Source organism: Agrobacterium genomosp. 13 str. CFBP 6927, from assembly GCA_900012615.1.
In the GTDB taxonomy this organism is placed as follows: domain Bacteria; phylum Pseudomonadota; class Alphaproteobacteria; order Rhizobiales; family Rhizobiaceae; genus Agrobacterium.
This window is the reverse complement of record LT009756.1, coordinates 798263-844586: the sequence shown is the minus strand read 5'-3', so window position 1 is coordinate 844586 and position 46324 is coordinate 798263. Positions and strand designations below refer to the sequence as shown.

The following is a 46324-nucleotide window of genomic DNA, read 5'->3' as shown; positions in this document are numbered from 1 at the left end:
CGACGGCAGAGATGTGCGGAGAGCTTGCCCCCTCATCCGGCCCTTCGAGCCACCTTCTCCCCGGGAGGAGAAGAAACGAGGGGGCGACGCCGCGCCTCACAGCGCCGCAGCGCATTCCTGGCAGAACGGCGTATAGGGAACGGCCTTCAGGCGGTCTTCCGAAATCGGTTTGCCGCATTTGACGCAGATGCCGAAAGTGCCGTTTGCGATGCGGTCGAGTGCTGCGTCGATGGCGCGCAGTTCGTCCTGCCCCACCTGCCCCAGTTCGTCCAGCACCTCGTCATTGCTGCGCTCGATGGCGCGGCAATCGTCATCGGGATTGCGCGGCTGCTCGAAATCCGCCTCGATTTTGTGCAGGCGGCGATAAAGCTCGCGCTGGCGGTCTCGCAGGATTTTCTCGTAACTTTCGACATTCATAGTCTTTTCCTCCAGCCGGTGCGGGCGAAAATCGCCCGCAACCCCAAGATTTCAACTCACTTTAGCGGTCGATCAGCACCGAGCACTTGGCGTGGCGCACCACGCGGTCGGCCGTGGCGCCGATGAAATAATTGGTAAAGTCAGGCGTATGCGACGCGATGATGATGAGGTCCGCCTTGTGCTCTTCGGCAGCGGCAATGATTTCACGCGCGGGCGCGCCGCTGCGGATTTCCTGGCTGCCGTTGAAACCGACCTTGGCCTTCAAGTCAGAAAGTTTCGCCTTGGCGTCCTTGATGGCATTTTCAATAAGGTCGACGGGCAGGTCGATCGCCATGTAGCCGGGCAGTTCCTCAACCACGTTGATGAGGACGATCTCGCCATCGGCATCCAGCAGCGCCTTGGCTTTGGCGAGGATTTTTTCACCCTTGTCGGTGGCGCTGAGGTCTACCGGTACGATGATCTTTTTGTACATGGCTGTCTCCTTTGGCGTAATCTGCCGTTTCTCTTGGCTCAAGCTCATATTCCCCGCCGGCACGCCCTCCGCCTTGATCGAAGTCAAAGCCGGGAGACATGCTTGGGCGGGCATTGTCAACGAACTGTGGACGGTCAATCGCCGGATGGCGATCTTTGCTGAACGATGAAATCCGCCCATATTCGCTTTCGACAAACGCCGCAAAGCGGCGTCGGACGATGCCGGCGGCCGCCGATCGGCCCTTGGCGCGTCAGATTCAATATGGAGATTATGATGAGTGAAATCAAACAATTCGCCCTGACGCGCCCGGCTTATGTCGGTCAGGCTCATCTCGTCGTTCACGATCTGCCGCGCGTTTCGGATTTTTACCGGAAGATCATCGGTCTTTCGGTCATCGAAAAAAGCCCGAGCGGCGAGGTTCTCGGCGTCAACGGCCAGCCGTTGCTGACGCTTTCCACCTCGACTGCGGCGGAACGCGCGCCGCGCAATGCCGCAGGCCTGTTCCACACCGCCTTCCTGATGCCGAGCCGGCAGGATCTGGCGCACTGGCTGGCGCATGCCGCCCATAACAACATCCAGCTTCAGGGCGCATCCGACCATCTGGTCAGCGAGGCCATCTATCTTGCCGACCCGGAAGGCAACGGCATCGAGGTGTACCGCGACCGTTCGCCTGACGAATGGACCTATCAGCAGGACGGCACGGTGGAGATGGCGACGCTCGGCCTCAATCTTCAGGCGCTTTACGACAGCGCGCCGAAGACGGCGTTCGAAGGCGCTGCAGAGGGAACCGCCATCGGCCATATCCATCTGCAGGTCGGCAATATTCCGCAGGCGGACGAGTTTTATCAGGACGTGCTGGGGCTGAAGATCATGGCGCGGTATCCGGGTGCGAGCTTCTTCGGCTCCGGGGCCTATCACCACCACGTGGCGGCCAATATCTGGAACAGCCGTGGCGCCACGGCCCGCAAGGACAGCATGACCGGCCTTTCCGGCTACTCGCTGAAATTCAATGAGCCTGATGCCCTGGACCGTGCGACGGCTGCTCTAGACCGGCTGGAAATCGCCACGGAACGGCAGAGCGACGGCATCGTTCTGAAGGATCCCTGGGGGATCGGACTGAAGCTTTCCGCCTGAAGGAAGACGGGGCGGCAGAAATTTTCGCCGCCCCGGAACCGCCTCATTTTTCGAACGTTTGTCGTCTTATTGGGGGACAGTTCGATGAATGAGAATGCCAGACCGGAAAAAGCCGGCAATTTGGGCAATATTGGTGGCCGCACGGGTGCGGGCACGGGCGTTGCCGGCGCCACGAGAGCCGACCCGCTTGAGGGGCTTGCGTCCGGATCGCACCGCGACGATGCCCGCAGCCAGCAGCCGCTTGGCCGCGAAGCGCTGGATGTCGTCGTGGCATGGTCGATAATCGGCATTTTTCTGGTCGTGATGATGGCCGTCATCCACGAATTGTCGCTCATTCTCATTCCCGTGGTCATGGCGATCGTAGTGGGAATGATCCTCGGCATTGCCGCCGAAAAACTCGGCTCCTACGGCATTCCCGGTTTTGGCGTCGCGCTCATTCTCTCCACCCTGGTGGCGGCGGTGATGTTCTTCGTGGTCAATTCGCTGATCGACCCGGTGTCGCAACTCGCCTCCGAAGGACCGGCATTGGTGGAGCGCAGCATCGACCGCTTCCTGCCCTATCTGCAAAACCTGCGATGGCTGAATATCTCGGCGGCAACCTTCAGCATGGGCTCGATGTCGATGGAATCGCTGATTTCGCGCAGTGGCGAAATCATTTCCGTGCTCGGTTCAAATGTTACTCCGGCCGTTATTCAGGGCATGATCTTCCTCGCCGCGCTGCTGATGTTCCTTTACAGCCGCCTGCGGCTGCGCAAGGCGATCATCATGGCCTTTCCGGCCCGCCATCAACGGCTGCGGACCATCCGCATCATCGCCTCGGTGGAGGAGGTTCTCGGCACCTATTTCGCCACGGCGGCGCTGATCTATGCCGGGCTCGGGGTGACGATGGTGGTCATCGCCTATCTGGGCGGGCTGGCCATGCCGCTGCTCTGGGGGCTGTTCGCCTTCCTCTCCAGCTTCGTGCCGTTTCTCGGCATCACCGCCATGACGATTTCGCTGACGGTGGCGGGCATCATCACCCATGACAACATCATTCTCGCGCTTCTGCCGGCGGCGATCTTCTTCACCATTCACCTGTTGATGGAAAACCTCGCCTTTCCGGCGGTGGTGGGCCGCAACATGGAGATAAACCCCTTCCTCGTCTTCGTGATGATCATCTTCTGGACGTGGATGTGGGGGGCGGCCGGAGCCATGCTGGCGCTGCCGCTGTCGCTGATCGCCATGACGGTGACGCGGGAACTCTTCCCCTCACGCCGGGTGGTGCCCAAACTGCCGGACTAAGCACGGCTTCAACGGCAGGGCAGAGGGGGGTAAACCCCACGCGCCAGCAGCCAAGGCCGCTCAGGAAGCGAGCGGCATTCCCTGCGCGCTCGCCATGCGGCGCTCGTGCTCAATCAGCCATTTCTTGCGCCACAGCCCGCCGCCATAGCCAGTCAGGCTGCCATCCGCGCCCAATACCCGGTGGCACGGCACGACGATGGCGATTTGGTTGGCGCCATTGGCACGCGCGACCGCGCGCACGGCGGACGACCTGTCCATGGCGGTTGCGAGCGAGGAATAGCTGACGATCTCACCCGCCGGTATTTCCCGCAGGCTGCGCCAGACATCGCGCTCGAAGGGCGTTCCGTGGCCGGCAAGACGCGTTTCGAAGGCGGCTGAATGCCCGGCGAAATAGGCCTTGAGTTCCGCTTCGATCTGGCCGGTCACTGCCGTCCGGCCGAGCACCATATCCGCGCCGGTGCGCGTCTTCAGCCGTTTCAACTCGGCCGGAAGCGCCGGCCGGTCGGCGAATTCTAGGAGATGCAAAGCGTGATCGTCGGCAATGGCTAGCATCGGGCCGATTGGCGTATCGATCCAGTCACCTTTCAAAAACCCCTTGCCTTTCATGGCGGCGGGGGAAGAGCCGAAGAACTGGTTGATGGCAGAGCGGAAACCGCTGCCGGATTCGTAACCGGCATCGATCTGTGCGCCGATCACCGCTTCGCCGGAAGCGATGCTTTCCGCCGCATCGCCCACCCGCCGCAATCTGGCGATTTCCAGAAAGCTCATGCCGAAACGGCGCTTGAAGGTGCGGCGCACGGTGGACGGATCATGGCCCATCGCCACCACATCCTCCTCGCGCCAGCGCCGCGCCGGTTCGTTTTCCAGCGCCGTCAGCAGCGACGTCACGGTCTCATCGGCCGTGCCATAGGCGAGCATCGGCTTGCAGCGCTTGCAGGGACGGAAACCGGCTTCCAGGCATTCAGCGATGGTCTCGCGGAACCGGCAGTTTTCGATCTTCGGCTTGCGCGCCGTGCAGGTGAAGCGGCAGAAGATCTTGGTCGACGTCACACACACATAGGCCACGCCCTCATAGGCGGGGTCCTTGTTCACAAGGGCGGAATAGAGCGTTTCGGTGTCGGGGCGTTTGAACAGCATCATGGGGAGGATGCTAGCGCAAATTTAAGCGGCACGCCGCCGAAAAACGGGCATGGATGTGGCTCATCCCTCATTCCTGTGCTTGTCACAGGAATCCAGTCGGCGCGCGTCTGCGCGGCGGGGAGAGTCCTTTCAGCCCAAGGACTTGGGCTGGCTAGATTCCTGTGACAAGCACAGGAATGAGGAAAGCTCTATCGCAGATCAATTCCCCGGCGGTGCGAAGGACGGGTCATCCAGCCTTGTGAAAATCACGCCGCGCGCCTTCAGCGCCAGAAGGCCCTTCACCACGCCCTCGCCCGCTTCATGGGTGGGCTGGTTGATGTGGGAGATAATGACATCGCCATCCCTGGCGGAAGCGATGTGTTTCGCCGTCGCGGCCGCCCCCAGCAGCGAGCCGCCATCGCCATTGACGGAATAACCGGCGACCCGCATGCCGAGCCGGTTGATGGTGGTCATGGAGGATCTGGTATATTTGGCCGTGGCACCCCGGAACCATTGCGGCTGGAGACCGGTGGCGGCGACGATGGCCTGACGGCCGCCCTCCACTTCCTGCTCGACCGCCGCTTCCGAACCGGCTGCGGCGATGCCATAGATGGAAACCGGCTTATCCACCGCCGGCACATGGTTTTCGCCATGGTTTTCGATCTCGAACAGGTCCGGATGCGCCATGAGCGTAGCCAGCGCCTCGCCATTGTGTTTCAGCCAGCGGGCGGTGACGAAGATCGTCGCCGGAATGCGCTCTTTCACCAGCGTATCGAGGATGCGGTGGTCGGTCTTGCCCATGCAGGCGTCCAGCGTCATCGCCACCCGCACCTTGCCGTCATGCTGCGGCGACATTTTCAGCGCCGGTTCGACAAGGCCGGTCCCCGCTAAGGCGGCGGACGCGGCGGAAGCGAACAGGGCAGCAAGGAGGAAGCGACGTATCATTTTCATTTTCCGCAGTGAATGCAGTATCATTCCGTGGCAATCCGCCCGCAAAGCGCCCGAATTATGGCGCGGTTTCCAGCCCGGACAGGGCTTCAAGCGCCTCTTCCACCCGCTGGCGTTCGGCGCTGGTGAGCGGCAGGATCGGCCGGGGCGGTTCGCTGACCGTCAGCGACAGGATGTTGGCGGCGGCGTAAACCACGCGGATGCTGCCGAATTCCTTGAACAGCGCCCAGAGCGGCTGGAAGGCCGCATCGATCCTCTTCGCCTCTTCCGCATTGCCGGCCTGAGCCGCCCGCATCAGCCGCAGGGCAGGAACCGGCAGCAGGCCGGCGACCACGCTGTACCAGGTGTCGCCGCCGGCAAGCGTGGCGTCGGCGCAGCCCCAGTCGCCGCTGTAACCGATGGCGAAATCTTGCCCCAGCTTGGGCCTCAGCCGCGCAAGCTCACCGGCATAATCGGAATCGGCCGGCAGCGGCATCTTGATGGCGCGGATATTGGGGATATAGGCAAGCCGCACCAGAAGCTCGTCGCTGAAGGCAAAGCGGGTCGTGGTGGGATTGTTGTAGATGGCGAGCGGCAGACCCGTTGCGCCGGCCACGGCGGCGAAATGGTGATAGGCCTCTTCCTGCGTCAGCGGCGTGTAGGAGACGGGAGCCAACAGCAATGCATCCGCACCGGCAGCTTCGGCGTCCTTTGCCAAGGCCACGGCGTCATCGGTGCGCAGGGCGCCGACGCCGGCCATGAGTGTGCGCCTGCCCTTGAGGACCGCCGCGGCAGCTTCGATGGCCCGGCGTCTCTCCGCGCGCGGCAGATACATATAGATGCCGGTGCTGCCGAGAATGCCGACGGAATCCACCTCGACCGCATCAAGCCGCTCGATGAGGGCGGAAAAGGCCTGTGTGTCGACCTGCCCGGCCTCGTCGGCCGGCGTGATCGGAAAAGCCGAAAGTCCCTTGAATCGTGGCGCCATGCCCGTCTCCCTCGCTTTGATCGGCAAGCAGGGTTACAGAGCCGGTGGCGGAGCGGCAAGAAAAGCGGAGGCTAAACGCCTGCCGGCAACCGAAAAAATCCTTGGTTAGTCATAAAGATACAACTTCTTCCACTGCTCCTCGGGAATTTTATCGCCGACGCGGTAATCGAAGGACTGGATGCTGAGGCTGTCGCTCTTCAGCTGGCACTTGTATTTCAGCTTGTACCATTCGCCCGAACTTCTGAAGACCGCGCCCGGCGCCTTGATGGAGTTCTTGCCAACTTCCGGATCACCGAAAGTATAGGCGATGACCTTGTCCGGCCGCATGCCCTTCTGCTCGGTCGCTATCCTTTCCATCGCCTCGATATCGCAGCGCTGTTCCAGCCGCTCCTCGGGGGCAAGCGCGTTCAACTGCCGCATGACGCTGGCGTCGATCGCGAAAGCAGGCGTGAAGGTCTGCAAGCCAAGGAAAAAGGCAGAAAGGGCAGCGGGAAAAAGCTTTCGCATGGGATCCTGTCAGTTTTTTCGTTTGTTCTTGTGGTGGGCGGCAGGCCGGGCGGCCTGCATCCATCATCGCTGATTTGCCGGATATTGCCAAAATGTGATCGAAAGCTGACGAAATTGTGCCCAAGCCGCATTCCGCCTGTGGAGATTTGAAACTTGATCGGCCGCAAGCCCCGCTCTACATCTTGGTGCCGCCCAAGAATTCTTCATACGAAAGCGAGTTTCCCTTGCCGATTTTCAAGAACCTGCCCGCCGCCCCGACCGCCGAAAAACGGCCCGTTCAGGACACGCATCACGGCATTACCCGCACCGACGATTACGCATGGTTCCGGGCCGATAACTGGCAGGCCATGTTCAAGGACCCTACCCTGCTCGACCCGTCGATCCGCGCCCATCTGGAAGCGGAGAACGCCTATATGGAAGCGGCCATGGGTGACACCAAGGCGCTTCAGGAAAAACTGTTCGAGGAAATGAAGGGCCGCATCAAGCAGGACGATTCCTCCGTGCCGGTCAATGACGGTCCTTATGCTTACGGGACATTGTTCGTGACCGGCGGCGAGCAGCCGCATTATTTCCGCACCCCGCGCGGCGGCGGCGAAAAACACGTGCTGCTGAACGGCGACAAAGAGGCCGAGGGCAAGGATTATTTCCGTCTTGCCGGTCTCGACCAGTCCTCCGATCACAGTCACGGCATCTGGGGTTATGACGACAAGGGCTCGGAATATTTCACCCTGCGCATCCGCAACCTCGAGACCGGCGAAGACCTTGCCGATGTCGTGGAAAACACCGGCGGCGGCGGCGCATGGGCGCCCGATGGCAAGAGCTTCTTTTATACGCTGCAGGACGAGAACCACCGCCCCTCCAAGGTCTTCCACCATATCATCGGCGAGCCGCAGTCGGCCGACCGGCTGGTTTATGAGGAAAAGGATCCCGGTTTCTTCATGGGCGTCGGCGCGTCGGTTCTCGACGATTTCATCTTCATCGACATTCACGACCATGAGACCAGCGAATATCGCATTCTCTCCACCAAAGACCTGACCGCCGAGCCTGCTATCGTGGCGGAGCGCGAAGAGGGCATCGAATATTCGATGTGCGAAGGTGGCGATGTCTTCTTCATCCTCACCAATGACGGCGATGCCAAGGATTTCCGCATTGTGGAAGCGCCGGTCACGGCACCGGGCAAAGAGAACTGGAAAGAGATCGTCCCGCATGAGCCGGGCCGCCTTATTCTCTCCGTCGATGCCTATGCCCGTCACCTGATCTGGCTTGAGCGCCGCGATGGCCTGCCGCGCATCGTCATCCGCGATCGTCGCACGGGCGAGGAACATTCGATCGCCTTTGCCGAGGAAGCCTATTCGCTTGGCCTGCATGGCGCGGCGGAATATGACACCGATGTCATCCGCTTCTCCTATTCCTCGATGACGACGCCGAGCCAGCTGTTCGATTACGACATGGTGACGCGCGAGCGCACGCTGCTGAAAACGCAGGAAGTGCCCTCCGGCCACAATCCGGACGATTACATCACCCGCCGCATCATGGCGCCTGCCCATGATGGCGAGCTGGTGCCGGTCTCCCTGCTCTATCGCAAGGATGTGGCGCTTGACGGTTCCGCCCCCTGCCTGCTCTACGGCTATGGCGCTTACGGCATCACCATTCCCGCCTCCTTCTCCACCACCACGCTGTCGCTCGCCGACCGTGGTTTCATCTATGCCATCGCCCATATTCGTGGCGGCAAGGACAAGGGTTTCGAATGGTACGAAACCGGCAAGATGGAAGCCAAGCAGAACACCTTCAAGGATTTCATCGCCGCTGCCGACCATCTGGTTCAGGAGGGTTTCACCTCCTATGGGGGCATCATCGCAGAAGGCGGCTCGGCCGGCGGCATGCTGATGGGTGCTGTCGCCAATATGGCGCCGGAAAAATTCGCCGGCATCATCGCCGCCGTTCCTTTCGTGGATGTGCTGACCACCATGCTTGATGACACTTTGCCGCTCACCCCGCCGGAATGGCCGGAATGGGGCAATCCGCTGGAATCGGCAGAGGAATATGGCTGGATTGCCGCCTACAGCCCCTATGACAATGTGGGTACGAAGCCTTACCCGCCTATCCTTGCGCTTTCCGGCCTCACCGATCCGCGCGTGACCTATTGGGAGCCGACCAAATGGGTGGCGAAGCTGCGTGAGAAGACCACGGGAGAAGCCCCCATCCTGCTGAAAACCAACATGGCGGCCGGCCATGGCGGCAAGTCGGGCCGTTTCCAGCGGCTGGAAGAAATCGCCTTCGAATATGCCTTTGCGCTGAAGGTGGCCGGCAAGGACGCGGCGTGACCCGCTGATGGCGGAACGGGCGGCGGAGAGCCGTCGCCCGAACCAAAAACAGTATAAAAATACCCTTCGAAAACCCGTTTCTGAATATTTTTTCCACAAAATCGCGCCGGTATTTTTTCTTTAAATACCACTTAACGACATAACGGATTTTTATTTCAAACTACTGAAATTCAAAATACACCTCAGTAAATTACAAATATATTTTCAGTATTACGCCAGACGGAAAAATGTTCCGGGAATCGAACGCATGGCTGCGATGCGCCATTTCGCGTTGCAATATCACTTTTTGGCCGTATTATGCCGGTCGTTGACATATTCATGCGCCTTTTCGCCGCATATCCTGCGGCAATGCCGCAGCGTGTTCTGCGGATATTCTTCTTGCCGTCATTTTTCGGCTTTTCCACGCGCCATGTCAGTTCGCCCTTGGCAATCCGGGCTTTGCAGTGCTCCCGCTTTGCCAATTGAAAACACTGCATCAGACTTGGGGGTCTTACACATGAAGAAACTCCTCGCCTCGACCATTCTCGTAACGGGCTTTATCATCGCTGCCGGTGCAGCAAATTCCGCCAATGCCGCCGAAGAGTGCGGCAGCATCTCCATCGCCGAAATGAACTGGGCATCCGCCGGTGTCGCGGCTTACGTCGACAAGTTCATCATGGAAAACGGCTATGACTGCACGGTCAATGTCGTCAGCGGCGATACCATGCCGACCTTCGCCTCCATGAACGAAAAGGGCCAGCCGGACATGGCGCCCGAATTGTGGGTGAACGCCGTGCGCGAGCCGCTCGATGCTGCCGTCAAGGAAGGCCGCATGATCGAGGCGTCTAAAATCCTCACCGATGGCGGCGTCGAAGGCTGGTGGATCCCGAAATTCATCGCCGACGCGCACCCTGATATCAAGACCGTCGAGGATGCGCTGAAACATCCCGAACTTTTCCCTGCCCCGGAAGACGCCAGCAAGGGCGCCGTGCATAATTGCCCGTCCGGCTGGAACTGCCAGGTGACCACCGCCAATCTCTACAAGGCGCGCGAGGGCGACAAAAAGGGCTTCACCCTGGTCGACACCGGCTCGGCCGCCGGCCTCGACGGCTCCATCGCCAATGCGTTTGAAAAGAAGCAGGGCTGGCTCGGCTATTACTGGTCGCCCACCGCCATTCTCGGCAAATATGAGATGGTGAAGCTGGATGACGGCGTCGAACTCGATCGCGCCCATTATGACGAATGCACCGCCAAGGTCGATTGCGCCGATGCCAAGGTCAACGCCTATCCGGTGGCCGATGTCTTTACCGTCATCACCAAGGATTTCGAAGGCAAGGCCGGCGTGACGCTGGACTACATCAAGGCCCGCAACTGGGACAACAAGACGGTCGCCGAAATCCTCGCCTGGATGGATGAGAACCAGGGCACCAACGAGGACGGCGCGGAGTATTTCCTCGAGAACCATGAGGACATCTGGACGAAGTGGGTTCCGGCCGAGGTGGCGGAGAAGATCAAGGCTTCGATGTGATTGGTTGATGGGGGAGTCGGCGCAAGCCGCTTACCCCCCTCTGCCCTGCCGGGCATCTCCCCCACAAGGAGGGAGATCGGCTTGGCGCACCCTTCTCACAAATCCGCAACGTGTTTGATGGGCGAGACTTTGCCTCGGATCGATCTCCCCCCTTGTGGGGGAGATGTCCGGCAGGACAGAGGGGGGTGCCCCGCGCTCCAGCTTCCACCGCTCACCACCCAATAACCCAAAGGGAAAACAACAATAATGGCCCTCTGCAATTACCTGCCGGACATGCTCTGCAAGTTCCCGGCCATCGACAATTCCACGATGCGTGTGGCACGCAAGACCATCGATGATGGTTTTCGCGACATCGTGCGCAACTATGGCGATGCGATCGATGTGATCGTGCATCCGCTGCAGCTCTTCCTCAATTCCTCGGAGCGGCTGTTCATCCAGACACCGTGGATCATCACGCTCCTCATCATTCTCGCCATCGTGCATCTGGCCGGTCGCAGCTTCAGGATTACCGGCGGCACGGCGCTCGCCCTGCTGATGATCGGTGCGGTCGGTCTCTGGCGCGACGCCATGACGACGCTGTCCATCGTCGCCATCGCCACCCTGATCGCCATCGTCATCGGCCTGCCGCTCGGCATCCTGATGGGTCGTTCGGAACGCCTGCAACGCCTCATCAATCCCGTGCTCGACGTGATGCAGACCCTGCCCAGCTTCGTTTATCTCATCCCCGTGGTGGTGATTTTCGGCATCGGCAAGGTACCGGGCCTGATCGCAGTGGTGATCTATGCCATTCCGCCGGTCATTCGCCTCACCAGCCTTGGCATTCGCCTGGTGGACCGGGAGGTGCTGGAAGCGGCAGACGCCTTCGGTTCCTCCAACGGCCAGAAGCTGTTCAATGTGCAGCTGCCGCTGGCGCTGCCCACCATCATGACCGGCATCAACCAGACCATCATGATGGCGCTCGCCATGGTCGTCGTCGCCTCCATGGTCGGTGTCGGCGGGCTCGGCAAGAACGTGCTGCAGGCCATCAATAACCAGTTCTTCACGGTGGGCTTCCTGAACGGTTTCGCTCTGGTCGCCATCGCCATCATGTTCGACCGGGCGAGCCAGGCTTTTGGCAAGCGCCTGCAGAAATACCGCGAGGTCTCCCATGGCTAAAAGCATCGAAATCCGCAACCTCTACAAGATCTTCGGCAAGCATCCCGAGAAGTACCTCGAAGCGGTGCGATCCGGCATGGACAAGGTGGAGCTGAACGACAAACACAACCACGTGCTTGGCCTCAACAACATCAACATCACCATGCCGGGCGGCAAGATCACCGTCGTCATGGGCCTTTCCGGCTCCGGCAAGTCGACGCTGATCCGCCACATCAACCGGCTGATCGACCCGACGGCGGGCGAGGTTCTCTATGACGGCGAGGATATCTGCGGCATGAGCGCTTCGGCGCTCCGGCAGTTCCGCCGCCACAAGACGGCGATGGTGTTCCAGAAATTCGGCCTTCTGCCGCACCGCACCGTGCTGGAAAACAGCGTCTACGGGCTCGACATCCAGGGCGTACCGCGCGGCAGAAGCGAGGAAAAGGGCCGCTACTGGCTGGAGCGTGTCGGCCTTGCCGGTTACGAGGATTATTATCCGAACCAGCTTTCCGGCGGCATGCAGCAGCGTGTCGGCCTTGCCCGTGCACTTGCCAATGACGCTGATATCCTCCTGATGGACGAGGCCTATTCGGCGCTCGATCCGCTGATCCGCGTCGACATGCAGACCATGCTGCTCGATCTGCAGCAGGAACTGAAAAAGACCGTGGTGTTCATCACCCACGATCTGGACGAGGCGCTCAGGCTCGGCGACCATATCGCCATTCTGAAGGACGGCGAAGTGGTGCAGCAGGGCGACGGCCAGAGCATCATTCTCTCCCCGGCCGATGGTTACGTCACCGACTTCGTGCGCGACGTCAATCGCGGCCGCGTGCTGCAGGCGACCACGGTGATGGAGCCGCTTGAAAGCCGCCCCGAGGGCATGTCCGTGCCGGAAAACGCGACGCTGGAAACCATTGCCCGCGACATGTCGGAAGCCAACGAGACGACCGCGCATGTGGTGGACGAGGACGGAAAGCCCGTCGGCAGCATCGGGCTGGACACGCTGGTGGCGGCCATGGTGACGCCCGCGCCGCAGGAGGTTGAGGTTGAGGTGAAGGCGGAAGCGGCAGAGGAGCCGGAGAAGCTCCAGGAAACGGTTGTGCCGGTGGAGAAGGAAACGGCGTAATCCGGCACCGGACGGATTGGCCGCGTCCGCGAGATTTCCTCGTTCCGTCATACCGGCCTTGAGCCGGTATCCAGCCAGCCCAAGTCCTTGGGCTGAAAGGACTCTCTCGCCGCGCAGACGCGAGTCGGCTGGATTCCGGCTCAAGGCCGGAATGACGGGAGTGAGGTGTTCACGGCGCCAGAAATTTAAACCGGACTGCAATGCCGCGAGGGACAAAGCTGGCAATCTCCTCCTGCCCCGTCTTCATTAGGCAAAAACGAAGCACCCCTTTGCCGGCTGTCAAGCCGGGAACGTCGTTGCAGCGCAGCAAGCGCAAGTTTCGGACAAGTCGCCGTCGTTAACCATTCGTTAACTTTTGAACGCGGAATCACCGACATGCAGATCGAAAGCAATATCGGCGGATACAACTATCAGGGACGTATCCGCGACATCGAAAAAGCCGGCAGCGCGCAGAGCGCGCCCGAAGAGCAGGCCGTGAAGCGTGGCCCCGGCAACCCGACCGTTTCCAGCACCATTCTTTCCCATTCGCTGGCCAATGTGTTGTGGGCCGTCGGCAATGGCAGCGCGCCTGCTGCGGCCTCTGCCGAGATCGAAGTGGAAGCGCAGGCCGAGTGGGTGCGCAGCGCCTATTCGGAATATACCGAATAGGCTTTTAGAACAAAGCCTCTGCCTCTACCGCTACCTCCGTCATCCTCGGGCTTGACCCGAGGATCCAAGGCTTCAAGCGGGTATGGATCCTCTGGTCAAGCCCGAGGATGACGCGGAGAGATTCAAGCGCCTTGATCAACAAACTGAAATAGTCGATTCCCATCAGGCCCTTGCCGGACTGACCTCGACCGTCACATGCGAGAGTTCATGTATGGCTGCAAGTTTCTGCTTGTAGAAAGCCGGCGCTTTCGGCACCTGCGACTGGATTGCCACGATGGCGGCGTGATGCCCCGGCCCCACCTGCCAGACATGCAGGTCGGTGATGCGATCCTCTTCCGTTTCCACGCTTTCGCGTATTTCCTGCGGCAGATCTTCCGTCTGGGGTACGGCGTCGAGCAGCGTCGTCGCCGTGGAGCGGACCAGCCCCCATGACCAGCGTGCGATGACCAGACCGCCGACGATGCCCATTGCCGGATCGAGGAAAGACCAGCCGTTCCATTTGCCGAGCAGCAGCGCGACGATGGCAAGAACCGAGGTCAGCGCATCGGCCAGCACATGCAGATAGGCGGCGCGCAGATTGTTGTCCCTGCCGCCCTTTGCATCATGCTCACCGTGATGCGCGTGCGAACCGTGATCGTGATGGGCGTGCGAGCCATGGGCGTGACCATGACCGTGGCCGTGATCATGATGATGGTCGTCTTTCAAGAGCACGGCGCTGACAAGGTTGACGGCAAGGCCGATGACGGCAACGAGGATCGCCTGGTTGAAGTCGATTTCGACCGGATTGACGAGGCGCATCGCGCTTTCAACGGCGATGAGCAGCGCCACCACTGCCAGCACGATGGCGCTGGCGAACCCCGCCAGATCGCCGAACTTGCCGGTGCCGAAGGTGAAGCGCGGATTGCGCGCCTCACGGCGGGCATAGAGATAGGCCAGCGCCGAAATCAGCATTGCGCCCGCATGAGTGGACATGTGCCAGCCATCCGCCGTCAGCGCCATGGAGCCGAACCAGTGGCCGGCAACGATCTCGGCCACCATCATGACGGTGGTGAGCGCAATCACCATCCACACGCGCCTCTCGTTACGCTCATGATTCTGGCCGAGGAAAACATGCTCATGGCCGGCCGCATGGGAGAATTCGGATGTCGTCGTCATGTCGCTAATCCTGTTCGATTTTCAGAGCGTCTTGTCTAAGCATCTGGTCTTTCCGCCGATGCCCTAGCGGATGTAGGTCTTCAGCACCTGGGCCAGCTCTTCCGCCGCCCGCGCCCGTTCGTCTTCATTTTCGGCGTGCACCACATGTTCGTGCAGATGTTCCTGCATCACCTCTCCGGTGAGGCCGGAAAGCGCGCCGCGCACCGAAGCCAGCAATTGCAGCACCTCGCCGCAGGGCTTGGCGTCGTCCAGCGCGCGCTCCACCGCCTCCATCTGCCCTTTCAGGCGACGGATGCGGGCGAGAAGCTTCTCCTTGTTGCGGATCGTATGGGACATAGGCACCTCATATACTATAGGGGGGTATACTATATTGAGATGTTTTTTCGTTCAAGTCTCGCATGACGCAATCCTCGCGAATGTTTCGGCCCCTAAAAATACATCATCAGAACTTGGGGACTCAGTCATGACGACTATCGCAGCAACCACCAGCAGCTATTACGCAACGCCGGTCCGGACCCTTGAACCGGCGAAAAACAAGGAAACCCATTCCACCACCGAGGCTCTGCTGGAGCTGACCCGGGCCGCGCATCGCGCCATCTCCAGCGCGGAAAGCGTCGCCACGGCAGTTTCACCGGCCGCCGCCAGCGTTTCCGCCGGTCTTGCCGCCGCTTTGTGGAACCTCGACAGCGGCGCCTCCGCGACAGGCACATCCGCGCCGGAAATGGCCGCCGTCGCGCAGCCTGAAGCCGCCTCCAGCCTTGAGACGGAAGTTCTGAAGGCCCTGGCACAGGCGCTCGGCGTGGACGAGGCCGCCTGACACCCATTGAACAGCGGGCTGAAAGGTAATATCTCTAGAGACTAGAGCATCGGGCCCTGAGCGGCGGAAACAACCCGCTCTCTTCCCGCTGCGCCGGAGATATGGAGAAAGCGATGCTGTCCATCGGTGAATTGTCCAAACGTACCGGCGTCAAGGTGCCGACGATCCGTTATTACGAGCAGATGGGCCTCATCCGTGAGGCGGACCGTTCGGAAGGCAACCAGCGCCGTTACGAAAAAACCGATCTCGAAAGGCTGGCCTTCATCCGCCATGCCCGCGATATCGGTCTGAATATCGACGCCATTCGCGAATTGATTGCACTTAGCCAGCACCGGCAGATGCCGTGCGAAGGGGCGGACCGTATCGCTGCCGAACACCTCGCCCATGTGCGTGAAAAAATCGCCAGCCTGAAGAAGCTGGAGCATGAGCTGGAGCGCATCGTCTCCCATTGCCACGGCCATTCGATCGAGGATTGTTATGTCATCCGCGCGCTTTCCGACCATGGCATGTGCGAAGGCGAACACTGAGACGCGGAGAAGACGGCGGCGCTGACATCCCGCTGTCATCCGGGCGATATATGCGCCTGCCATCGCTTCAAAAGAGATGCCGGATGCCAGAGACCTTTTCCGAAATCGCCCCCTTCGACACGATTTTCATCGATGTTTCCGACGGCCACAGGCTGCATGTGACGATTGCGGGCAATCCGGCGGGACAGGCGGCGATCCTGCTTCACGGTGGCCCCGGCTCCGGGATATCGTCAACGGCGCGGCGCTATTTCGATCCTCAGCGTTACCGCATCATTCAGTTCGATCAGCGCGGATGCGGGCAGAGCACGCCGAATGCGGCCGTCAGCCTTGAGCACAACACCACGCAGCACCTGATCGGCGACATGGAGGCCATTCGTGTGGCGCTTGGCCTCGATGACTGGTTGATATTCGGTACCTCATGGGGCTCGACGCTCGCCCTCGCCTATGCCCAGCGCCATCCCCGCCATGTCCGCGCCATGGTTCTGGCGGGTGTCACGACGACCCGGCAGAAGGAAATCGACTGGCTTTATCAGGGGCTGGCGATGTTTCTGCCCGGACAATGGCAGCGCTTTATCGCCGCGATCCCGGATCATATGTCGAAGGACGATCCTGTCGCGGCCTATGACCGGCTTTTGAACGATGCGGATCCCGCCATCCGCGCCGGGGCGGCCTATGAATGGCATCTATGGGAGGCGGGTTCGATCACCGCAGAGACCATCTCGGCTTTTCCCGAAAAATGGCAGGATGAAAACTACAGGCTCGCGCGGGCGCGTCTGTGCGCGCATTATTTCCACCATGCGGCTTGGCTGGAAGACGGCGTGCTTCTCCGCAACGCCGGCAGTCTGGCGGGCATTCCCGGTGTCCTCATTCAGGGCATGCGGGATCTGCAGGGACCGCCGGTCACGGCTTACGAGCTTGCCGCGGCGTGGCCGGGAAGCGAGCTGATCATGATCGACGGGGCCGGACATTCCACGGCGGATGCGGGGATGGAAGAAGCCATTGTTTCGGCAATCGCGCGATTTGCGAATTGACCCGCTTGACAGATTATGGATTCGGGCGCATTGCATGTCCCATGATCAACGAACGCGCACCCATCTCCTGCTCGTACTTTTGGGCCTACCTTTAAGGGCGGCTCGACAGATCATATTGTCAACAAGCCGCCGTCAGGCGGCTTTGTTGTTTCTCAAGCGTCCTGACGGCACCGATAAGACCAAAGGACCAAAGAAATGACCGAAGATAGCACCCTTACACTGGAAAGACCGCCCGTCGTCATTATTCGTGGCGCACGCAAGACGGATCTGCCCGAACTCAACGAGATGATCACGCTGCTTGCCTCCTATCATGGCGATGCGGCGGCGATCACGCCGGCGAAACTGGAACGCGACCTGTTCGGCCCCCTGCCCTGGGTGCACGGCCTGGTGGCGGAAGCCGATGGCGCGCTGATCGGTTACGCCCTGCTTCTGCCGCTCTACAGGGCGCAGGAAGGCCAGCGCGGACTTGAGCTGCACCATCTCTTCGTGCGTGACGGCCATCGTGGCCATGGCACCGGCCAGCACCTCGTTTCCCGCGCCCGCGATATCGCCAAGCGGCTGGGCTGCGACTATCTTTCCGTCAGCGCCACGACCGGCAATGTCGCGGCGCATCGCTTCTACGAAAACATGGATTTCGCGCCCCGCCCGGTCACCGGCATGCGCTACATGCAGGCCATCGCCTGATTAAAAACCACGGAGACGGCCATGACACGGATCGCCATTGCGCTCGCGCAGGATTTTGCGGACTGGGAACCGGCGCTGCTTGCTGCCGCAGCACGCAGCTATCTCGGCGTCGAGATCATCTACGCCACGCCCGATGGCCGGCCGGTAACCTCCATGGGCGGGCTGAATGTGACGCCTGACACGTCCTATGATGCGCTCGATCCTGAGAATATCGATGCTCTCATCGTTCCCGGTGGTCTCAGCTGGGAAAAGGGCACGGCTGTCGATCTTGGCGGGCTGGTGCACCGGTTTCGCGACAGGAACCGGCTGGTGGCCGGCATCTGCGCGGCGGCGAGCGCGCTCGGCGGCACGGGCGTGCTGAACGATGTCGCCCATACCGGCAATTCGCTGGCATCCCACAAGGCCTATCCGGCCTATAGCGGTGAAAACCTCTATCGCGACCAGCCGAAAGCGGTCAGCGATGGCGGCGTCATCACCGCCGCCGGCAGCGCGCCGGTGAGTTTCGCTGTGGAAATCCTGAAACACCTCGGCCTCTTTGGTCCGGAAGCCGAGGCGGAACTTCAGGTTTTTGCGGCGGAGCATCGGTGAGGCGGACGCTGATATTGTGGGCCACGTAAGCCCGCCCGCCCTCATTCCTGTGCTTGTCACAGGAATCTAGCCAGCCCAAGTCCTTGGGTTGAAACGACTCTATTCGTTGCGCAGACGCGCGTCGGCTGGATTCCTGTGACAAGCACAGGAATGAGGTGGTGCAAAATACAAGCGTCTTGGCACCCTCATTCATCACCTCCGATCCAGCACCCGGCACATGCGCGCAGCCGGGTCCTCACCCTCCCCGGCAATCGCCCGGCGAATATCGCGGCTGTTCAGATGCAGGCTGCGGCCGGCGGGCAAATTTGCACGTTTTATCTTGGAAAGGGCTGCCTCGACGAAGGCGGCCTCGTGCTCGTGGAAAAAGGTGAGAGCCGCCTGCCCCGACGGGCTTGGCCCCAGCACGGCCTTGAAGGCAAGACGGTGCACGGCGCAGAAAGCGCCGTGACCGGGAACGGCAAAACGCAGCGCATCGAGTTCCTCACTCCATTCCGCTGCGTCCCGCATGGATTTACGCCTGCTGGAAGCGCTTCAGGAAAAACGCGCTCAATGTTCCGAGCAAAGCCCAGAATACGAAGCTGGTCACGGTGGCGGCGACGATGAACTGACGCTCGAGCGGCAGCGGCGCCAGCGCATGTTCGCCTTCCGGAGGCAGCGGTGCACCGAACACATGCGGTGCGACGATCAGCACCAGCGCCAATATGATGGCCCAGGGTTCGCGGCGGAAGGCGATCAGCGCAATGCCGCCTGCGGTTGCGGCAACCGTCGCAAGCCACCAGATCTGCCGTGCCTCGAGCGCGGCAGCCGGGCTGCCCGGCAGTTCCGGCGGCAGGCCGATCATCGGGGCCAGCATGACGGCGGCAAAGCCGGCAACACCCCAGAGAAGACCCTCGCGCCAGCCGCCATTCGTGCCACGCAGCGAAATCAGGCCGGTCAGCACCAGCGCATAACCGATGGCGGTGAGAACATTGGCAGCCACGGTATAGGCGGTGCGCTCGAAGCCGTCGGCCGGAGCCCAGGCTTCATCGTTATGCTCATGGGCGGGAACGGCAGCACCGGGGGCCGTCGCATCATGGCTGTGGGGCGCTTCGCCGGCGCTTTCATAGGTTTCCGCCTGAAGGATGAGCGGCGTGGTGCCAAATGCCTGCATGGCCGAGACGGCGAAACCGCCGAGAATGCCGACGAGAACGGCGGTAAAGACGATATTGCGAAAAGACGACATGCCGTTTCCCCTCAATGGCAGGGGAAGGCATTGGCATGGCGCGTGTCATGCGCGGCATTGTGAACGGCTTCCACATGGGAAAAGCCGACAAAACCGACAACGAACAGGCCAAGCATGATCGCCGTCAGCGATTGCGCAAAGCTGGTTGTTTTTGCGGAAACGGCTGAATTGGCCGTATTCTGGTTGATGGACATGGTGACCCCTCTTGCGGCGCGACCCCGCGCCTCTGGACGCGGCCGAACGGAAAAAGGCCGTCGAGCCGCATACGATACACTTCACCACGGGGATACGAGACTGACACAGGGAGGCGTTGATCCCACCGCCCTGACATTCCGCTCTTCCGGACACCCCGCCGGCATGGATATTTCCGTGATGGCAGGTCTCCTGGCTTACGGGTCAAAACCTGAAACACCTTCCCGGCATCACCCTCTCTGGAAACCCTGGGTTTCCGGCGAGATGGCTTGCCAGTGGCATTTCGTTTCAGGCTCTCCGCTCACAGTTGCGGGGGCAGCCACGAATGAGGATTTCTCCCTATCGTGTTCCCTTTTCACCTTCCGGAATGCCCGGAAGGAACCATCACAGGATTGTTATCCGATGGGCGGGGTCGGGAGTCAATGGTGAGCCTGCTTTCCAACCGCACGCCGTCGCCTCCACCTTCGTCACCCCGGACTAGATCCGGGGTCCAGCACGATCAAGTCCTTGATCGCAATAGATACGTCTCACGGCGCGGACGCGCCGTGGCTGGATGCCGGATCAAGTCCGGCATGACGGCTGAGGGTTACCGCGACGGTATCGCCTTCAGATAGGCGGCGATGGCATCGCGGTCATCGGCCGTCAGATGCGCCATATTCTGCTGCACCTTGACCATGGAGCCGCCGACGCTGTCGAATTCCGGGGTGAAGCCGGTTTCCAGATAGCTGGCAATATCGGCCGCCGCCCAGGCCCCCATGCTTTGCGAACCGGGGGTGATGTCGGGAATACGGCCCTCGCCTTCCGGATTGGGACCGCCGGCCAGCCATTTATCCGTCTGGAATCCGCCGAGCGCATTGCGCGGTGTGTGGCACTCGCCGCAATGGCCAGGCCCCTCCACCAGATATTGGCCGCGCAGCAATTCGGCATTGGCGTTGGCAAGCTCGACGCGGGGCCGCGCCGAGGGGTCGAAATAAAGGAATTTCCAGCCGCCCAGCGCCATGCGCATGTTGAAGGGGAACGGCAGATCGTGATCCGGCGCATCGTTCTGGCTGGCGGGCAGGACTTTCAGATAACCGTAGAGGTCGTTGATGTCCTTCTGCGTCATACGGGCATAGGAGGCATAGGGAAAGGACGGGTAGAGATGTTCACCGTTCCTGCCAACGCCGCGCGTCATCGCATCGCCGAATTCGGCCAGCGTCCAGCTGCCGATACCATGTTGCGGATCGGAGGAAATATTGGGCACATGGAAGGTGCCGAAGGGGCTTTTCAGCGCCTGCCCGCCCGAAAGCATCAAAAGCGCATCGCCCTTGGCATCGGGTGCGGCATGGCAGCTGGCGCAGCCGCCCGCCCAGAACAGCGTTTCGCCATTGGCCAGATCGGGCTCCCCAAGGCTCACCCAATGGCTGGGTGCCTGTCGCTCAGGCGCCGTCACCCAGGCGAAAATACCATAACCCGCAACCGCCGCAATCGCGATCCCGCCCGCAAGCTTCGTCCAAATGGAAGACATGCCCCTCTCCCCACTCTCACCTGACCGGGTCAGGTGTCTTTCCAGGCCTGAAAAACGCCGCTGGAAAGCGGCGTTTTGAAAGGATTACTTCTTCAGACGATAGGTCTGATGGCAGGTGCCGCAATCGGCGCCGAGTGTCTTCATGGCGGTGGTGACGCCTGCCTCATCGGTGGGGAGATTGGCAAGAACCGTGTCCGCATCCGCGCCCAGCTTGGCGGCCTTTGCCTTGAAGTCCTCGAAATTTTCCCAGATGGCGGGTGCGGCCGCACTGCCGGCCTCGCTGCCGGGCGGGAACTGGTCGGGGAAAGCCTTGGCATTGGTGCTGATGGCCGTCACGGCGGCTTTCACGACGTCAGCGTCGTAAGGCTTCTGACCCTTGGAGATGGCGGCGAGCGCGCCCATGGAGCCGCCGATCTGCTTCATCATGCCTTCACGTTTTTCGACTTCGCCGGCAGCATAGACCGCTCCGGCGCAAAGACAGCCGAAAAGCATGGCCGCCGCGATGGTTTTCAATTTCATAGACTCTCTCCTTGATTCCGGCTGGGACACCGGACGCTAGATGGAACGGCGCGAGGATGCCCTTTCCGGATGGCGAAAAGAAGTCACATTGCGGTGAATTCTATCGTGAAAACAGAAGTCTAGGACAGGGCCTCCCAAAGCGTCAGCAGGGCTGCGGCAATCAGCATGAAACCGGCGGCGCGGCCGATGAAGATTGTCGCACCCGGCGAGGAAACCAGCCATGCGCGGCTTTTATCCGCCGTCAGCGCCAGCGCGCCGTAGACCGTGAACTGGGTCACCGCCACCATCGCGCCCATCACCAGCCCCTGCATCCAGATCGGGCCATAGGCCGGTTTGAGGAATTGCGGATAGATCGCCATCATGAACAGATAGGCCTTCGGATTGGAAAGGCAGGTCAGCACCGCCCGCCAGAAGGCTTTTTTGACCGAAGCGCTCGCCTGCGCCTCATCGCCGTTCACGACGATCGCGCTGCGCATCAGGCCGATGCCGATCCAGATCATATAGGCCGCACCGAAGACCAGCAGCGGCAGGAACAGCGAGGGCATCCAGGCGGCCAGCATGCCGACGCCCAAGGCGCCGTAAAGCGAATGCACGATGCCGCCGGCGCTCATGCCGCTTGCGGCGGAAAGGCCGGTTCTTTTGCCTCCCGTCAAAGCGCTTGCCAGCACGAACAGCATGTCCATGCCCGGCAGGATGATGATGCCGAACAGGACCAGAAAGAAAAGCCAGAGATTTTCAGCGTAACTCATGTCAGTATCTCCCAAAACAGTTTGCGGCACATTCGGGAAAGCATATGTTTCTCAATGTGTTTTTCTGTTTATAGGAAAAGCCAACTGACAGCGTTGTGTCAGTTGCGTGGTGAAGCAACCGGAAAAAACGGCAATGCGCAAGGCGTCGAGACTGTTCGAGATCATCCAGATTCTGCGGGTGGCGCGCAGGCCTGTCACCGCGCAGACGATTGCCGAGGCGCTGGAGGTGACGGTGCGCTCGGTCTATCGCGATATAGCCGCCCTTCAGACCATGCGTGTGCCGATCGAAGGGGAACGCGGCGTCGGTTATATCCTGCGCCCCGGCTTCAACCTGCCGCCGCTGATGTTTTCCATCGAAGAGACCGAGGCAATCGTGCTTGCGCTCGCCATGGTCGCCCGCACGGGGGATGCCGAATTGCGGCAGGCGGCGAAAAAGGTCAGCGACAAGATCGCCACATCCCTGCCCGAGCCCCTGTCGAAGATGCTCTCCGCCAATGCCCTGCATGCCTGGGGCAGCATCGCCCCCGCGCCCGCCGGCATCGACCTTTCAACAGTCAGGCGGGCAGTGCGCGACGAGGAGAGGCTGAATCTCACCTATTGCGATGAAACCGGCGCGGAGACGCGGCGGCAAATCCGCCCCATCGCCGTGATCTATTATTCGGAAACGACCAATATCGTCGCCTGGTGCGAATTGCGGCAAGCAATCCGCAACTTCCGCTCGGACCGGGTACTCGCCTGCGAAACCACGGGCAGCTTTTTCAAGATGGAAGGCGAAAAGCTGCGGCAATTGTGGATGAGCGGCTGGCAGAGCAACCAGCCGGGCAACATAACGTCAGAACGCACGACGAATGAAGCCGGCGCGTAAAAGCAACTGATTTAGTACGTCTTGCAACCTTCGTTCCGTGCCGGCGAACCCCTCTCCGCCCTCATTCCTGTGCTCGTCACAGGAATCCAGTCGACGCGCGTCTGCGCGGCAGGAGAGGTCCTTTCAGCCCAGGGACTTGGGCTGGCTGGATTCCTGTGACAAGCACAGAAATGAGGGTCGAGAGAGGTGTGCTGGCTTCAAATTACGGCAGCGTTCTGCCGCAGATGTTCCAGCACCCGATCCTCTTCGCGCCCGAAGCCGCGAATGACGATGCGTTCGGCAAAGACATCGGCGATGGCGAAGGTGTTCTGGTCGGGTGTATCCACCATGCCCTTGAAGTTGACGAAGTGGGTGTTGCCCAGCACGCCGTAATTGCCATTGTGATTGTGGCCGCTGAACCATGCGATGACCGAAGGGTGTGCGCCCAGAAGATCGAGGATGCGCGGTGCGTCCCACATATTATGGGCGTTTTCCGGATAGAGCGGATAATGGCAGAGAACGACGACTTTTTCACCCGTCGCATCGGCCTTTTGCAGAACGGTCCGCAACCATTCGAATTGTCCGTCGCTAAGCGACGCATTCCAGTCCTGGGCGTTGATCGCACCCGCTTCCTGCAGGCGCTTCAGCCGCTCTTCGGCAAGCGCGCGGCGCGGATCGCCGGGAGGCGGGGCAAAGAGGCTTACCTCGTTGCCGTCAAGCACCACGAAGCGTATCGCGCCGATGGCGAAATCATGCCAGGGGGCAGACATGCCGAGGCGGGCATGGATGGCCGTCAAGTGCTCGGCGGCAACGGCAAAATCGTGATTGCCCGGGAGCATGACCGAAGGGTGACGGAGCCCATCGTAAACGCTGAGAATCGCGTCGAAATTTTCAAATCCGCGGTCGATGATGTCGCCCAGCGTCACCACGAAGGCCAGGTCCTCGCGGTTGAAGGCATCGATCGCCTGCGCGAGCTTCTTCGGGCTCTCGGCATAATACCGGCCCATTTCCGGGCGGGGATCGGCATCGGCATATTGGGGGTCGGCGACGATGCCGAAGGAGAAGAGAGGTGTGATTTTTTCAGTCATGATGCGCCGCGATAAACCCGGCTGATGACAGGCTTGTGACAAACCGGGCAAGATGCCGGATGCGGCCGGCCGGAGGTATCAGGCCCTGAAAACAAAACACCCGGCGTGAAAGCCGGGTGTTCCAAAAAATTCCGTTCCGCAAGCCTTACTTGGCGGCGGCTTCGTAACGCTCCAGGACGTAGTCCCAGTTGATGAGGCTGTCGACGAAGGCTTCGAGGTACTTCGGACGCAGGTTGCGGTAATCGATGTAGTAGGAGTGTTCCCACACGTCGACGCCGAGGATCGGCTCTGCACCGTGAACCAGCGGGTTTTCGCCGTTTGCGGTCTTGGAGATTTCAAGCTTGCCGTTCTTGACGGAAACCCATGCCCAGCCGGAGCCGAACTGCGTGGTGCCGGCAGCGATGAAATCAGCCTTGAACTTGTCGTAACCGCCGAGATCGGAGGCGAATGCCTGCTCCAGCTTGCCCGGCAGCTTGTTGCCGCCGCCGCCCTTCTTCATCCACTTCCAGAAATGAACGTGGTTGTAGTGCTGGGCAGCGTTGTTGAAGAGGCCGGCATTGGTGCCAAAGGACTTCTTCACGACTTCTTCGAGCGACAGGTCGGAAAGACCGGCTTCAGCAGCCAGCTTGTTGCCGTTGTCGACATATGCCTTGTGGTGCTTGTCGTGATGGAACTCGAGCGTCTCGCGCGACATGTAGGGTGCAAGCGCGTCGTAGTCGTAGGGGAGTTCGGGAAGTTCGAAGGCCATGGTTTTTACTCCTTTTTGCAGCGGGTTACCGCTCCTAGAAACCGTGTGAGCGGACCATAGGAGCGAAGCTCCGTTTGGGCAACCTGCGAAATATCAAAATGTTCCGACAAAAGAGAAAATTCCTCTCCGTGAAGCCGCCACCACATTTGTTTCACAACCCTGGCGTACCGTTTTCCACCCTATCGGTTCGCTTTTGCCGAAATTGCAGGAAGGAAATTCCATGACCCGCCCATTGATCCGCTCCATCACCCCAAAGCTTCTCCTTGTTGCCGCCTTCTCATCGCTGGCGCTGCCCGCCGCCGCATCTTCGGATGATGCGTGGAAGGAATTCGTGGCGGATGTGCAGACGGCGTGCCTTGGCGCGGGCAAAGACATGATCGAAGACGCCAAGGCCGTGGTCGATCCGATCGGCAGCGAGAATTACGGCCTCGCCATCATCACCGGCAAGGCCAAGTCAACCGGTCAGAACGGGGGAGCAGAGGCGACTGTCAGCCATATCTGCGTCTACGACAAGAAGACCAAGGCCGTGGAACTGGGCAGCGAGCTTGCCGGCGATACGCTGAAGGTTGAAATTCCCGGTTCCACCAAGCCCTGAATTCTCAGAAACGGGGCGTGGTATCGCCCTCGCCCAGTGCACGCTGCATCAGCACCGTGTCCAGCCATTGGCCATGTTTCCAGCCGATGGATTTGAAGGTGCCGACATGCTCGAAACCGGCGGCGCGGTGCACGCCGATCGAGGCGGCGTTGGCCGAATCGCCGATGACGGCAATCATCTGCCGGAAGCCCCGGGCGCTCGCCTCCTCGATCAACGCATCGAGGAGCTTGCGGCCGATGCCTAAGCCTTTCATCGCCGGATCGATATAAACGGAATCCTCGACCGCCGCGCCATAGGCAGGGCGTGCGCGATAGGCGCCGGCATAGGCATATCCGGCTATCTTTCCATCGAACTCACCGACGAGATAGGGGTAATTGCCCGCGACCAGAAGACGGCGGCGCTCGGCCATCGCCTCCGCGGTCGGCGGATCGATCTCGAAACTGGCGCGGCCGTGCAGCACGGCATCCCGGTAGATTTCGGTAATGGCTGTGATATCCGCCTCTTCGCAGGGGCGGGTGGTAAGGCTGGAAACGGTGGGAAGGGTCATTCTCTTGTCCTGCGGATCATTCACGGCCTCATTGTGCATTGCGGCGCAGCCAAAATAAAGATTATCTGTCTTATACAAACGATAAGGTTTTCTTTGATGATGGATCTCGATCTGCGACAGGTGCGCAGCTTCATGGATGTGGCCGATCTCGGCAGTTTTTCCGCCGCCGCCGACAAGGCGGGGCTGACGCAGCCGGCCATCAGCCTGCACATAAGGCTGCTTGAAAAGCAGCTTGGCGTGCGGCTGATCGAAAGGGTCGGCAGGCGCGCGCAGCCAACGGCGGCGGGCCGGGATTTTCTCATCCATGCGAGGCGGATTGCGGAAGAAGTGGCGCATGCCATCGATACCGTAGCACCTCATCGCAGCGGTGTTACGGGACGCCTGCGCATCGGCACGGGCGCCACCGCCTGCATCTATCTTCTACCGCCGGTGCTGGGCAGGATCCGCCAGGCCATGCCCGGCATCGACATCGTCGTGCAGACCGGCAATACCCACGATATATTGCGGCTTCTGGAGGCCAACACGATCGATGCGGCGGTGGTGGCCCTGCCCGCCAGCGGCCGCAGCCTCGATATCAGCGATATCCATCTCGACGAACTGGTGGCGGTTTTCCCACACGGCTCCGTTCCTGAAGAAACGGTGCTGAATGCGGAGGCGCTTTCGACGCGACCGCTGCTGCTTTACGAAGGCGGCAATACCCGCAGGCTGGTGGATCAATGGTTTTCGATGAGCGGCCGCACCGTGCAGCCTGCCATGGAGCTGGGCAGCGTCGAGGCCATCAAGAAGCTGGCGGGCGCGGGTCTAGGTCTTGCCGTCGTGCCGCGCATGGCCGTGGAACATGAGGGCGCGGCATCCGGTCTTGAATGGCGCTCGCTCGAACCGCCGCTGGAGCGCAGGATCGCGCTGGCGCTGAGGCGCGACAAACACATGACTGCGCCGCTCAGGGCGCTTGCCGCTGCCTTGCCCGACCTGCGGAAACGATGAGGCCCGCGCCGGGTGAGGACGCGGGCCTCGGCCTGTTGATGGGACACTTCTCTTCCGTCATGCCGGACTAGATCCGGCATCCAGCCACGGCGCGTCTGCGCCGTGAGAGGACTCTTTCGCGATCAAGGACTTGACCGCACTGGACCCCGGATCAAGTCCGGGGTGACGGAGTGCGGATACTGGTTACTTGCCATATCCAACGCTGGATCGCCTTCAGAACTCCGTCCACTCATCGCCCTTCACGGCCAGCGCCGCATTGCCACTGCGGCAACCGGGCGGGCCTTCGGAGCGGGAGCGGCAGGCGCGCGAGCCGGGCTTGCGGCGCGCTGCATCTGCCTTGCAGTCTCATGCAGGGCGGAGGCCTGCTGGCCGAGCTGGAACTGTGCCAGCAGCGCCTGGAGATTGGCGCATTCCTGCGCCAGCCCTGCGCCGGCCGCGTTCATTTCCTCGACCATGGCGGCGTTCTGCTGCGTGGCCTGATCCATATGGTTGACGGCGGTATTCACCTCGGCGAGACCGGCGGACTGTTCCTGCGCCGCCGTGGCGATGGCATCCATATGGGCATTGACGGACAGCACCAGCTGCTCGATTTCGGAGAGGCCGACGCCGGTATCGGCGACCAGCTTCACGCCCTCGCTGACGGCGATGGCAGAGGCGTTGATGAGCTGCTTGATCTCCTTTGCCGCGTTGGCGGAGCGCTGCGCCAGTTCGCGCACTTCCTGCGCCACGACCGCGAAGCCCTTGCCGGCATCACCTGCCCGCGCCGCCTCGACGCCGGCATTCAGCGCCAGAAGGTTGGTCTGGAAGGCAATCTCATCGATGACGCCGATGATCTGGCCGATCTGGCGCGAGGAATGCTCGATACGCTCCATGGCCGAGACGGCATCACGCACCACCTTGCCGGAGAGATCGGCCTTCGCCCTTGCTTCCCTTACCGTGTCGCGCGCGTCGCCGGTCCGCTTCGAGGTGGCCGAGACATTGGCGGTGATTTCTTCGAGAGCGGCGGCTGTTTCTTCAAGAGAGGCGGCCTGCTGCTCGGTGCGGCGGGAAAGATCGTCAGACGCAGAGGAAACCTCGTGCGCACCGCCATTCACCGTGTGGACAGAGTTGCCGACGCTTGCCAGCGCCTCGCGCAGCTGAACGACGGAACTGTTGAAATCATGCCGCAGCGCCTCGAATTGCGGGGCGAAAGGCGTGGCGATCTCGCAGACCATGTCGCCGGAGGCGAGACGGCGAAGGCCGCCGGCCAGCGAACCGGTGGCCTGGCTCAACCGCTCCTCGGCTTCGGCTTCGGCGCGCTGCTGCAATTCGACACGGTCGCGCTCGGCCTTCTCGCGATTGGTGTCGGCCTGCGTCTCCAGCTCGCGGTTGCGAATGGCCGCCTCGCGGAAAATCTCCACCGCACGGGCCATCTCGCCGATTTCGTCACCGCGTTTGGCGCCGGGCACGTCGATGGAGAGGTTGCCGTTGGCAAGTTCCATCATCGCATTGGTCAGGCGGCTGATCGGGCGGGTGACGCGGCCGACGATGACGCCGAGGCAGAGAATGCAGATGCCCAGCGTGAAGATGAAGGCAGCGAGGTAAACCATGGAGCCGATAAAGGCGTCCTGTTTTGCCTTTTCAGCGTTGGCGTTGAGAACATCCATCGCTTCGGAGGCGATTTTCGCGATCGTATCGAGACTTGCCGTTACCGTATCGCGCCATGTGTCGATGGTGAAGGCCGGGGTGCGGCCATTGTTCAGATCGTCAATCAGCTTTGCGCGCTGCGTGACGAAATCGCCCTTGAAATAGGTCCTGTCGGCAACCGCATAGGTGTCCCTCAGCGATTGCGGCGTCGATTGATGCGCGACGAGTTCGCCGGTGGCTTTCCAGGCAAAGGCTGCGCCGGCATCGAAATTGTTGAGCTGCTGGGTTTCCTGCGCCGTCAGCGGACGCTGCTGGGCCACGACCGCATTGATGATGACGGTGGCGCTGCCACCGAGCGCGCGTGCCGACCAGCCGTAGGACCGCAACTGAATGAGGCCGGTCAGGCTCTGGTCCAGCGAGCGGACTTCGCCCTCCATCGCCGTCGATCCCGCCTCAAGCGCTGTCAGGAAATCAGCCCCGAGCGCCAGCACGGTCTTGTCCAGACCGCTTTCGCGGCGGTCGAGCGGCAGGGTGACGTTGGCATCGACTTTTTTGCGCAGTTCCAGAAACTGCTTGTAAATATCCTTCACGCGGCTGAGCGGCGCCTGCAGCCCGGTCTGATCAAGCGCTGCGGACTGTTCGAGAAAGGCGCTCATGGCCGCGTCCACCTTCTGGCGCGAAGCCTGAACGCTGGCGATGGTATTGGCCGTTTTCGCCGGGTCGACGGTCAGGGCCGAGGCGCTGTTGCCCCGTTCGCTGCGGAAATTCAGCAATGCGTTGAAAAGAAGCTTGTCGAGCGAGACGAGCTGCGCGACTTCGGAAAAGGTGCGGGCGCGGTTCACCGACTGCCACATGCCGTTGCCCACGAAACCCGCAAGCGCCACGCCGACGAGCAGAAAAAAACTCACAAGTATATTGCGTATGCTGAAAGACATTGGCGGCCCCCATAGCCCAAAACGGTAATGCCGCAAGCTACAGGGTGCTTCTATAAAATTAGATTAAATTTACCCCCGGATTTTCAAGGGATAATGTCGCCGGTCCAAAATAAAAACCGCGGCGGTTAAGAACCCGCCGCGGTTTTTGAAATAGCGGTCTTTGACCTCAGACGTCGGCGCCGAGACGTGCCCAGTCCATATAAAGATCGAGCGCCTTGCGCGCGACCGGACCTGCCTGCAACTCCCGCTCATCCAGCTTCACGACAGGCGAAACCTTGGAATAATTGCCCGAGCAGAAGATTTCATCCGCCTCGCGGAAATCCTCGACCGAAAGTGTCGCCTCACGCACATCGAAACCGGCCTGACGCAGAAGGCCGATGACGCGCGAGCGGGTGATACCGGCAAGGAAGGTGCGGTTCGGAACGGGGGTAAGGACAACGCCATCCTTGACCATGAAGATGTTGGACGAAGCGGATTCGGCGACATTGCCGTTCATGTCGCGCATCAGCGCATTGTCGAAACCACGCGAGCGGGCTTCCAGAATGGCGCGGCCGCTATTGGGATAAAGGCTGCCGGCCTTGGCATCCGTCATCGCAGTTTCCGGCGAAGGACGGCGCAGCGGCGAAACGGTGAGCGTCAGCGGCTTGCCGGCATCCATCGGCGCTTCGAAAAGGCAGAGCGCAAAACGGGTGGAATTGGCGTCAGGCGCAACGACGCTGCCGACCGAACCATGTTCGGCCCAATACATCGGCTTGATGTAGATCGCGATCTTGCCATCGAATTTCTTGACGCCTTCCAGCGCCAGGGCCTCGATCTCTTCCGCCGTCATGGTCGGCTTCATGCCCATATTGGTGGCCGAGCGGTTGACGCGCTGGCAATGCAGATCGAGATCGGGAGCCACGCCATCAAACCAGCGCGCGCCGTCGAACACCGTGGAGGCCAGCCACATGGCATGCGAGGTCGGGCCGATGAGCGGCGGATTGCCGGGCAGCCATTGACCGTCAACATAGGTCCAGGTGGTTGATCGGGGTGCGGTATCGACGCTCATAATGGCTCCTGTCTCGGGCATCGCCGCTTTTCTTTCGAAAAGCGACAAGGCTCTGTCTCTCTGTCTTGGTACATTTCCGAATGCAGAGCGCTTCGCGCTTTTTCCGGGAATGCTCTGGAAATCGGCGGGAGTGAATGCCTCTGACCGAGAGAGGTCAAGTTTTAATTGCCACGATCTTTGATTTTGATGGAAAATAACAACGAGACGCCCTGTCAAAGATGTTTTGTGAGGTGAAACAAAAGGTTGATGAATAGATTCATCACAATAATTCATGCATCGGATGATGGCGGGGCGATTTTACCCGTGCGATGTTGGTGATCTCACGGCGCCCGCGGCGCCCTTTGCGCATCCTCGTTCGCCCGTCCGGATGCGACATTTCAGCAGGAGAAAATCATGGCATGGTCCGCCCAGCAATATCTGAAATTTGAAGACGAGCGGACACGTCCCGCAAGGGATCTTCTAGCGCAGGTGCCGCTGGAGCGGGTCCTGAACGGCTTTGATCTCGGCTGTGGTCCCGGCAATTCCACCGAGCTTCTGACCGATCGCTACGGCGTCAACGTCATTACCGGCATCGACAGCGACGACGACATGCTGGAGAAAGCGGCGGACCGGCTGCCGACCACGCGCTTCGGCAAGGCCGATCTTGCCCAGTGGAAGCCGGCCCAGAAGGCCGACCTGCTTTATGCCAATGCGGTTTTCCAATGGGTGCCGGATCATCTTGCCGTCTTTTCGCGGCTGATGGACGAGCTGGAAAGCGGCGGCGTTCTTGCCGTGCAGATGCCGGACAATCTGCAGGAGCCGACACATCGCGCCATGGAGGAAACGGGCGCGAACGGCACCTGGAAGGAGACGTTTGCTGATGGCAAGTTGCGCCGCAAGCCCCTGCCTTCGCCCGCCGCCTATTTCGATGCGCTGGCGCCCAAATCCGCGCGGGTGGATGTATGGCACACCATCTACAACCACCCCATGAAGGATGCGGAAAGCATCGTGGAATGGGTCAAGGGCACGGGGCTGCGCCCCTATCTCGCCGCCGCCGGCGAGGAAAACCGCGAGGCCTTCCTCGCCGACTATACGCAGCGCATCAGGGCTGCCTATCCGCCGATGGCGGATGGCCGGTTGCTTCTGCGCTTTCCCCGGCTTTTCGTGGTGGCGGTGAAGAAGTAGCGCAGGGGGCGCGACGCAGCGTTTTCCCGTGCTGGCGCATCATAATCCTTTCAGCCCAAGGACTTGGGCTGGCTGAATCCCTGTGACAGGCACAGGGATGAGGAGAGCGTGAAATGCGACGGCAAAAAGCATTATCTCTAGCCCGCGAAGGCATAAACCCGGAGGCGGTGGCCATCGGGATCGGCGGCGGTGAATGTGTGGCCGAATTCCATTCTGGCGGGCTGCTGCAAGATGGCGATCCCCTTCGCCTTCCATTCGGCAAAGGTTCCATCCACCTGCGCATCACTTTCGACACGGAAGGCAAGTTCGCCGCCACCGCCGGTGACCGACGCCTTCGGCTCCACCGTGTGGCGCGACCAGAGGCCAAGCTTCATGCCGTTCTGGAGGACGAACAGGGAGAATGTCGGCGAGGCTTCGACGGGCTCCGCGCCCAGCAGCGCCCTGTAAAATTCCGTGCTGGCCGGCGGGTTATCGACGTAGAGAATGGTAAAGTCGGGGTGGGTCGTCATGGCTGTTCTCCTTGGTTGCGGATGAACTGCTTCTAGACCCGCCTGCTGTCAGTTTTTGTCAGCATGGTACTGCCGCCGCCGTTGTTTTTCCCGCTCGCGCCATTCCTTCAGCAGGGCCTGGCGGCGGCGGGGGTAACGCTTGTCCGTCACGTGGAAACTCTCGATGCGGTCGGCCCGGAAACTGCGGAAATCCTGCCGCGTCTCGCACCATGCCAGCATGACCCGGACAAGATCGAAAAAAGCAAGCGCGAAGGGCCAGACGACCCGCTCCGTCGCCTCTCCCTTTTCATCGCGATAGGTCAATACAACCTTGCTTTCCTTGCGGATCGTATCGCGAATGGCGGCGAGATCGACGCGGATGGCGGCCAATGCCTGCCCGGGACCGACAAGCAGGGTGGAATTGTCCAGTTCCTCGCGCAGGGTATCGGGCAGAACGGCACCGATCTTCACGAGCGCGGCGCGGGCGGCCTCAGCCAGCCCCGCATCGGCACGTCCCGCCACCCAGCGCGATCCGAGCACCAGCGCCTCGATCTCCTGCTGCGAGAACATCAGCGGCGGCAACAGGAAACCGGGACGCAGAACGTAACCCACGCCCGCCTCGCCCTCGATATCCGCACCCTGTCCCTGAAGCGTTGCTATGTCACGGTAGAGCGTGCGCAGGCTGACGCCGGTTTGCGTGGCAAGGGCAGCACCGCTGACCGGCATGCGGTGGGACCGCAGGATCTGCAACAGATCAAGAAGCCGTTGTGAGCGCGACACGCAATCTCCTCCCCATTCCGATCGGCCGTTTCCGATCTTGCCTGTCCGACAGGTAACGCCGCCTGCCGCCAGGTGCAATCATGTAAAAAAGGGTGGACAATAGCAGCCTGCCATTATGTAGATATGCTCCGTGGTTTTCGCCTCCCTCACCACCCAGCTCACAGGCATTTTCGAGTCTCCGCCATGATCGTTCGTCCAAAACCGAACCTGCTGCAACTTTTCATCATCGTGCGCGGCTCCATCATCGTCCGCATCTTTCCGCAGGTGCTTGCCGTTTTCCTGTTGTCGACGCTGGTCGTCTGGGCGCACAAGGACCGGCCCGATCTGGTGCAGGCGCTGAATGGCGCGCCGTTTTCGCTGCTGGGTATCGCCCTTTCGGTCTTCCTCGGCTTTCGCGCCAATGCCTGTTACGACCGCTGGTGGGAAGCCCGCAAACAATGGGGCATGCTGATGACCGTGGCGCGCACGCTGGCGCGGCAGAGCGCCATGCTGGAAAGCCGGCAGGATGTGGCCGATCCCGTCCCGCGCCGCCGGATCATCGATCTCGCCATCGTCTTCTGCCACGAGCTGGTTTCGCATCTGCGCCCCGGCGGGGAGAAATCCAATATTGCCGGTCTCATTCCGGATGATCTGACGGAGCACTATGCCCGCAGCCGAAACAGGCCGGAAATGCTCCTGCGCGGGATTTCAAACGATCTTGTCACCGCAAACGCAAACGGACAGATCAGCGATATCCAGTTGCAGATGCTGGATGCCACCGTGCAGCAGATGGGCGCGGCACTTGCCTCCTGCGAGCGCATCCGCCACACGCCGGTTCCCTTCGGTTATTCGCTGCTACTGCACCGCACCGCGCATCTGTTCTGTCTTCTGCTGCCGTTCGGCTTCACCGATCTGCTCGGCTGGGCCACGCCGTTTACCAGCACGCTGATCGCCTACACATTTTTCGGCCTCGACGCCCTGTCCGACGAGCTGGAAGAACCCTTCGGCACCGGCTTCAACGCCGTGCCGATCAATTCGCTCGCCACCACCATCGAGATCAATCTGCGCGAGGCGATGGGCGAGACCGACCTTCCGGCCAATCCGCGCCCTGTGGATTATGTGCTGATGTGACATCGCCCGCCCGGTTGAAACCGATCAGGCGGACACCAGTTAATAAAAGACGGCTTCCCCGTCCGGCATCCTCAGCCGGTCATGTTTTCAGGAAACAGGAGAGACACCCATGTATCACGTCAACGCCAATGGCGCGAATATTCCCGCCCTCGGTTTCGGCACCTTCCGCATTCCGGAAGACGATGTGCGGCGCATTCTGCCGGAAGCGCTGAAACTCGGTTTCCGCCATGTCGACACCGCGCAGATCTACAAGAACGAAGGTGCGGTCGGCGAGGTCATCGCGCAATCAGGCATTTCCCGGCACGATATTTTCCTGACCACCAAGGTCTGGGTGGACCGCTACCGGCATGATGATTTCCTAGCCTCCGTCGATGAAAGCCTGCAGAAGCTGAAGACGGATTATGTCGACCTCCTGCTCCTGCACTGGCCGAAAAGCGATGTGCCGCTGGCGGAACGGATCGGCGCGCTGAACGAGGTGCGCAAAGCCGGAAAGGTCCGCAATATCGGCATTTCCAACTTCAACGTGGCGCTGACCGAAGAGGCGGTTAAACTGTCCGACACGCCGCTTGCCACAAACCAGATCGAATACCATCCCTATCTCAACCAGACGAAGGTGATCTCGGCAGCACGCAAAAACGGGCTTTCTGTCACCGCCTATTATCTGATGGCCGATGGCAGGGTGCCGAACGATCCGGTGCTGCAGGATATTGGCGCAAGGCACGGCAAGACGGCGGCACAGGTGACCCTGCGCTGGGCCGTGCAGCAGCCGGATGTCGTTGCGCTTTCCAAGACCGCGACGGAAAGCCGCCTGAAGGAGAATTTCGACATTTTCGATTTTGCGCTCACGGAAGAGGAAATGCAGGCGATCCACGCGCTTGCCAAACCGAACGGCCGCATCGTCAGCCCCGGCCACCTCGCGCCTGATTGGGACGATTGAGACAACCGGTAGCGTGAGCCCGGCTCGGTCTCACCGCTGCGTCAAAGCCAGTTTCGCCCCGAGCGCCACGAAAGCGGCGGCGAAACTGCGTCTCAGCCAGGTCAGCACGGCCGGGCGCGCCACCACCTGCCGCCTGACCGAGGCGGCAAAACAGCCGTAAAGCGCAAACACCAGAAATGTCATGGCCATGAAGATCAACCCCAGATCGACCATGCGCCATGTCGGGGAGGCCTCCTCGGGCGCGATGAATTGCGGCAGGAAGGCGAAAAAGAAGATCGACAGTTTCGGATTCAGGAGATTGATCAGGATCGCCTCGCCGATGACCCATGCCGCCCCGCGGTGCTCCTGGCCATCGTCAATTTTCAGCGCGCCATCTTCGCGAAGCGTGTCCCATGCCATGTAGATGAGATAGGCGACACCCAGATATTTGACCACGCCGAAGGCCAGCGCGCTGGCGTGCAGGATCGCGGCAAGGCCGGTAATGGCCGCCAGCAGATGCGGCACGATGCCGAGCGTGCAGCCGAAGGCCGCGACAATGCTCGCTTTCGCCCCCTGGGAAAGACCGGCGGCGAGCGTGTAAACCACGCCCGTTCCGGGAGAGGCTGCGACGACGAGGGATGTGATGAGGAATTCAAGGGTCATGAAAGCTGCAAGTCCTGTAGGGTGAAGGGCTTGAGCATGACGGGGGATGAGTGCGGACGTCTTGGATGAAATTGCAGCTGTTGCATCCACATTCCGTCATCCCGGACTTGATCCGGGATCCAGCGCGATCAAGTCCTTGATCGCAATAGACTCGTCTCACGGCAGACTCGTCTCACGGCGCGGGCGCGCCGTGGCTGGGTGCCGGATCAAGTCCGGCATGACGGAAGAGAGGTTTCAGCTATCTGTTAACGACCTGACGCCGCCCTATAGGCAGCCGGCGTGACCCCGAACTGCCGCACAAAAAGCCGGTTCAAATGGCTCTGATCGGAAAAACCCGCGGAAAAGGCCACATCGGCGGGCGGCGCGCCTTTGGCAAGTGCACGCCGGGCCAGATGCAGGCGCCGCTGGAGAAGGTAGCTATGCGGCGTCAGCCCCGTGGCCCTGGCGAAGCATCGCAGGAAACGGAACTGGCTCATGCCGGCCTCCCGTGCCAGATCGGTTAGGCGAAACGGCCGGGCGGGATCGTCATCGATGCTGCTTTTCGCCCGTCTTATGCTGCCCGGCGCGGCCGTCTCGTGTGGCGTTGCCACCGTTTCCATCGCACCTGCCAGAAGCATCAGCAGCGTCTCATCGCAATGCAGGGTCTCGCCCGGCCGATCCGTTGCCGTCACGGCTGAAAAAAGCGCCCGGAAGCGGTCTGCCAGGGGCCTGATATCGACGGGATGGGAAAATTCGAAACTGCCGCGATCCTTTTCGCAGACATCGGCAATCGTATCCCGCACGATATCGATGTCGAGATAGAGCATCCGCCAGGCGCGGCCGCCCTCTCCCAGCGGAATGCCGTCATGGACCTCACCCGGGTTGACGGTGATGACATGGCCCGCTTTCGCCTCCACCATGCCGCGCCCGGAGAGCGACTTCTGCGCGCCGCGCTCCACAAGGCCAATGCCGAACTGGTCGTGCATGTGGCGCGGGAAAGCGCGGTCGCTATCCGCCACGACGGCGGCGATGCCGGGCATGGCGGTTTTCGGCATGAGGAATTGGCTGTTGCCCATAAAAGCGTGGCGCTCCCTTTAAAGAGCGCCACATTATCACAGGCCATGCATCGCAGGCCATGTGCCCCTGACAGGAACACTTAGGGATGCAGATGGTTGATCATGGCGAAGACCTGATCGAAATTGCCGTTCTGGGCGGCAAAACGCAGCGGCTTGCAACGCTCCACCACCACTTCCCTGTCCTCCGGGCGGTTGGTCAGAATATCCATCACTTCGGAAATGAAGGCCTCGAGCGGCATGGCTCTTTCGTCCTTTGCCTGCCCCTCGCCCATCAGCGTCGTCTGCACATAGGGCGGCACGATTTCGATGACGTCCACCGGGGTCTCTTTCAGCTGCTCACGCAGCGCAACCGAATAGGCATGGATGGCCGATTTGGTGGCGCTGTAGGTGGGGGTCAGCACCATGGGTACGAAGGCGAGGCCGGAGGATACCGTCAGCACCGTGGCCTCAGGCTGTTTGAGGAAATGCGGCAGGAGCGCCGCCGTCAGCCGGATGGGCGCAAGAAGGTTGGTGGCGATGGTTTCCTCTGCCGTCTCCAGATAATCCGGGGCCGCGCCGATATCCTCCGGCCGCATGATGCCGGCATTGTTGATGACGGCATTGAGGGTGGGATGCGCCTTCACGAGATCATCCGCAAAAGCGCGGATGCCATCGGCATCGGTCGCGTCCATGACCACCGAGGCCATGCCGGGATTGGCCGCCGTCACCTCATCCAGCACGGTCTGGCGGCGGCCGGAAATGACCACCTTGTTGCCGCGCTGGTGAAACGCTTCCGCCAGCGCCTGCCCGATGCCGGAGCCGCCACCGGTGATGAGAATGGTGTTGCCTGTCGTTTCCATCGGAAAATCCTTACCTGTTGTCGTTCTTGTGGGATGACAGGAAATTAGCTACTCTACTCTCCATTCGTAAGTAGGCACCCAAAAGAATTATACTTACCCAAAGGAGAGTGTAAAAATGAAGCGGCACGCCGCCGATCCCGCGATCGAGAACAGGCGCAGGATCCCACCGCCCACGGAGACCGATCCGGTCATCGAGGCGCTGGTTCAGGACATCATCGCCAAAGTGGCGGACAAATGGACAATGCTGATCCTGGAGGTGCTGGAAGAACACGGCACCCTGCGCTTCACGCAGATCGGCAGGCTTGTCGGCTCCATCAGCCAGAAGATGCTGACGAAAACGCTGAGACAGATGGAATGTGACGGGCTGGTGCGCCGCACCATGCACCCCGTCATTCCGCCGCATGTGGATTATGATCTCACGCCACTCGGCAGAACGCTTGGCAGCGCCTTTTGCGGCGTGTGGATCTGGGCGGAAACGCACCATGCGGAAATAGAAGAGGCGCGGCGCCTGTTCAGTGAACAGCCGCCGCGCCCCGCATTGGAATAACGTCGCATCAAGCGAACTGGCTGAGGCCCGGAACCGAAGCGATCACCTGATCGACAACCTCATCGCCGGCATGCTGACGGGCAACGGCGATGGTTTCCTTGGCGAGCGTGGAAATCTCGCTCATGCCGAGGCCCTGGCTCATCAGCTGCTGGCCGAGACCCATGATGCCGCCGCCGCCAATCGCGCTCATCAGGCCGCCGAGCAGACCACCGCCATTACCGGCGCCTTCGCCATTATATTGCGCCACGAGATCGCTTGCGCCGGGAATGGCTTCGATCATGCGGGCGATCGGACCGTCTGCCGCCTCGCGCTGCAGAAAACCCAGGATCATGCCGACGGCCTTTTCGGCCAGTGCAGGGTCTATGCCCGCCTTTGCGGCGATCTGGTCCACGACTTCGTTCATTCTTGCCTCCTGTTGAAAAACGACGCCAACATCGAATAACTGACGTTAACGTCAACGTAAAACAATCCCATGCCGCATTCAAGCGGGAGACGGGCGGATGCCCCAACTTTCAGGAAGCGGTTTTTCTTCATCGCCATCAAGCAGTTGTTGCGCCTTGAAACTGTCCTTATAAGATCATCACAACCAAACTATGAAAAGGCCGCTTTTACCGGTAGCGGTCAAAGCATGCTTGTAACGCTTTAATTCGCGTCAGCCGCAGGAGAAAATGGTCGATGTTGCAGGACGGACAGCTCTATATCGGGACCAGCCGCAATCCGGATGACAGCCTGAACAAGGGCGAATATCTGGAGCTGAAATTCGGCAACCGCCACGGCCTCATCACGGGTGCGACGGGAACGGGCAAGACCGTTTCGCTGCAGGTTCTCGCCGAAGGTTTCTCCAAGGCCGGCGTTCCCGTTTTCTGCGCCGATATCAAGGGCGACCTTTCCGGCATCGCCGCTGAGGGCGAGGCCAAGGACTGGGTGCAGAAACGCGCCGAACAGATCGGCTTTACGGATTTTTCCTATGGCAAGTCGCCGGTGATCTTCTGGGATCTCTACGGTGAAAAAGGCCACCGCGTGCGCGCCACCATCGCCGAAATGGGGCCGCTGCTGCTCGCCCGGCTGATGGATGCATCGGAAGCGCAGGAAGGCGTGCTCAATATCGCCTTCAAGATCGCCGATCAGGGCGGGCTGCCGCTGCTCGATCTCAAGGACCTGCAATCGCTGCTGAACTACATGGGCGAAAACGCAACCGAACTTTCCAACCAGTTCGGCCTGATTTCCAAGGCCTCGGTCGGCTCGCTGCAACGCGGGCTGCTCGTCCTCGAACAGCAGGGTGCTGCGAATTTCTTCGGCGAACCGGCGCTGAAGATCGCCGACATCATGCGTGTCGGCATCGATGGGCGCGGTACGGTTTCGGTTCTCGCCGCAGACAGACTGATGATGAACCCGCGCCTCTACGCCACCTTCCTTCTATGGATGCTCTCGGAACTCTTCGAGGAACTGCCGGAAGTGGGCGACCCGGAAAAGCCACGCCTGGTGTTCTTTTTCGACGAGGCGCATCTGCTGTTCAACGATGCGCCAAGGGTACTGGTGGAGCGCGTGGAACAGGTGGTGCGGTTGATCCGCTCCAAGGGCGTCGGCGTTTATTTCGTCACGCAGAACCCGCTTGATGTGCCGGAAACCGTTCTCGCCCAGCTCGGCAACCGCGTGCAGCACGCGCTTCGCGCCTATACGCCGCGTGAACAGAAGGCGGTGAGAACGGCGGCCGATACGTTCCGCCAGAACCCGGCCTTCAACACCGCCGACACCATCACGACGCTCGGCACCGGCGAAGCGCTGATCTCCACCCTGCATGACAAGGGCGCACCTTCCATCGTGGAACGCACCCTCGTGCGTCCGCCCTCTGGCCGCGTCGGACCGCTTACCGATGCAGAGCGCAAATCGCTGATGGACGTCAGCCCCGTCGCCGGTCAATACGACAAGGATCTGGATCGGGAATCGGCCTTCGAAATCCTCAATGCCCGCGCCCAGAAGGCGGCAGAAGCCGAAGCCGCCAAGCGTGCGGAAGAGGAAAACGCCGCAAACCAGTCCGACAACGCCTCGGGACGCTGGCGCCTGCCGGGCTTCGGCGATGACGAACCCACGCAGGCCTCCACCACCGGTGCGCGCAATGGCGGCGCGCGCAAGACGAGCGGCTACCAGCGCGAGACGGTGATCGAAGCGGCGATGAAAAGCGCGGCCCGCTCGGTTGCGACCTCTGTCGGTCGGGCTATCGTGCGGGGGATATTGGGGAGCTTGAAGCGGTAAAGCGATACGTTTCAGCCGGTCTACCGAAAAGGTCGCACCTGGTGCGGCAGGCTCCATGCTTACAGCGTTTCCGTAAGCTCCTTCCGTCATACCGGCCTTGAGCCGGTATCCAGCCGACACGCGTCTGCGTGGCGGAGAGAGTCTTTTCAGCCCAATGACTTGGGCTGGCTGGATTCCGGCTCAAGGCCGGAATGACGGAAGTGGAGGCGCCTGGCGATCAATCGTCGCTGCGCGCCCATACCGCATTCCCTAACCTCCCCCTGTTACAAAACCCATTGCCTCCCAACGCCGCCGCTGTTAAGCATCGATCAGTTCAACCCGTTTCAAGAAAGGAGGCTTCGCATGGATATTTCCTGCTTCTGGCGCAACCGCCAGCTCTGCCACCTTTTTGCCCTGCAGACGCGTTTGCAGGGCTGACCGGAACACCAACACTCTGGTTTGCCCAAAAGGCCGCGCAGAAAGCAGCATGTCTGCGGTTGCGCATTTTTCATAACTGACCAACTCGAGCTGAACGCAGTCCTGCCCATGGCGGACCACGGCTCGTTGCTGGTCCGTTTGCCAGAGACGACTTCATGACCCTTATCACGCTTCGCAATCTCGGAATCATTCTGGGAAAACCGCTTTTCTCCAATCTCAGCCTCACCGTGAATGCAGGAGACCGCATCGGCATCGTAGCGGCGAATGGCTGCGGTAAATCCACCCTGCTCAATTGCCTTGCCGGTGAACTGGACGCCACCAGCGGCGATATTACCCGGCTGCGCGGGCTGACGCAGTCCATCGTCCATCAGCACCTGCCTTCGGCGCTTCTGGAACAGACGATGCGGGACGCCGTGCTTTCCGCCCTGCCGGCGGAGGCGATCGACAATGAGAGCTGGCGCGCCGATATTATCTTCGACGCCATGATGGTGCCGGAGCCTTATCGTCAGCGCCTTTTGAAAGAGCTGAGCGGCGGCTGGCAGAGGCTTGCCATGCTGGCGCGGGCCTGGATCACCGAGCCGGATGTTCTTTTGCTCGACGAGCCGACCAACCATCTCGATCTGGAAAAAATCAATGTGCTGGAAAACTGGCTGGGGCAGCTGCCGCGCGATACGGCGGTCGTCATCGTCAGCCATGACCGCGCCTTCCTCGACAATGTCACGAGAACCACGCTGTTTCTGCGGCCGGAAAATTCGGCGCTCTTCCGCCTGCCCTATAGCCACGCGCGTGCGGCACTCGCCGAGGAGGATGCCGCCGATGAACGGCGTTTCCAGCGGGATATGAAGACCGCGCAGCAATTGCGCCGGCAGGCGGCGAAGCTCAACAATATCGGCATCAATTCCGGCAGCGATCTACTGACCATCAAGACCAAGCAGTTGCGCCAGCGCGCCGAAAGGCTGGAGGAAAAAGCGCGGCCTGCACATCAGGAACGATCGGCCGGCAAGATCCAGCTCGCCAATCGCGGCACCCATGCCAAGGTCCTGATTACACTGGAAGATGTCCCTGTCTCGACACCGGACGGGACATTGCTGTTCCGCACCGGCCGGCAATTTATCCGCCAGGGCGACCGCGTCGTCATTCTCGGCCGCAACGGCGTCGGCAAGACGCGGCTGATCTCGCTTCTGAAGCAGGCGATAACGGATGCTGGCCAGATGCAGGACGGCATAAAGGCCACGCCTTCGCTGGTAGCAGGCTATGTCGATCAGTCGCTTGCCGAAATCGATGACGACAGCACAGCCTTCGCGCTCCTGATGCGCCGTTTCGACATTGGCGACCAGCGTGTGCACGGCCTGCTTGCGGGTGCGGGGATCGACATGGAAATGCAGAAGCGCCGCATCGCAACGCTTTCCGGTGGGCAGAAGGCGCGGCTGGCCATGCTGGCGCTGCGGCTGGCGGAGCCGAATTTCTACCTGCTGGACGAGCCCACCAACCATCTGGACATTGAAGGGCAGGAAGCGCTGGAGGCGGAGATTACCGGTCGTGAGGCCAGCTGCGTCCTCATTTCACATGACAGAAGTTTCGTGCGGGCGGTCGGAACCCGTTTCTGGCTGATAGACAAACGCAAACTGGTAGAGGTCGAGGACCCGGAAGCGTTTTTCGCCTCGGCATAACCTAACTGCCTCTGGCAAATCACCCCTCCCGCCAGTTCGATGGCGGGAGGGGTGTGAATTGTTATTTCTTCTGCGAAACCAGCGAGAAGAAAGCGCCTTGCGGGTCCTGGCAATTGACGATCCAGCTCTCACCGGGCACTTCCATCGGGCCGTTGACGACCTTGCCGCCGCCGGTGCTGATGCGGGTGACGGCGTCATCGATACCGTCGACATTGAAGTAATAACCCCAATAACAGACGGGTACCTGCGGCATGCGTTTCATCATGCCGCCGATGGCTTTGCCGTTATGGGCGAAGATGCGGTACGGCCCCATTTCGCCCATGTCGAAATCATGGTCCTTGGTCCAGCCGAAAACGTCGCCGTAAAAGGCAGTCGCTCCATCCACATCGCCCGTCATCAGTTCGTACCAGCCGACATGCCCCTGCTTGCTCTGCATGTCTTCGGGGAAACCGCCGCTGTCCATCGGCAGCGGGGTCATGATGCACAGAACCGCGCCATAGGGATCGGCCACCACCGCAAAGCGGCCGATTTCGGGAATGTCCTGCGGCTGGCGCATGACGGAGCCGCCCTTTGCCTCGAACTGTTTTGCCGAGGCATCGACGTCGTCGACGGAGACGTAACCGGTCCAGTTCGGCGGAATGCCCTGGCCCTTGTGTTCTTCGGTCAGTTCCATGATGCCGCCCATGCCTTTGCCGTCGGCTTCCAGCACGAGATAGGGCATTTCCGGCGAACCGAAATCCTTGGTCTGCCAGCCGATGGCATGGCCATAAAAGCGGGCGGCCGCTTCCATGTCAGGCGTCATCAGCTCGACCCATATGAATTTTCCGTGTGTATCGGACATGTCGTCTCCTCCGGAGATCTTGGTGCGAGGTTTCAGCGATTATCCGCTGCGGGATGCGGCGGCGCTTCTGGTGCAGATGAATTCCGGCGCGGCTTTACGCCTTGCGCCGGAATTCCGATGTCATGAAGGTCTTGAAGGTGCCATCCGGCTGCTTGACGCTGCCGGAAAAGCTGCGGTGGTTGTCGTCATGCAGCACCAGCACATCGTGATAGGTGTCGATGCGGCCGGAACCGTCAAAGGCAGGCCCTTCCGCTTCCAGCGTCAGGGTTTTGCCGTCATTTTCCAGCCAGCCTTTGTAGACCCAGAGATTGGTCATCATCGACCCCACCCAGGTGCCGACGAAATTGCCCCTGGCCGGGTCGAAACCCACCGTAATGACGGCCGTCATCTCCGTTCCGTCAGGCATCTTGCCGGTGCCTTCGCCAATGATCCACAGCCCGCCAATGGAGCGGACGGTCTCGTTGAATTGCTGGTTCGGATCATCCGGATCATATCCCTCATGGCCGGAACTGGAGGTCATGACCCAGTCTCCAACAATCCTCTTCAGGAATTCATGTTCCTTCTGCGGTTTGGCGATTTCCATTTCCATCTTGTGTCCTCCTCGTCTGTCTGTTTTCAGTGGCAGCAGGATGCGGCTTTCGGCTCGTCCTCATATTGATCGTGCCGACGCACCCAATCCATTACCCCGTCTTCGTTACGGCCTTTTGGCACCAGATCGAGCAGCATCAGCGTGCCGAGCGCCTGTTCCATGCCGCGGGCATAGGCGGAATAGGTATGGTAGATCTTGCCGTCCTCACCCTTGGCGAAAACGCTGACACCGTGCAGGTCCTTCAGGTCGCCCATCGGCTCGATTTCACGGTAATTATAGGTGATAGCCCCGCTCTCGATATCCTCATCGCGGAAGGAGGCCTGATAGTCGTAGTTGAAGTCGCTGCCATCAGCCGAAACCCATGGAAACTTCCAGCCCATGCGGCGTCTGTAGCCCTCGATCTTGTCGAGCGGCGCGCGTGAGACCGCGACGAAGGCCGCATCGCCGTGCTTCAGGTGAACCATCGCACCATCGACATGGTCGGCGAAAAAGGAACAGCCCGTGCAGCCCTCTTCCCAGTCGGGCGCCAGCATGAAGTGATAAACGATGAGCTGGCTGCAGGTGCCAAAGAGTTCCTTCAGCGATTTCGGGCCGGAAGGCGCATCGAAAATATAGTCCTTCGTCACCTCTTCCCAGGGCAATGCACGCCGCGCTTCGTTCAGACGGTCGCGGGCGCGGGTCAGTTCCTTTTCCTTCACCAGCAGGTCGCGGCGGGCCGCAATCCACTCTTCATTCGAAACAACGGGATGAGACATGATCTTTCCTCCTTGGATCCGTCTTTCACCACGGCACCACTCCGCTCTCACGCAGCGCACCGCCTATTTCTGCATTGAAAGTCAATAAAACCATCAGCGGGGCATCAAGTTCCGCTTGACTAATTAGGTTGATATCAACATATTTATCCCATGTCAAACGCCAGCGTGATTCCTTTTTCAGCAACTCTTTTCGTGCGGGACGCCTGTCTCTGCCTGCATGCGCAGCGTGCGGCGCGGGCGCTTGCGCGGCTGTTCGACAATGCGCTGAAGCCTGTTGGCATCAACAATGGCCAGTTTTCGCTGCTGATGTCGCTCAACCGGCCGGAACCGCCGCCCATGGGGCCGGTCGCCAACCTTCTGGCCATGGACCGCACGACGCTGACCGCAGCGCTGAAGCCGCTGGAGCGACGCGGGCTGGTCAGCATCGAGCAGGACCCCAGGGACAAACGCGGCAAGCGCCTGCGACTGACGGCCGATGGCATGGCCGTGCTCACCGCCGCCTTCCCCATCTGGGAACAGACCCATGCCGAAATAGAAGCCCGCATCGGCAGCGGCGACCCTGACCGGCTGCGCCGCGATCTCATCGATCTCGGCTGACAGGAAAGCGGCATATCGCCACTTTTGTCCGTGAAAATGTCATCGGGCCGTCGCGCCGAACGGCGAAACTATCGGGAAGACGCAACCAAGGAGGAAAGACAATGCGTGTCATCGTTTTTGTAAAGGCAACCAAAAGCAGCGAAGATGGCGTCATGCCGACGACCGAGCTGATGGAGGCGATGGGGAAATTCAACGAGGAACTGGTCAATGCCGGCATCATGCTTTCTGGCGACGGCCTGCACCCCTCCTCCAGGGGCAAGCGGATCGTTTTTGACGGCGACAGCCGCAGCGTGATCGACGGCCCCTTCCCGCATACCAACGAACTGGTTGCCGGCTTCTGGCTCTGGCAGGTGAAGGACATGGATGAGGCGGTGGAATGGGTAAAACGCTGCCCCAACCCGATGCTGGAAAAAAGCGAGATCGAAATCCGCCCGATGTTTGAAATGGAAGATTTCGGCGATGCGGTGACACCGGAAATCGCCGCGCATGTGGAGGAGTTGCGTGCGCGCGTGGCGAAGCAGTAAGCGCTGTCCGAACTTACGGCTAGGCCCGATTAGACTGTAGGGATGCCACTTGTTTCTTCTTCCCCAGGGGGAGAAGTCCGCGGCAGCGGGATGAGGGGGCGAGGGTGCTGTCCATCGCTGCCGTTG

General features: G+C 60.8%; 51 protein-coding genes, 1 pseudogene and 1 riboswitch. Of the genes and pseudogenes, 23 read left to right on the top strand and 29 right to left on the bottom strand.

Annotated elements, in window-relative coordinates:
- Positions 1 to 96 precede the first annotated feature (96 nt).
- Positions 97 to 417 carry a TraR/DksA family transcriptional regulator gene (locus AGR13A_RS04220; protein ID WP_080833846.1) on the bottom strand — a complete coding sequence of 107 codons (321 nt, stop codon included), beginning with the start codon at positions 415 to 417 and terminating at the stop codon, positions 97 to 99.
- Between the two features lie 61 nt (positions 418 to 478).
- The gene (locus AGR13A_RS04215; protein ID WP_035218337.1) at positions 479 to 889 is read right to left on the bottom strand and encodes a universal stress protein; all 411 of its coding nucleotides are present in this window, start codon (positions 887 to 889) and stop codon (positions 479 to 481) included.
- 273 nt (positions 890 to 1162) lie between these two features.
- Between AGR13A_RS04215 and AGR13A_RS04205 the strand changes: the two genes are divergently transcribed.
- Positions 1163 to 2023: a VOC family protein gene (locus tag AGR13A_RS04205; protein ID WP_035218339.1), complete on the top strand. Its 861-nt coding sequence runs from the start codon at positions 1163 to 1165 to the stop codon at positions 2021 to 2023.
- 84 nt (positions 2024 to 2107) lie between these two features.
- Positions 2108 to 3304 (top strand): AI-2E family transporter, encoded by a 1197-nt coding sequence (locus AGR13A_RS04200; RefSeq protein WP_080833844.1) that lies wholly within the window; start codon positions 2108 to 2110, stop codon positions 3302 to 3304.
- A gap of 60 nt (positions 3305 to 3364) precedes the next feature.
- Here the strand turns inward: AGR13A_RS04200 and AGR13A_RS04195 are convergent, their stop codons facing one another.
- From AGR13A_RS04195 to AGR13A_RS04175, 4 genes are all read right to left on the bottom strand, one after another.
- Positions 3365 to 4444: a bifunctional transcriptional activator/DNA repair enzyme AdaA gene (locus AGR13A_RS04195; RefSeq protein ID WP_080833842.1), complete on the bottom strand. Its 1080-nt coding sequence runs from the start codon at positions 4442 to 4444 to the stop codon at positions 3365 to 3367.
- A 198-nt stretch (positions 4445 to 4642) separates the two neighbouring features.
- On the bottom strand, positions 4643 to 5368 hold the full coding sequence (locus tag AGR13A_RS04185; RefSeq protein ID WP_080833840.1) for a polysaccharide deacetylase family protein: 726 nt from the start codon (positions 5366 to 5368) through the stop codon (positions 4643 to 4645).
- A gap of 61 nt (positions 5369 to 5429) precedes the next feature.
- Positions 5430 to 6338, bottom strand: a complete 909-nt coding sequence (locus tag AGR13A_RS04180) for a dihydrodipicolinate synthase family protein (RefSeq protein ID WP_080833838.1) — start codon at positions 6336 to 6338, stop codon at positions 5430 to 5432.
- A gap of 105 nt (positions 6339 to 6443) precedes the next feature.
- A complete protein-coding gene (locus AGR13A_RS04175) occupies positions 6444 to 6845 on the bottom strand; it encodes a DUF930 domain-containing protein (protein ID WP_035218353.1) in 402 nt (133 codons plus the stop codon).
- A gap of 224 nt (positions 6846 to 7069) precedes the next feature.
- On the opposite strand from AGR13A_RS04175, the gene AGR13A_RS04170 reads away from it, so the two are divergent.
- The 5 genes from AGR13A_RS04170 to AGR13A_RS04145 all read left to right on the top strand — a co-directional run bounded on the left by AGR13A_RS04170 (position 7070) and on the right by AGR13A_RS04145 (position 13584).
- Positions 7070 to 9169, top strand: a complete 2100-nt coding sequence (locus AGR13A_RS04170) for a S9 family peptidase (RefSeq protein WP_080836521.1) — start codon at positions 7070 to 7072, stop codon at positions 9167 to 9169.
- A gap of 496 nt (positions 9170 to 9665) precedes the next feature.
- Positions 9666 to 10676, top strand: a complete 1011-nt coding sequence (locus AGR13A_RS04165) for an ABC transporter substrate-binding protein (protein WP_080833836.1) — start codon at positions 9666 to 9668, stop codon at positions 10674 to 10676.
- A gap of 246 nt (positions 10677 to 10922) precedes the next feature.
- Positions 10923 to 11831, top strand: a complete 909-nt coding sequence (locus AGR13A_RS04155; RefSeq protein ID WP_003522273.1) for an ABC transporter permease — start codon at positions 10923 to 10925, stop codon at positions 11829 to 11831.
- Positions 11824 to 12936, top strand: a complete 1113-nt coding sequence (locus AGR13A_RS04150; RefSeq protein ID WP_080833834.1) for a quaternary amine ABC transporter ATP-binding protein — start codon at positions 11824 to 11826, stop codon at positions 12934 to 12936. Before AGR13A_RS04155 ends, AGR13A_RS04150 begins: the two co-directional genes overlap by 8 nt.
- A gap of 375 nt (positions 12937 to 13311) precedes the next feature.
- Complete coding sequence (locus AGR13A_RS04145) at positions 13312 to 13584, top strand: hypothetical protein (protein ID WP_080833833.1); 273 nt, start codon at positions 13312 to 13314, stop codon at positions 13582 to 13584.
- 162 nt (positions 13585 to 13746) lie between these two features.
- On the opposite strand, the gene dmeF is transcribed toward AGR13A_RS04145, so the two are convergent.
- Both dmeF and dmeR read right to left on the bottom strand, forming a co-directional pair.
- Positions 13747 to 14739, bottom strand: coding sequence for a CDF family Co(II)/Ni(II) efflux transporter DmeF (gene dmeF / locus AGR13A_RS04140; protein ID WP_080833831.1), 993 nt, complete (start codon positions 14737 to 14739; stop codon positions 13747 to 13749).
- A gap of 63 nt (positions 14740 to 14802) precedes the next feature.
- Positions 14803 to 15075 carry a Ni(II)/Co(II)-sensing transcriptional repressor DmeR gene (gene dmeR, locus AGR13A_RS04135; RefSeq protein ID WP_003509296.1) on the bottom strand — a complete coding sequence of 91 codons (273 nt, stop codon included), beginning with the start codon at positions 15073 to 15075 and terminating at the stop codon, positions 14803 to 14805.
- A 127-nt stretch (positions 15076 to 15202) separates the two neighbouring features.
- On the opposite strand from dmeR, the gene AGR13A_RS04130 reads away from it, so the two are divergent.
- From AGR13A_RS04130 to AGR13A_RS04110, 5 genes are all read left to right on the top strand, one after another.
- Positions 15203 to 15556 (top strand): hypothetical protein, encoded by a 354-nt coding sequence (locus AGR13A_RS04130; protein WP_080833828.1) that lies wholly within the window; start codon positions 15203 to 15205, stop codon positions 15554 to 15556.
- 113 nt (positions 15557 to 15669) lie between these two features.
- Positions 15670 to 16083, top strand: a complete 414-nt coding sequence (locus tag AGR13A_RS04125; protein WP_035218370.1) for a MerR family transcriptional regulator — start codon at positions 15670 to 15672, stop codon at positions 16081 to 16083.
- An 83-nt stretch (positions 16084 to 16166) separates the two neighbouring features.
- Positions 16167 to 17114 carry a prolyl aminopeptidase gene (gene pip, locus AGR13A_RS04120; RefSeq protein ID WP_080833826.1) on the top strand — a complete coding sequence of 316 codons (948 nt, stop codon included), beginning with the start codon at positions 16167 to 16169 and terminating at the stop codon, positions 17112 to 17114.
- A gap of 195 nt (positions 17115 to 17309) precedes the next feature.
- Positions 17310 to 17798: a GNAT family N-acetyltransferase gene (locus AGR13A_RS04115; protein WP_035218374.1), complete on the top strand. Its 489-nt coding sequence runs from the start codon at positions 17310 to 17312 to the stop codon at positions 17796 to 17798.
- Between the two features lie 21 nt (positions 17799 to 17819).
- On the top strand, positions 17820 to 18386 hold the full coding sequence (locus tag AGR13A_RS04110; protein WP_080833824.1) for a type 1 glutamine amidotransferase family protein: 567 nt from the start codon (positions 17820 to 17822) through the stop codon (positions 18384 to 18386).
- A gap of 192 nt (positions 18387 to 18578) precedes the next feature.
- On the opposite strand, the gene AGR13A_RS04100 is transcribed toward AGR13A_RS04110, so the two are convergent.
- The 6 genes from AGR13A_RS04100 to AGR13A_RS04075 form a co-directional block, all read right to left on the bottom strand.
- Complete coding sequence (locus AGR13A_RS04100; protein ID WP_080833822.1) at positions 18579 to 18893, bottom strand: hypothetical protein; 315 nt, start codon at positions 18891 to 18893, stop codon at positions 18579 to 18581.
- Between the two features lie 4 nt (positions 18894 to 18897).
- Positions 18898 to 19608, bottom strand: a complete 711-nt coding sequence (locus tag AGR13A_RS04095; protein ID WP_080833820.1) for a CbtA family protein — start codon at positions 19606 to 19608, stop codon at positions 18898 to 18900.
- 11 nt (positions 19609 to 19619) lie between these two features.
- Positions 19620 to 19802, bottom strand: a complete 183-nt coding sequence (locus tag AGR13A_RS04090) for a CbtB domain-containing protein (protein ID WP_035218382.1) — start codon at positions 19800 to 19802, stop codon at positions 19620 to 19622.
- A 163-nt stretch (positions 19803 to 19965) separates the two neighbouring features.
- Positions 19966 to 20201: riboswitch (cobalamin riboswitch) on the bottom strand.
- A 185-nt stretch (positions 20202 to 20386) separates the two neighbouring features.
- On the bottom strand, positions 20387 to 21307 hold the full coding sequence (locus AGR13A_RS04085; RefSeq protein WP_035218385.1) for a cytochrome c: 921 nt from the start codon (positions 21305 to 21307) through the stop codon (positions 20387 to 20389).
- Between the two features lie 84 nt (positions 21308 to 21391).
- Entirely contained in the window at positions 21392 to 21826 is a 435-nt protein-coding gene (locus AGR13A_RS04080) for a c-type cytochrome (protein ID WP_035218389.1), read from the bottom strand.
- 119 nt (positions 21827 to 21945) lie between these two features.
- Positions 21946 to 22575: a LysE family translocator gene (locus AGR13A_RS04075; protein ID WP_080833818.1), complete on the bottom strand. Its 630-nt coding sequence runs from the start codon at positions 22573 to 22575 to the stop codon at positions 21946 to 21948.
- A 133-nt stretch (positions 22576 to 22708) separates the two neighbouring features.
- On the opposite strand from AGR13A_RS04075, the gene AGR13A_RS04070 reads away from it, so the two are divergent.
- Positions 22709 to 23440, top strand: coding sequence for a helix-turn-helix transcriptional regulator (locus AGR13A_RS04070; RefSeq protein ID WP_080833816.1), 732 nt, complete (start codon positions 22709 to 22711; stop codon positions 23438 to 23440).
- 197 nt (positions 23441 to 23637) lie between these two features.
- Here AGR13A_RS04070 and AGR13A_RS04060 read toward each other — a convergent pair whose 3' ends face one another.
- Complete coding sequence (locus tag AGR13A_RS04060) at positions 23638 to 24507, bottom strand: metallophosphoesterase (RefSeq protein WP_080833812.1); 870 nt, start codon at positions 24505 to 24507, stop codon at positions 23638 to 23640.
- Positions 24508 to 24652: 145 nt separating this feature from the next.
- Positions 24653 to 25255 (bottom strand): superoxide dismutase, encoded by a 603-nt coding sequence (locus AGR13A_RS04055; RefSeq protein ID WP_035218399.1) that lies wholly within the window; start codon positions 25253 to 25255, stop codon positions 24653 to 24655.
- Positions 25256 to 25475: 220 nt separating this feature from the next.
- On the opposite strand from AGR13A_RS04055, the gene AGR13A_RS04050 reads away from it, so the two are divergent.
- A complete protein-coding gene (locus tag AGR13A_RS04050) occupies positions 25476 to 25850 on the top strand; it encodes a hypothetical protein (RefSeq protein ID WP_167377400.1) in 375 nt (124 codons plus the stop codon).
- A gap of 4 nt (positions 25851 to 25854) precedes the next feature.
- Here AGR13A_RS04050 and AGR13A_RS04045 read toward each other — a convergent pair whose 3' ends face one another.
- Positions 25855 to 26397: a GNAT family N-acetyltransferase gene (locus tag AGR13A_RS04045; RefSeq protein WP_080836519.1), complete on the bottom strand. Its 543-nt coding sequence runs from the start codon at positions 26395 to 26397 to the stop codon at positions 25855 to 25857.
- A 96-nt stretch (positions 26398 to 26493) separates the two neighbouring features.
- On the opposite strand from AGR13A_RS04045, the gene AGR13A_RS04040 reads away from it, so the two are divergent.
- The gene (locus tag AGR13A_RS04040) at positions 26494 to 27381 is read left to right on the top strand and encodes a LysR family transcriptional regulator (RefSeq protein WP_035218401.1); all 888 of its coding nucleotides are present in this window, start codon (positions 26494 to 26496) and stop codon (positions 27379 to 27381) included.
- Between the two features lie 213 nt (positions 27382 to 27594).
- On the opposite strand, the pseudogene AGR13A_RS04035 reads toward AGR13A_RS04040, so the two are convergent.
- Together AGR13A_RS04035 and AGR13A_RS04030 are read right to left on the bottom strand one after the other, a co-directional pair.
- A pseudogene (locus AGR13A_RS04035) lies at positions 27595 to 29942 on the bottom strand (methyl-accepting chemotaxis protein).
- Between the two features lie 166 nt (positions 29943 to 30108).
- Positions 30109 to 30990 (bottom strand): branched-chain amino acid aminotransferase, encoded by an 882-nt coding sequence (locus AGR13A_RS04030; RefSeq protein WP_080836517.1) that lies wholly within the window; start codon positions 30988 to 30990, stop codon positions 30109 to 30111.
- 393 nt (positions 30991 to 31383) lie between these two features.
- Between AGR13A_RS04030 and tam the strand changes: the two genes are divergently transcribed.
- A complete protein-coding gene (gene tam / locus AGR13A_RS04025) occupies positions 31384 to 32154 on the top strand; it encodes a trans-aconitate 2-methyltransferase (RefSeq protein ID WP_080833808.1) in 771 nt (256 codons plus the stop codon).
- Positions 32155 to 32291: 137 nt separating this feature from the next.
- Here the strand turns inward: tam and AGR13A_RS04020 are convergent, their stop codons facing one another.
- Together AGR13A_RS04020 and AGR13A_RS04015 are read right to left on the bottom strand one after the other, a co-directional pair.
- Positions 32292 to 32663 carry a VOC family protein gene (locus AGR13A_RS04020; protein ID WP_080833807.1) on the bottom strand — a complete coding sequence of 124 codons (372 nt, stop codon included), beginning with the start codon at positions 32661 to 32663 and terminating at the stop codon, positions 32292 to 32294.
- Positions 32664 to 32711: 48 nt separating this feature from the next.
- Positions 32712 to 33422 carry a helix-turn-helix transcriptional regulator gene (locus AGR13A_RS04015; protein WP_080833805.1) on the bottom strand — a complete coding sequence of 237 codons (711 nt, stop codon included), beginning with the start codon at positions 33420 to 33422 and terminating at the stop codon, positions 32712 to 32714.
- A 183-nt stretch (positions 33423 to 33605) separates the two neighbouring features.
- Between AGR13A_RS04015 and AGR13A_RS04010 the strand changes: the two genes are divergently transcribed.
- Both AGR13A_RS04010 and AGR13A_RS04005 read left to right on the top strand, forming a co-directional pair.
- The gene (locus AGR13A_RS04010) at positions 33606 to 34532 is read left to right on the top strand and encodes a bestrophin family protein (RefSeq protein ID WP_080833802.1); all 927 of its coding nucleotides are present in this window, start codon (positions 33606 to 33608) and stop codon (positions 34530 to 34532) included.
- 109 nt (positions 34533 to 34641) lie between these two features.
- A complete protein-coding gene (locus tag AGR13A_RS04005; protein WP_080833799.1) occupies positions 34642 to 35469 on the top strand; it encodes an aldo/keto reductase in 828 nt (275 codons plus the stop codon).
- A gap of 30 nt (positions 35470 to 35499) precedes the next feature.
- On the opposite strand, the gene AGR13A_RS04000 is transcribed toward AGR13A_RS04005, so the two are convergent.
- The 3 genes from AGR13A_RS04000 to AGR13A_RS03990 all read right to left on the bottom strand — a co-directional run bounded on the left by AGR13A_RS04000 (position 35500) and on the right by AGR13A_RS03990 (position 38005).
- Positions 35500 to 36111 (bottom strand): LysE family translocator, encoded by a 612-nt coding sequence (locus AGR13A_RS04000; RefSeq protein WP_080833796.1) that lies wholly within the window; start codon positions 36109 to 36111, stop codon positions 35500 to 35502.
- A gap of 245 nt (positions 36112 to 36356) precedes the next feature.
- Complete coding sequence (locus AGR13A_RS03995; RefSeq protein WP_080833792.1) at positions 36357 to 37166, bottom strand: helix-turn-helix transcriptional regulator; 810 nt, start codon at positions 37164 to 37166, stop codon at positions 36357 to 36359.
- An 80-nt stretch (positions 37167 to 37246) separates the two neighbouring features.
- A complete protein-coding gene (locus tag AGR13A_RS03990; RefSeq protein ID WP_080833790.1) occupies positions 37247 to 38005 on the bottom strand; it encodes an SDR family oxidoreductase in 759 nt (252 codons plus the stop codon).
- A 115-nt stretch (positions 38006 to 38120) separates the two neighbouring features.
- Here AGR13A_RS03990 and AGR13A_RS03985 point away from each other — a divergent pair, with 115 nt between their 5' ends.
- A complete protein-coding gene (locus AGR13A_RS03985) occupies positions 38121 to 38552 on the top strand; it encodes a winged helix-turn-helix transcriptional regulator (RefSeq protein ID WP_080833788.1) in 432 nt (143 codons plus the stop codon).
- A gap of 7 nt (positions 38553 to 38559) precedes the next feature.
- Here AGR13A_RS03985 and AGR13A_RS03980 read toward each other — a convergent pair whose 3' ends face one another.
- Positions 38560 to 38955, bottom strand: a complete 396-nt coding sequence (locus AGR13A_RS03980) for a hypothetical protein (protein ID WP_035218423.1) — start codon at positions 38953 to 38955, stop codon at positions 38560 to 38562.
- Positions 38956 to 39227: 272 nt separating this feature from the next.
- Between AGR13A_RS03980 and AGR13A_RS03970 the strand changes: the two genes are divergently transcribed.
- Complete coding sequence (locus tag AGR13A_RS03970; RefSeq protein WP_080833786.1) at positions 39228 to 40805, top strand: helicase HerA-like C-terminal domain-containing protein; 1578 nt, start codon at positions 39228 to 39230, stop codon at positions 40803 to 40805.
- A gap of 572 nt (positions 40806 to 41377) precedes the next feature.
- Positions 41378 to 42892, top strand: a complete 1515-nt coding sequence (locus AGR13A_RS03965) for an ABC-F family ATP-binding cassette domain-containing protein (protein WP_080833784.1) — start codon at positions 41378 to 41380, stop codon at positions 42890 to 42892.
- Between the two features lie 61 nt (positions 42893 to 42953).
- On the opposite strand, the gene AGR13A_RS03960 is transcribed toward AGR13A_RS03965, so the two are convergent.
- The 4 genes from AGR13A_RS03960 to AGR13A_RS24845 form a co-directional block, all read right to left on the bottom strand.
- Entirely contained in the window at positions 42954 to 43733 is a 780-nt protein-coding gene (locus tag AGR13A_RS03960) for a VOC family protein (RefSeq protein WP_080833782.1), read from the bottom strand.
- A gap of 94 nt (positions 43734 to 43827) precedes the next feature.
- Positions 43828 to 44322 carry a DUF1579 domain-containing protein gene (locus tag AGR13A_RS03955; protein WP_080833780.1) on the bottom strand — a complete coding sequence of 165 codons (495 nt, stop codon included), beginning with the start codon at positions 44320 to 44322 and terminating at the stop codon, positions 43828 to 43830.
- A 26-nt stretch (positions 44323 to 44348) separates the two neighbouring features.
- Positions 44349 to 45077 (bottom strand): DUF899 domain-containing protein, encoded by a 729-nt coding sequence (locus tag AGR13A_RS03950; RefSeq protein WP_080833777.1) that lies wholly within the window; start codon positions 45075 to 45077, stop codon positions 44349 to 44351.
- A gap of 25 nt (positions 45078 to 45102) precedes the next feature.
- Positions 45103 to 45261, bottom strand: a complete 159-nt coding sequence (locus tag AGR13A_RS24845) for a hypothetical protein (protein ID WP_162180468.1) — start codon at positions 45259 to 45261, stop codon at positions 45103 to 45105.
- On the opposite strand from AGR13A_RS24845, the gene AGR13A_RS03945 reads away from it, so the two are divergent.
- Both AGR13A_RS03945 and AGR13A_RS03940 read left to right on the top strand, forming a co-directional pair.
- Complete coding sequence (locus AGR13A_RS03945) at positions 45228 to 45674, top strand: MarR family winged helix-turn-helix transcriptional regulator (RefSeq protein ID WP_035218433.1); 447 nt, start codon at positions 45228 to 45230, stop codon at positions 45672 to 45674. The two genes, AGR13A_RS24845 and AGR13A_RS03945, sit on opposite strands and share 34 nt — an antisense overlap.
- Before the next feature lie 101 nt (positions 45675 to 45775).
- Positions 45776 to 46198: a YciI family protein gene (locus AGR13A_RS03940; protein WP_080833775.1), complete on the top strand. Its 423-nt coding sequence runs from the start codon at positions 45776 to 45778 to the stop codon at positions 46196 to 46198.
- Positions 46199 to 46324: the final 126 nt, after the last annotated feature.

Bases quoted from the DNA above. Each gene is read 5' to 3' on its own strand.
- AGR13A_RS04130 (WP_080833828.1), top strand. From the start codon at position 15,203: ATGACGACTATCGCAGCAACCACCAGCAGCTATTACGCAACGCCGGTC.
- AGR13A_RS04000 (WP_080833796.1), bottom strand. From the start codon at position 36,111: ATGACCCTTGAATTCCTCATCACATCCCTCGTCGTCGCAGCCTCTCCC.
- AGR13A_RS03980 (WP_035218423.1), bottom strand. From the start codon at position 38,955: ATGAACGAAGTCGTGGACCAGATCGCCGCAAAGGCGGGCATAGACCCT.
- AGR13A_RS04205 (WP_035218339.1), top strand. From the start codon at position 1,163: ATGAGTGAAATCAAACAATTCGCCCTGACGCGCCCGGCTTATGTCGGT.
- AGR13A_RS04050 (WP_167377400.1), top strand. From the start codon at position 25,476: ATGACCCGCCCATTGATCCGCTCCATCACCCCAAAGCTTCTCCTTGTT.
- AGR13A_RS04195 (WP_080833842.1), bottom strand. From the start codon at position 4,444: ATGATGCTGTTCAAACGCCCCGACACCGAAACGCTCTATTCCGCCCTT.
- AGR13A_RS03945 (WP_035218433.1), top strand. From the start codon at position 45,228: ATGTCAAACGCCAGCGTGATTCCTTTTTCAGCAACTCTTTTCGTGCGG.
- AGR13A_RS04060 (WP_080833812.1), bottom strand. From the start codon at position 24,507: ATGACTGAAAAAATCACACCTCTCTTCTCCTTCGGCATCGTCGCCGAC.
- AGR13A_RS04145 (WP_080833833.1), top strand. From the start codon at position 13,312: ATGCAGATCGAAAGCAATATCGGCGGATACAACTATCAGGGACGTATC.
- AGR13A_RS03995 (WP_080833792.1), bottom strand. From the start codon at position 37,166: ATGGGCAACAGCCAATTCCTCATGCCGAAAACCGCCATGCCCGGCATC.
- AGR13A_RS03985 (WP_080833788.1), top strand. From the start codon at position 38,121: ATGAAGCGGCACGCCGCCGATCCCGCGATCGAGAACAGGCGCAGGATC.
- AGR13A_RS04110 (WP_080833824.1), top strand. From the start codon at position 17,820: ATGACACGGATCGCCATTGCGCTCGCGCAGGATTTTGCGGACTGGGAA.
- AGR13A_RS04080 (WP_035218389.1), bottom strand. From the start codon at position 21,826: ATGAAATTGAAAACCATCGCGGCGGCCATGCTTTTCGGCTGTCTTTGC.
- AGR13A_RS04185 (WP_080833840.1), bottom strand. From the start codon at position 5,368: ATGATACGTCGCTTCCTCCTTGCTGCCCTGTTCGCTTCCGCCGCGTCC.
- AGR13A_RS03965 (WP_080833784.1), top strand. From the start codon at position 41,378: ATGACCCTTATCACGCTTCGCAATCTCGGAATCATTCTGGGAAAACCG.
- AGR13A_RS04215 (WP_035218337.1), bottom strand. From the start codon at position 889: ATGTACAAAAAGATCATCGTACCGGTAGACCTCAGCGCCACCGACAAG.
- tam (WP_080833808.1), top strand. From the start codon at position 31,384: ATGGCATGGTCCGCCCAGCAATATCTGAAATTTGAAGACGAGCGGACA.
- AGR13A_RS04100 (WP_080833822.1), bottom strand. From the start codon at position 18,893: ATGCGGGACGCAGCGGAATGGAGTGAGGAACTCGATGCGCTGCGTTTT.
- AGR13A_RS04020 (WP_080833807.1), bottom strand. From the start codon at position 32,663: ATGACGACCCACCCCGACTTTACCATTCTCTACGTCGATAACCCGCCG.
- AGR13A_RS04155 (WP_003522273.1), top strand. From the start codon at position 10,923: ATGGCCCTCTGCAATTACCTGCCGGACATGCTCTGCAAGTTCCCGGCC.
- AGR13A_RS04175 (WP_035218353.1), bottom strand. From the start codon at position 6,845: ATGCGAAAGCTTTTTCCCGCTGCCCTTTCTGCCTTTTTCCTTGGCTTG.
- AGR13A_RS04085 (WP_035218385.1), bottom strand. From the start codon at position 21,307: ATGTCTTCCATTTGGACGAAGCTTGCGGGCGGGATCGCGATTGCGGCG.
- AGR13A_RS03960 (WP_080833782.1), bottom strand. From the start codon at position 43,733: ATGTCCGATACACACGGAAAATTCATATGGGTCGAGCTGATGACGCCT.
- AGR13A_RS04115 (WP_035218374.1), top strand. From the start codon at position 17,310: ATGACCGAAGATAGCACCCTTACACTGGAAAGACCGCCCGTCGTCATT.
- dmeF (WP_080833831.1), bottom strand. From the start codon at position 14,739: ATGACGACGACATCCGAATTCTCCCATGCGGCCGGCCATGAGCATGTT.
- AGR13A_RS04125 (WP_035218370.1), top strand. From the start codon at position 15,670: ATGCTGTCCATCGGTGAATTGTCCAAACGTACCGGCGTCAAGGTGCCG.
- AGR13A_RS04070 (WP_080833816.1), top strand. From the start codon at position 22,709: ATGCGCAAGGCGTCGAGACTGTTCGAGATCATCCAGATTCTGCGGGTG.
- AGR13A_RS04095 (WP_080833820.1), bottom strand. From the start codon at position 19,608: ATGTCGTCTTTTCGCAATATCGTCTTTACCGCCGTTCTCGTCGGCATT.
- AGR13A_RS04005 (WP_080833799.1), top strand. From the start codon at position 34,642: ATGTATCACGTCAACGCCAATGGCGCGAATATTCCCGCCCTCGGTTTC.
- dmeR (WP_003509296.1), bottom strand. From the start codon at position 15,075: ATGTCCCATACGATCCGCAACAAGGAGAAGCTTCTCGCCCGCATCCGT.
- AGR13A_RS04075 (WP_080833818.1), bottom strand. From the start codon at position 22,575: ATGAGTTACGCTGAAAATCTCTGGCTTTTCTTTCTGGTCCTGTTCGGC.
- AGR13A_RS04200 (WP_080833844.1), top strand. From the start codon at position 2,108: ATGAATGAGAATGCCAGACCGGAAAAAGCCGGCAATTTGGGCAATATT.
- AGR13A_RS04180 (WP_080833838.1), bottom strand. From the start codon at position 6,338: ATGGCGCCACGATTCAAGGGACTTTCGGCTTTTCCGATCACGCCGGCC.
- AGR13A_RS03955 (WP_080833780.1), bottom strand. From the start codon at position 44,322: ATGGAAATGGAAATCGCCAAACCGCAGAAGGAACATGAATTCCTGAAG.
- AGR13A_RS03970 (WP_080833786.1), top strand. From the start codon at position 39,228: ATGTTGCAGGACGGACAGCTCTATATCGGGACCAGCCGCAATCCGGAT.
- AGR13A_RS04090 (WP_035218382.1), bottom strand. From the start codon at position 19,802: ATGTCCATCAACCAGAATACGGCCAATTCAGCCGTTTCCGCAAAAACA.
- AGR13A_RS04220 (WP_080833846.1), bottom strand. From the start codon at position 417: ATGAATGTCGAAAGTTACGAGAAAATCCTGCGAGACCGCCAGCGCGAG.
- AGR13A_RS04030 (WP_080836517.1), bottom strand. From the start codon at position 30,990: ATGAGCGTCGATACCGCACCCCGATCAACCACCTGGACCTATGTTGAC.
- AGR13A_RS03940 (WP_080833775.1), top strand. From the start codon at position 45,776: ATGCGTGTCATCGTTTTTGTAAAGGCAACCAAAAGCAGCGAAGATGGC.
- AGR13A_RS04040 (WP_035218401.1), top strand. From the start codon at position 26,494: ATGATGGATCTCGATCTGCGACAGGTGCGCAGCTTCATGGATGTGGCC.
- AGR13A_RS04010 (WP_080833802.1), top strand. From the start codon at position 33,606: ATGATCGTTCGTCCAAAACCGAACCTGCTGCAACTTTTCATCATCGTG.
- AGR13A_RS04150 (WP_080833834.1), top strand. From the start codon at position 11,824: ATGGCTAAAAGCATCGAAATCCGCAACCTCTACAAGATCTTCGGCAAG.
- AGR13A_RS04165 (WP_080833836.1), top strand. From the start codon at position 9,666: ATGAAGAAACTCCTCGCCTCGACCATTCTCGTAACGGGCTTTATCATC.
- AGR13A_RS04045 (WP_080836519.1), bottom strand. From the start codon at position 26,397: ATGACCCTTCCCACCGTTTCCAGCCTTACCACCCGCCCCTGCGAAGAG.
- AGR13A_RS03950 (WP_080833777.1), bottom strand. From the start codon at position 45,077: ATGTCTCATCCCGTTGTTTCGAATGAAGAGTGGATTGCGGCCCGCCGC.
- AGR13A_RS03990 (WP_080833790.1), bottom strand. From the start codon at position 38,005: ATGGAAACGACAGGCAACACCATTCTCATCACCGGTGGCGGCTCCGGC.
- AGR13A_RS04055 (WP_035218399.1), bottom strand. From the start codon at position 25,255: ATGGCCTTCGAACTTCCCGAACTCCCCTACGACTACGACGCGCTTGCA.
- pip (WP_080833826.1), top strand. From the start codon at position 16,167: ATGCCAGAGACCTTTTCCGAAATCGCCCCCTTCGACACGATTTTCATC.